The 57202-nt window shown below is 68.7% G+C and carries 56 protein-coding genes and 2 pseudogenes; 21 read left to right on the plus strand and 37 right to left on the minus strand.

Annotation, left to right across the window (positions count from 1 at the left end):
- Positions 1-416, plus strand: a 416-nt coding sequence (locus ABCR94_RS08170; RefSeq protein WP_521976497.1) for a YaaC family protein, incomplete at its 5' end; no start/stop codon positions are given.
- Between the two features lie 258 nt (positions 417-674).
- Here the strand turns inward: ABCR94_RS08170 and ABCR94_RS08175 are convergent.
- From ABCR94_RS08175 to ABCR94_RS08185, 3 genes are all read right to left on the minus strand, one after another.
- The gene (locus tag ABCR94_RS08175) at positions 675-1529 is read right to left on the minus strand and encodes a GIY-YIG nuclease family protein (protein ID WP_347118512.1); all 855 of its coding nucleotides are present in this window, start codon (positions 1527-1529) and stop codon (positions 675-677) included.
- 300 nt (positions 1530-1829) lie between these two features.
- Entirely contained in the window at positions 1830-2489 is a 660-nt protein-coding gene (locus ABCR94_RS08180) for a YdcF family protein (RefSeq protein WP_347118513.1), read from the minus strand.
- The gene (locus ABCR94_RS08185; protein ID WP_347118514.1) at positions 2486-3280 is read right to left on the minus strand and encodes a GntR family transcriptional regulator; all 795 of its coding nucleotides are present in this window, start codon (positions 3278-3280) and stop codon (positions 2486-2488) included. Before ABCR94_RS08185 ends, ABCR94_RS08180 begins: the two co-directional genes overlap by 4 nt.
- A 586-nt stretch (positions 3281-3866) precedes the next feature.
- Between ABCR94_RS08185 and ABCR94_RS08190 the strand changes: the two genes are divergently transcribed.
- The 13 genes from ABCR94_RS08190 (at position 3867) to ABCR94_RS08250 (ending at position 14005) form a co-directional block, all read left to right on the plus strand.
- On the plus strand, positions 3867-4133 hold the full coding sequence (locus ABCR94_RS08190; RefSeq protein ID WP_347118515.1) for a DUF6284 family protein: 267 nt from the start codon (positions 3867-3869) through the stop codon (positions 4131-4133).
- A complete protein-coding gene (locus tag ABCR94_RS08195; protein ID WP_347118516.1) occupies positions 4130-4468 on the plus strand; it encodes a hypothetical protein in 339 nt (112 codons plus the stop codon). Before ABCR94_RS08190 ends, ABCR94_RS08195 begins: the two co-directional genes overlap by 4 nt.
- Complete coding sequence (locus ABCR94_RS08200) at positions 4465-5505, plus strand: DUF2637 domain-containing protein (protein ID WP_347118517.1); 1041 nt, start codon at positions 4465-4467, stop codon at positions 5503-5505. Before ABCR94_RS08195 ends, ABCR94_RS08200 begins: the two co-directional genes overlap by 4 nt.
- Positions 5502-5855: an RRQRL motif-containing zinc-binding protein gene (locus ABCR94_RS08205; RefSeq protein WP_347118518.1), complete on the plus strand. Its 354-nt coding sequence runs from the start codon at positions 5502-5504 to the stop codon at positions 5853-5855. The genes ABCR94_RS08200 and ABCR94_RS08205 overlap by 4 nt, the downstream gene beginning before the upstream one ends.
- A gap of 99 nt (positions 5856-5954) precedes the next feature.
- Positions 5955-8114, plus strand: a complete 2160-nt coding sequence (locus tag ABCR94_RS08210; protein ID WP_347118520.1) for a cell division protein FtsK — start codon at positions 5955-5957, stop codon at positions 8112-8114.
- 152 nt (positions 8115-8266) lie between these two features.
- Positions 8267-8557 carry a hypothetical protein gene (locus tag ABCR94_RS08215; protein WP_347118521.1) on the plus strand — a complete coding sequence of 97 codons (291 nt, stop codon included), beginning with the start codon at positions 8267-8269 and terminating at the stop codon, positions 8555-8557.
- Positions 8558-8562: 5 nt separating this feature from the next.
- Complete coding sequence (locus ABCR94_RS08220) at positions 8563-8751, plus strand: hypothetical protein (RefSeq protein WP_347118522.1); 189 nt, start codon at positions 8563-8565, stop codon at positions 8749-8751.
- A 14-nt stretch (positions 8752-8765) separates the two neighbouring features.
- Positions 8766-9374, plus strand: a complete 609-nt coding sequence (locus tag ABCR94_RS08225) for a hypothetical protein (protein ID WP_347118523.1) — start codon at positions 8766-8768, stop codon at positions 9372-9374.
- A gap of 4 nt (positions 9375-9378) precedes the next feature.
- Entirely contained in the window at positions 9379-9513 is a 135-nt protein-coding gene (locus tag ABCR94_RS08230; RefSeq protein ID WP_347118524.1) for a hypothetical protein, read from the plus strand.
- 89 nt (positions 9514-9602) lie between these two features.
- Positions 9603-10496, plus strand: a complete 894-nt coding sequence (locus tag ABCR94_RS08235; protein ID WP_521976503.1) for a bifunctional DNA primase/polymerase — start codon at positions 9603-9605, stop codon at positions 10494-10496.
- Position 10497: 1 nt separating this feature from the next.
- Positions 10498-11973, plus strand: coding sequence for an AICE element replication initiation protein (locus ABCR94_RS08240; protein WP_347118525.1), 1476 nt, complete (start codon positions 10498-10500; stop codon positions 11971-11973).
- Positions 11974-12444: 471 nt separating this feature from the next.
- Positions 12445-12669 carry a helix-turn-helix domain-containing protein gene (locus ABCR94_RS08245; RefSeq protein WP_347118526.1) on the plus strand — a complete coding sequence of 75 codons (225 nt, stop codon included), beginning with the start codon at positions 12445-12447 and terminating at the stop codon, positions 12667-12669.
- A 73-nt stretch (positions 12670-12742) separates the two neighbouring features.
- Positions 12743-14005, plus strand: a complete 1263-nt coding sequence (locus ABCR94_RS08250) for a tyrosine-type recombinase/integrase (protein WP_347118527.1) — start codon at positions 12743-12745, stop codon at positions 14003-14005.
- Positions 14006-14177: 172 nt separating this feature from the next.
- Here the strand turns inward: ABCR94_RS08250 and ABCR94_RS08255 are convergent, their stop codons facing one another.
- The 5 genes from ABCR94_RS08255 to rpsB all read right to left on the minus strand — a co-directional run bounded on the left by ABCR94_RS08255 (position 14178) and on the right by rpsB (position 18839).
- Complete coding sequence (locus ABCR94_RS08255; RefSeq protein ID WP_347118528.1) at positions 14178-15269, minus strand: phosphatidate cytidylyltransferase; 1092 nt, start codon at positions 15267-15269, stop codon at positions 14178-14180.
- The gene (frr, locus tag ABCR94_RS08260; protein ID WP_347119113.1) at positions 15269-15826 is read right to left on the minus strand and encodes a ribosome recycling factor; all 558 of its coding nucleotides are present in this window, start codon (positions 15824-15826) and stop codon (positions 15269-15271) included. The genes ABCR94_RS08255 and frr overlap by 1 nt, the downstream gene beginning before the upstream one ends.
- A gap of 105 nt (positions 15827-15931) precedes the next feature.
- Positions 15932-16723 (minus strand): UMP kinase, encoded by a 792-nt coding sequence (gene pyrH, locus ABCR94_RS08265; RefSeq protein ID WP_347118529.1) that lies wholly within the window; start codon positions 16721-16723, stop codon positions 15932-15934.
- A 190-nt stretch (positions 16724-16913) separates the two neighbouring features.
- A complete protein-coding gene (gene tsf, locus ABCR94_RS08270; RefSeq protein WP_347118531.1) occupies positions 16914-17759 on the minus strand; it encodes a translation elongation factor Ts in 846 nt (281 codons plus the stop codon).
- 105 nt (positions 17760-17864) lie between these two features.
- Positions 17865-18839, minus strand: coding sequence for a 30S ribosomal protein S2 (rpsB, locus tag ABCR94_RS08275; protein ID WP_347118532.1), 975 nt, complete (start codon positions 18837-18839; stop codon positions 17865-17867).
- A 279-nt stretch (positions 18840-19118) separates the two neighbouring features.
- Between rpsB and ABCR94_RS08280 the strand changes: the two are divergent.
- Positions 19119-19640: pseudogene (locus ABCR94_RS08280) on the plus strand (peptidoglycan DD-metalloendopeptidase family protein); the annotation flags it as partial.
- Positions 19641-19801: 161 nt separating this feature from the next.
- On the opposite strand, the gene ABCR94_RS08285 reads toward ABCR94_RS08280, so the two are convergent.
- The 3 genes and pseudogenes from ABCR94_RS08285 to ABCR94_RS08295 form a co-directional block, all read right to left on the minus strand.
- Entirely contained in the window at positions 19802-20359 is a 558-nt protein-coding gene (locus ABCR94_RS08285) for a TetR/AcrR family transcriptional regulator (RefSeq protein WP_347119114.1), read from the minus strand.
- Positions 20360-20498: 139 nt separating this feature from the next.
- Entirely contained in the window at positions 20499-21335 is an 837-nt protein-coding gene (gene whiG, locus ABCR94_RS08290; protein WP_347118534.1) for an RNA polymerase sigma factor WhiG, read from the minus strand.
- Positions 21336-21577: 242 nt separating this feature from the next.
- Positions 21578-22120, minus strand: a pseudogene (locus ABCR94_RS08295) (DNA-processing protein DprA); the annotation flags it as partial.
- A 64-nt stretch (positions 22121-22184) separates the two neighbouring features.
- Here ABCR94_RS08295 and ABCR94_RS08300 point away from each other — a divergent pair.
- The 3 genes from ABCR94_RS08300 to ABCR94_RS08310 are packed head-to-tail and all read left to right on the plus strand — an operon-like array spanning position 22185 to position 26337.
- Positions 22185-23345 carry a tyrosine-type recombinase/integrase gene (locus ABCR94_RS08300; protein ID WP_347118536.1) on the plus strand — a complete coding sequence of 387 codons (1161 nt, stop codon included), beginning with the start codon at positions 22185-22187 and terminating at the stop codon, positions 23343-23345.
- On the plus strand, positions 23342-25819 hold the full coding sequence (locus tag ABCR94_RS08305; protein WP_347118538.1) for a site-specific integrase: 2478 nt from the start codon (positions 23342-23344) through the stop codon (positions 25817-25819). The genes ABCR94_RS08300 and ABCR94_RS08305 overlap by 4 nt, the downstream gene beginning before the upstream one ends.
- A complete protein-coding gene (locus ABCR94_RS08310) occupies positions 25816-26337 on the plus strand; it encodes a DUF6262 family protein (RefSeq protein WP_347118540.1) in 522 nt (173 codons plus the stop codon). Before ABCR94_RS08305 ends, ABCR94_RS08310 begins: the two co-directional genes overlap by 4 nt.
- On the opposite strand, the gene ABCR94_RS08315 is transcribed toward ABCR94_RS08310, so the two are convergent.
- From ABCR94_RS08315 to ABCR94_RS08385, 15 genes are all read right to left on the minus strand, one after another.
- A complete protein-coding gene (locus ABCR94_RS08315) occupies positions 26303-27385 on the minus strand; it encodes a DNA-processing protein DprA (RefSeq protein WP_347118541.1) in 1083 nt (360 codons plus the stop codon). The two genes, ABCR94_RS08310 and ABCR94_RS08315, sit on opposite strands and share 35 nt — an antisense overlap.
- 82 nt (positions 27386-27467) lie before the next feature.
- The gene (locus tag ABCR94_RS08320; RefSeq protein ID WP_347118543.1) at positions 27468-29087 is read right to left on the minus strand and encodes a YifB family Mg chelatase-like AAA ATPase; all 1620 of its coding nucleotides are present in this window, start codon (positions 29085-29087) and stop codon (positions 27468-27470) included.
- Positions 29087-29455: a YraN family protein gene (locus ABCR94_RS08325; protein ID WP_347118545.1), complete on the minus strand. Its 369-nt coding sequence runs from the start codon at positions 29453-29455 to the stop codon at positions 29087-29089. Before ABCR94_RS08325 ends, ABCR94_RS08320 begins: the two co-directional genes overlap by 1 nt.
- 128 nt (positions 29456-29583) lie before the next feature.
- Complete coding sequence (locus tag ABCR94_RS08330; protein ID WP_003993268.1) at positions 29584-29892, minus strand: DUF2469 domain-containing protein; 309 nt, start codon at positions 29890-29892, stop codon at positions 29584-29586.
- 55 nt (positions 29893-29947) lie between these two features.
- A complete protein-coding gene (locus tag ABCR94_RS08335; RefSeq protein ID WP_521976510.1) occupies positions 29948-30502 on the minus strand; it encodes an NUDIX hydrolase in 555 nt (184 codons plus the stop codon).
- A 7-nt stretch (positions 30503-30509) separates the two neighbouring features.
- Complete coding sequence (lepB, locus tag ABCR94_RS08340) at positions 30510-31268, minus strand: signal peptidase I (RefSeq protein ID WP_347118548.1); 759 nt, start codon at positions 31266-31268, stop codon at positions 30510-30512.
- Between the two features lie 50 nt (positions 31269-31318).
- Positions 31319-32254 (minus strand): signal peptidase I, encoded by a 936-nt coding sequence (gene lepB, locus ABCR94_RS08345; RefSeq protein WP_347119115.1) that lies wholly within the window; start codon positions 32252-32254, stop codon positions 31319-31321.
- A complete protein-coding gene (lepB, locus tag ABCR94_RS08350) occupies positions 32181-33233 on the minus strand; it encodes a signal peptidase I (protein WP_347118549.1) in 1053 nt (350 codons plus the stop codon). The genes lepB (ABCR94_RS08345) and lepB (ABCR94_RS08350) overlap by 74 nt, the downstream gene beginning before the upstream one ends.
- Entirely contained in the window at positions 33226-33987 is a 762-nt protein-coding gene (gene lepB, locus ABCR94_RS08355) for a signal peptidase I (protein WP_347118550.1), read from the minus strand. The genes lepB (ABCR94_RS08350) and lepB (ABCR94_RS08355) overlap by 8 nt, the downstream gene beginning before the upstream one ends.
- A gap of 46 nt (positions 33988-34033) precedes the next feature.
- Complete coding sequence (gene rplS / locus ABCR94_RS08360; RefSeq protein ID WP_283515794.1) at positions 34034-34384, minus strand: 50S ribosomal protein L19; 351 nt, start codon at positions 34382-34384, stop codon at positions 34034-34036.
- 134 nt (positions 34385-34518) lie between these two features.
- A complete protein-coding gene (trmD, locus tag ABCR94_RS08365) occupies positions 34519-35340 on the minus strand; it encodes a tRNA (guanosine(37)-N1)-methyltransferase TrmD (protein WP_347118551.1) in 822 nt (273 codons plus the stop codon).
- Entirely contained in the window at positions 35340-35969 is a 630-nt protein-coding gene (gene rimM, locus ABCR94_RS08370) for a ribosome maturation factor RimM (RefSeq protein WP_347118553.1), read from the minus strand. Before rimM ends, trmD begins: the two co-directional genes overlap by 1 nt.
- Before the next feature lie 102 nt (positions 35970-36071).
- Positions 36072-36311: an RNA-binding protein gene (locus ABCR94_RS08375; protein WP_283515791.1), complete on the minus strand. Its 240-nt coding sequence runs from the start codon at positions 36309-36311 to the stop codon at positions 36072-36074.
- Positions 36312-36313: 2 nt separating this feature from the next.
- Positions 36314-36769 (minus strand): 30S ribosomal protein S16, encoded by a 456-nt coding sequence (rpsP, locus tag ABCR94_RS08380; RefSeq protein WP_283515790.1) that lies wholly within the window; start codon positions 36767-36769, stop codon positions 36314-36316.
- Positions 36770-36993: 224 nt separating this feature from the next.
- Positions 36994-37587, minus strand: a complete 594-nt coding sequence (locus ABCR94_RS08385) for a hypothetical protein (RefSeq protein ID WP_347118554.1) — start codon at positions 37585-37587, stop codon at positions 36994-36996.
- Positions 37588-38165: 578 nt separating this feature from the next.
- Here ABCR94_RS08385 and ABCR94_RS08390 point away from each other — a divergent pair.
- Entirely contained in the window at positions 38166-39029 is an 864-nt protein-coding gene (locus tag ABCR94_RS08390) for a methyltransferase domain-containing protein (protein ID WP_347118555.1), read from the plus strand.
- A gap of 111 nt (positions 39030-39140) precedes the next feature.
- On the opposite strand, the gene ffh is transcribed toward ABCR94_RS08390, so the two are convergent.
- From ffh to nsdA, 5 genes are all read right to left on the minus strand, one after another.
- Positions 39141-40679: a signal recognition particle protein gene (gene ffh, locus ABCR94_RS08395; protein WP_347118556.1), complete on the minus strand. Its 1539-nt coding sequence runs from the start codon at positions 40677-40679 to the stop codon at positions 39141-39143.
- A 134-nt stretch (positions 40680-40813) separates the two neighbouring features.
- On the minus strand, positions 40814-43291 hold the full coding sequence (locus tag ABCR94_RS08400) for a [protein-PII] uridylyltransferase (RefSeq protein WP_347118557.1): 2478 nt from the start codon (positions 43289-43291) through the stop codon (positions 40814-40816).
- An 84-nt stretch (positions 43292-43375) separates the two neighbouring features.
- Positions 43376-43714 (minus strand): P-II family nitrogen regulator, encoded by a 339-nt coding sequence (locus ABCR94_RS08405; protein ID WP_347118558.1) that lies wholly within the window; start codon positions 43712-43714, stop codon positions 43376-43378.
- A complete protein-coding gene (locus ABCR94_RS08410) occupies positions 43711-45075 on the minus strand; it encodes an ammonium transporter (protein WP_347118559.1) in 1365 nt (454 codons plus the stop codon). The genes ABCR94_RS08405 and ABCR94_RS08410 overlap by 4 nt, the downstream gene beginning before the upstream one ends.
- Positions 45076-45417: 342 nt before the next feature.
- Complete coding sequence (nsdA, locus tag ABCR94_RS08415) at positions 45418-46893, minus strand: transcriptional repressor NsdA (RefSeq protein WP_347118560.1); 1476 nt, start codon at positions 46891-46893, stop codon at positions 45418-45420.
- Positions 46894-47320: 427 nt separating this feature from the next.
- Between nsdA and ABCR94_RS08420 the strand changes: the two genes are divergently transcribed.
- Complete coding sequence (locus tag ABCR94_RS08420) at positions 47321-47989, plus strand: bifunctional DNA primase/polymerase (protein ID WP_347118561.1); 669 nt, start codon at positions 47321-47323, stop codon at positions 47987-47989.
- A gap of 154 nt (positions 47990-48143) precedes the next feature.
- Here ABCR94_RS08420 and ftsY read toward each other — a convergent pair whose 3' ends face one another.
- On the minus strand, positions 48144-49367 hold the full coding sequence (gene ftsY / locus ABCR94_RS08425) for a signal recognition particle-docking protein FtsY (RefSeq protein WP_347118563.1): 1224 nt from the start codon (positions 49365-49367) through the stop codon (positions 48144-48146).
- Between the two features lie 74 nt (positions 49368-49441).
- Complete coding sequence (locus ABCR94_RS08430; RefSeq protein WP_347118564.1) at positions 49442-49687, minus strand: hypothetical protein; 246 nt, start codon at positions 49685-49687, stop codon at positions 49442-49444.
- 55 nt (positions 49688-49742) lie between these two features.
- Between ABCR94_RS08430 and ABCR94_RS08435 the strand changes: the two genes are divergently transcribed.
- Positions 49743-50729, plus strand: coding sequence for an LLM class flavin-dependent oxidoreductase (locus tag ABCR94_RS08435; RefSeq protein WP_347118565.1), 987 nt, complete (start codon positions 49743-49745; stop codon positions 50727-50729).
- Positions 50730-50765: 36 nt separating this feature from the next.
- On the opposite strand, the gene ABCR94_RS08440 is transcribed toward ABCR94_RS08435, so the two are convergent.
- The 4 genes from ABCR94_RS08440 to ABCR94_RS08455 form a co-directional block, all read right to left on the minus strand.
- Entirely contained in the window at positions 50766-52184 is a 1419-nt protein-coding gene (locus ABCR94_RS08440) for a sugar porter family MFS transporter (RefSeq protein ID WP_347118566.1), read from the minus strand.
- A gap of 197 nt (positions 52185-52381) precedes the next feature.
- On the minus strand, positions 52382-55990 hold the full coding sequence (gene smc, locus ABCR94_RS08445; RefSeq protein ID WP_347118567.1) for a chromosome segregation protein SMC: 3609 nt from the start codon (positions 55988-55990) through the stop codon (positions 52382-52384).
- 214 nt (positions 55991-56204) lie between these two features.
- Entirely contained in the window at positions 56205-56420 is a 216-nt protein-coding gene (locus ABCR94_RS08450; RefSeq protein ID WP_347118568.1) for a hypothetical protein, read from the minus strand.
- Between the two features lie 371 nt (positions 56421-56791).
- Positions 56792-57073, minus strand: coding sequence for an acylphosphatase (locus ABCR94_RS08455; protein ID WP_347118569.1), 282 nt, complete (start codon positions 57071-57073; stop codon positions 56792-56794).
- Positions 57074-57202 lie beyond the last annotated feature (129 nt).

Genomic DNA, 57202 nt, shown 5'->3' on the forward strand with positions numbered 1-57202 from the left:
CATCAATGAAAGATTGGTCTCACACTCCGGATGCGCCTACGACCATCAGGTGGGAGCAGCACAGCTCTGGTGATTCCCTACTGGTCTACGTTCCCTCGCTTCTGGGCACTCACGCGAAAGCAAAAGAGGCGCGTTCCGAGGCCTTGGCACGCGCAACCGAATATAGAGGCCCAGACGACTCCTACGCCTTCCCCTCTCTGGGCAGCATGAAAAAACCCGCCCACCCGTTGCCGATTTGGTGGGCAACACTTTTCGGACTGTCAATTCTGGCACGCTACGAACCCGCCGACTGGGCGGCAATTATCAATATCGATGGTTCGAAATCCGCCAATTCTGTGGAGCATTTGCTCGATCAGGCAATTGAGGTGATCCCCCACCTTGCTCTGATCGCCATCAGAAACGTGGCAGGGAGCTGAATCCTAGAGGTCTGTCTGGATTCCCCCAAGCATTGTCGCTTCCCCTGCTCTTGCCTCGTTACGACCACGGGCATGATTTGGAGTGGAGACCGAGGTCGTCGGATCGGGTTCCGTTTGGCCGGGACAGGAGTGCCCGGCCCCGTGGCCATACGAACCCCGGCGGGCCTCCCCGGGGCGCAAGAGATGGTCGACCGTCAGTCATATGAGCCTGCAAGGGCACGCCTCTGGACGAAATGTTGCGACACTTCACCACCGGGCTCACTCAGACGCAGTTTCGGTACCGCCGTTCGTCCCTCGATTCTCAATTCCGTGTTTTGCGAGCAATTCACGCCACTCTTCTTCAGGCCCCATCATGGAATAATTGACACCAACAATATTCCAGCCAAGGCGTTTTGAGGACTCGATTTGACTTTCTTCCCATAGATGGGCAACATATCTGGAAGCCTCGTCGGTGAGAACATCGAGGCCTGTCATCATCATTGAGTACCGGTCTAGCTCCAGAAAGAGCTCGAAGTTCTCCCTGGGCGAATAATGCACCGGGCAGCAATACCCCGCCTCACATTGCGGCTCATCATGATGGCGCTCGCGGTCTCGCGTGCAACGTTCACGCACGTGCCCAATAACCGATAGATCGAAAATATTCTCGAATGCCGCCAGCTTTCGAAAGTCCGGCTGAATCACCCATTTAATTAGACACAGGTCGGAGTACTGCACAAATCTGGCTGCCACGAGATCGCGCCGGAGCCATCGACGCATGCGCTCTTCGAGCCCTGGCAGGGCGTCGATCTCAACTGACTCAATTACCTCGTTCACCGAATATCTGGCACAGGTTTCCTGGACATACCGAATGGCTTCGCGGATTGAAATCCTGAAGAACTCCCTCTTCGGATTCACGCGGTGAGATTGGAGCAGGGAATGCAGCTCCCTCTCTGCAGCACTAGCGTCGCTGACCACTTGGTCGTAAATAACCTCGTATTCTGTTGGCACACCGGTCGCGCGAGAAAGTTCTCTCGCGCGCTCCGTTGACTCCCTTGTTGTGCGCCCGATCTTTAGCACTCCGGGGATTAGCGGATTTGCGAGGATATAGATTACGCCGCGGCTACTCTCGCTCAAGTCTTCTCCCGATGCATATGTAACCGCCTGTTCATAACTAATTCGAGACAGGCTACGCCTAGCCACTGACAATGGTTGAGCGGTTCGCAACGTTCGGTGGAGCACGGCGCTGGAGCCTTTTCCTTCGAGGCTTCGACCCAAAGTGGCTGCTTACCCCCTAGTCGGTACGAACCACCCCACCTCCTGCTCGCAGCACGCCGCGTGCGTGGCCCCATGAGGGTCGTCGGGGGCACACGTGAGGGAGTGCGATCACGTGCTGAATGGGCAGCAGCCGAGGTCACCCCCTCCGCGTGGTCAACCTCAGCTCGCCTCATCTGCCAGCAGGCGACTCGTGAAACCTTCGCTGCAAAGTCGCTCGAACGAAGCCGCCACATCGCAGGGGGTTTTCTGCTCGATCAGGAATCCTTGCCGGGGGTACACCATGAGCCGCTGCTGAGCCCCGACGAGCATGTCGACGACAAGGCGCGCATCCTTGATCGAATCGACGTACTGGGCAAGCGTCGTGGGCGTTGACACGCTCAACCACTCAACCTCCGGCCAGAGCTTCCGTGCTGTTGCGTAGGCTCGTCGTTCCTCGTACGGCTTGCTGACCAGCAGCGCCGAGGACACACGAGTGCCCTGTTTCTCAAGCAGGGCACGGGAGAAACGGATGTTCTCGCCTGTGTTCCGGGCCTTGGGCTCAAGAAGGATTACCTCGCCAGGAACTCCGAGTTCCATCGCCCGATCACGGTAGTGCTCGGCTTCACCGCGTGGCATGCGCTCCTGAGTCGTGCGGCTGGTCGCCCCTGTGAAGACGACGAGCGGAGCCATGCCCCGGTGGTACAGATCGGCAGTGGCTTCAGCAACCCCCAGGTCGTGACTGCCAAGCCCAATCGCCACGGAGCACGGGCGCGGTTCGTGGTGCATCTGCTGGAAGTCCCACAGCCGCTGAGCATCCGCCCACGCTTGTACCGAGATCACCGTTCGCTCTCCTCTGTTCGCGCCGAATCGGGCACCTGGAAGTCGTACGCCCACGCGAAGCGGGATGCGGCGTGCACGCCGATGGCGAACTCCACGACGGTCCCGTCCGCGGTGTACGTCGTCCGGTGCAGCTCAACGACGGGTTCACTAGGCGGGAGCTGTAGCAACTTCACCTCTTCCGGCGTGGGTACGCGAGCGTGGATCTCCTCCTTCATGTGGTCGATCTCGTATCCCGCGTCGTAAAGCACGCGGAAGCCACCGCCCCGACCGGCCGGCCCTGGTGACGGGTCCACGATGCGCGTCCCCTCGACATGCTCAGGCCGGTAGTAGCTGGTCAAAGTGTGGGTCGGCTGCTCGCCCTCCTTGACGAGCCGCGCACGTGCGTAGACCTCCGCGCCCTCGGGCAAGCCGTGGGCCGCAGCGACAAGCGGTGGGGCAACGATGCGGCTGATCGTCTGGGTCTGCTCGTGCCGGCGGTAGGCCCGACCGGAAGCGACCCGGTCCGCGATGAACGCGACCTCGTCACCGTCGCGCCACTTCGCCTTGTCGTACCGAGCGATACCCAACCGCTTGAGCGGTGCCTGTTGCCGTACGACCGTGCCGTGACCTCGGGAAGAAGTCACGAGCCCTTCCGCCTCCAGCGCCTTATAGGCCGCGTGGACAGTGGACTTCGAACCCTCGCCAGCCTCCACCAGGTCCCGGATGTGCGGAAGCTGCTGGCCGGGGCCGTACTCACCACTCCTGATCCGCTCAGCCAGCCGGTCCGCCAATTCACGCCACTTGGGTGCCACGCAGAACTCCTCTCGACATGAACAGTCAAACACAGTCCCAGGACTGTTGACAGTCCTGGGACTGTGCGCCATGGTCTTCCTAGGCGGTTCGCAGTCCTAGGACAGCGAACCGGAAGGGCCCTCCTTGGGCTGCTTCCACGCAGAGGGCGGGGACGCTGCAATCCCGCTAAAGGCCAGGGGACAGGGCTTAGGCCTGACTGGCGAGGTGGCCCGGTGACCGCGAGCAACGGCCGGAGGGTGGGGACTTTGGTCCCCCTTGCAGTGCTTGACCTGTGCCATCACGACAACCGAGAGGACTTCCGGTGTACCGACGAACGCGATGGGCGCCGCCGCGATTGACCGGCCGGCGGTGCCCGCACAGCATCCGGCGCGAGCGATGAACACGTGCTCGCCGCCAAGCCGGTCTCACTACACCTGCCATCGCAGCGGCTAGCGCTGCGGCCGGTTGCCTCCTCCGTCCGTCCGGCTTTCGAGCCGTACGGACGGAGTTGCAGGGAGCTGGGCTTTCCGCTCTACGGCGCGCGGCCCCGGTGCTGATACACCGGGGCCGCTGTTCAGGCCGTTCCTGATGAGAGGAACAAGACCCATGAAGACCATCGCTGCACTTCACAGGCTCGTTACTGCCACTCCGATTGACGGTGAGCCGTCGGATGCGGAGCTGGACGCGATCGAGGAGGAGATGCCGCTGATTCTGGCGGAAGTCGAATTCCTCGACGCTCAGCTCCCGCTGTTGGAGCGGCCGGCCACGGTGCTGGACGTACGGCGGATCCGCCGGGCCCGTCACCGGGTCCTGGCCGCGCGCCGGGACCTCACCAACCGTGCCGCAGCAGCCCAGACGGGCGGTGCGGCATGAGCGCGCAGACCCTGAAGGATCTGAACGCCCCTCTGTTGGTGTTGCGCATGCTCGGTGCGGAGTATCCGCACCTTCCGGCGTCGTGCCTGTCGGTGTCCACGGTTTACCCGGACCGGCTGGAGATGTCGTTCCACGGTGACCTCGGCGGGTTCGAGGCGTGGCGCGATGCCCTGGGCATCGCGTCTGAGAGCGTCACCCACCACGTTCAGGGCAACGGTCGCACGAGGGTGTTGGAGGCCGAAGCCCACTACGCCGGTGCTCGGCTCTGTCTGACCGGATACGCCAAGATCCCCGCTCCGGACGCCGTTGCTTCGGGGGCGGTGGTGGCGCCGTGACCAGTGTTCAGATCCGTTCAGCCGAGCGCGCGCTGTCGGTCGGGACGTGGCTGATCGTCGGTGGAGCGATGCTCTACTCGATCCTCACCGTCACCCCGCTGATGGCGGCCCACACCCCGGATGACTGGGCTTGGACGGCGCCGATTCTGCCCCTGGTGGTGGATGCGGCGGTGGTGATCGTGGTCCGCTTGGATGCCGTGCTGGCGCAGTTGGGCGGGCAGGGCGGACGCTGGCCCACCGCCCTGCGGTGGATGACCGGCGCCATGACCCTGGCGCTGAACGTGGCCGACTCCGCCCTGCAAAGAGACCTGGTCGGCGTCGCCGTCCACTCCGTTTCACCGCTGCTGCTCATCGTCACGGCGGAGAGCGGACTGGCCTACCGGCGCGCCATCGCCGCCGCGACTGCCGCCCTGCTCGCTCAGGAACGCGCTGAGCGAGCGGAGCGGGAGCAGGCCGTTGCCCAGCGGGCCGAGGCCGCAGTTCAGCGGGCCGAAGCCGCCACACTGCGGGCCCGCGAGGAGCGCGAGCATCAGGCACAGCTTGTGCGTGAACAGCGCGAGCACGAAGCACGGTTGGTCCGCGAGCAGGCCGAGCGCGAAGAGCGGGCACACCAGGCAGAGCGCGAGCGCGCCGAAGCCTTGGAGCGTGAGGCGCGGGTGGAGCGTGAACGCCGTGAACGCGAGCGTGAACAGCAGCAGCGCGACCGTGAACGCCTGGAGCGCGAAGCTGCCGAACGCGCCGAGGGTGAGCGCCGGGAACGGGTGGAGCGTGAACGCCGTGAACAGGAGCGCGAACAGCAGCAGCGCGAGCATGAACGCGCCGCCCTGCTGTCCGGTGGGCCTGCCACCGAGAGGCTGCCGGAGGAGCGGGCACGCGAAATCGTGCGAGCCGCTGTCGCCGCGGGTCTTCCCGTGCGGGCCGCAGTCGAGCTGACCGGATGGTCGATCGGCTGGATCTCCAGCCGCTACCAGGAACTGCGCGACGCCGACCAGGCCGGTGCGCCGCTCCTGAACGCAGTCGCAAGTGCCACCCCGTGAATGACCCGGCGCCGTCCGGTATCCCTACCTACCGGTGGCACCTGGCCCCGGACGGGTTGGCCACCTACCGACAGCTCCGCGCCAAGGAGCTGCGGCCGGGCGGGCATCCGGTGGTCGCTCAACTGGAGCGCCCCCGGCACAAGCGCCCGCCCCTGATCGCCTACCTCTACCGCATCGACCACGCCAAGCCCGTCCGGCCGATGACCCCGGCCAAGCGGGCGGCTTTGGCCAAGGCGAATGCCGCACAGCAGATCTGCCCCACCTGCCATCGCGATGCCGGGTATCGCATCCCAACCTCACTCGGCATGTGCGTGCCCTGCGCCTACCCCGACGAACAGTGCGCCGCCTGACCTGCACAGCTTTCGCCAAGCGGGGTCCGGACCGCTCGCCTACCAAAGCGCCGTCCGGACCCCTTCCAACCCCACTCGTCATGAGGGAGCCCACCCACCGTGTCTGACATCCACGTCACTGCCCAGCCCGAAGCAACTGAGCGTGCAGACGCTGACGTCTTCGACATCACCACCAAACGCCCCGCTGTCGCGCCCCCGGTACCGGCCCAAGCGCCCGTTGCCGCACCGCCGGCCGAACCGGTCGACGACGACGAGTCGTCCAAGCTGCGGCCAGTGGACTCACCCGACCTGCCCGCGCCGGGTGTCACGACGTACAAGCGGCAGCCGATCCTGCCGAGTTGGCTGGTGTCGAAGCCGGGGTTTGTCTCCACCACGCAGCGCGCGGCCAGCAACGCGTTCTACTCCACCGTCTTCCATGGCATCCGCACCCCCTGGTACGCGCTGCAACTGGGCTTGAATGCCCCGCGGGGCACGGCCCGTCTGGTGGCGCAGACCAACCGGTGGGCGTGGGACGCGGAGGCGGCCCCGCTGCGCGCGTATGAGGTCTACAAGGAGAACACCGCCGAGTACCTCAAGCTGACGCGCCAGCGCGACAGCCGGGTACGGCTGCGGATGTTCGTCACCGTGGTGTCCCTGGTCTTCGGTGCCGGATTCGCGCTGACCCTGTACGTCATGGCCCCCGGCTGGCTCGCGGTCCTGGCGTCGGCTGCGGTCCTGGTGGCAGGGTTCTGGGGCTCCCCGAAGGACCACCCCGTCATCGGCCCCGCGGTGCTGAAGACCGAGCTGCAGAAGCTCACCGGGTCGATCGTGTTGCGGGCGCTGGACAACATCGGCAACCAGAAGCTGTCGGCCGCCATCAAGAAGGGTGGCGACATGAACGGGATGCGCTTCACGTCCGAGATCACCCGTGACGGGCCCGGATACCGCGCTGACCTTGACCTTCCCTGGGGTGTCACCCCCGAGGACATCATGGAAGAGCGCAAGCCGCTCGCCTCTGGTCTGCGGCGCAAGGTCGGCTGCGTGTGGCCCTCATCCGACCCCACCGAGCACGAGGGGCGGCTGATCCTGTGGGTGGGCGACAAGCCCATGAACGAGACCACCAAACCCGCCTGGCCGCTGCTCAAGTCCGGGCAGGTGGACTTGTTCAAGCCGGTGGTCTTCGGCAATGACCAGCGCATGGCCGACGTCGCCGTGACCCTGATGTTCGCCAGTGTCGTGGTCGGCTCGATCCCGCGGATGGGCAAGACGTTCTTGATGCGTCTGTTCCTGCTCATCGCCGCACTGGACCCGCGCGCACAGCTGTATGCGTTCGACTTCAAGGGCACTGGCGACTTCGGGGCCCTGGAGCCGGTATGCCACCGCTACCGCGCCGGGGACGAGGACGAAGACATCCTCTACGTCCTCGAATCACTGCGGGAGCTGCGCGCCGAACTGCGCCGCCGGGCAAAGGTCATCAAGTCCCTGCCCCGCTCACGCTGCCCGGAGTCGAAGGTGACTGCGGAGCTGGCGAACGACAAGTCCCTTGGCCTGCACCCGATCGTTGCCGGGTTCGATGAGTGCCAGGTCCCCTTCGAGCACGAGAAGTACGGCAAGGAGCTCGAAGAGATCGCAACCGACCTGTGCAAGCGCGGTCCGGCGCTGGGCATGGTGACCCTGTTCGGTACCCAGCGCCCGGACGCGAAGTCGCTGCCCACCGGGATCAGTGCAAATGCGGTGCTGCGGTTCTGCTTGAAGGTCATGGGGCAGCCCGCCAACGACATGGTCCTCGGCACCTCGATGTACAAGGCCGGATACCGGGCCACCATGTTCTCCCGCACCGACCGGGGCATCTGCTGGATGGCCGGTGAAGGCGACGACCCACGCATCGTCGCGAGCGCGTTCGTCGACGCACTCGGAGCCGAACAGGTCGTAGTCCGGGCCCGCAAGATGCGCGAGGACTACGGCAACGTCACCGGCCACGCCATCGGCCAGGCACCGCAGAGCGGAGAGGCTGCCTTCGATCTGCTGGCCGACGTCCTCAAGGCCGTGCCAGCCGATGAGGACAAGGTGTGGAACGAGAAGATCGCCGCCCGCCTCGCCACCCTGCGCCCCGACGTCTACGGCGGCTGGAAGGCCGAAACGGTCACCGCCAACCTCAAGCCGTACGGCGTCACCGCCCAGGACGTGTGGGGCACCACGGCCGCCGGTAAGGGCACCACCCGCCGCGGCATCGCCCGCGCCGACGTCACCAAAGCAATCACGCTGCGTGACGGAAAGTAGTCCGGGAGCTGATCCGGAGCGGTGCTAGACCTAGCGGCCATCGCTGCTAGGTCTAGCACCCCCGCTAGCACCCCACACCAGCACTGATCAGCAACCTCGCACCTAGCACACTACCTGCGTATACCCCGGAAACCCGGCCCGGAAGGCATCCCATGACCTTCACCGTCCTCGCTAGCGCCTGCCTACTTATCGTCACTCTCGGTTATGCAAGCTTGTGTGCGTCGTCGCCGTTCGGGGACTGCCGCAAGTGCAAGGGCTTCGGCTACGCGCTCACGAAGAACCGGCGCGGACAGCTCCGGCCCGGCAAGACCTGCCGCCGCTGCCGCGGTGAGCGCAAGCGCATACGCGTCGGCCGCCACCTCTACAACCGGTGGCTGCACCTCTACCGCGACGGCACCAACACCCCCAACAAGCCCGGCTTCAACCCCACCTCGAAGGGATAACCGCCATGGCCGTCACCGTCTCACTCGTGGCTCTGTTCGGACTCGTCCTGTTCTTCCTGCTGCGCGGCAAGTCGCTCGGCTTCGGGTCCGCGTTCATCGCCGTGATGTTCGGCTTCTTCCTCGCCTCCACCGGGGCGTCCGGGCCGATGAACGAACTCACCACCGCCCTCATCGACGCCATCCCCGAGATGTAGAGGAGGGACCCGTGATGAACGAGCCCATCGTCGCCCGCCACTGGCTGGCGCTCGCGGCCCCGAAGGCGGCGCCGGTCGTGGCCACGTCCACCGTGCTCATCCTCGGCAGGATCTGGAACGCCAACGGCGCCGAACACAGCGTCGGCAACGCCGCACTGATGGTCGTGCTCGCGTCCGGTGCCGCAGCAGCCGGGGCGTTCGCGTCGGCTGGCCGTGCCGGTGACCGCGTCATCGCGGGGACCGCGTTCGCCGCATCGGGCGGTCTCGCCGTCGCGGGGGTTGCCGGGTACGCAGACGGCTGGTCGCTGCCGCTGCTGCTGTGGGTCTTGGCCACCGCCACGGCGTACGGCATCGCGGCCCGCTACTGGCGCACCGACCGGCGCCAGAGCGTGGCGCACGAGCGGCACACCGCGGACCGGTACGCCGAGCACGGTCATGTGGAGCGCGTCGAGGCCCTGCGGGCCGGGGCGCAGATCGAAGTAGCGCGCTCCGGTGCGCTCTACGCCGAGCAGCTCGCCACGGCCCTGCTCACCCGTGCCGCGCTGCCCGGCTTCGACCCGGCCGCACTCACCACCGCCGGCCTTCCCGCACTGCCCACCTCCACCACACCCAAGGAGCACTGAAGCCATGGACGACGACTACGAGGAGTTCGGCTGCGAACTGTGCGAGCCCTCCGACGACGCTGACCCGTACTTCTACCCGCACTGCTGCGGATGCGGAGCCAACGGCAGCAGCGAACACCCCAACTGCACCTGCGCCTAGCTACGCCGACGGCGGCCCCTCTCTCGCCAAAGAAGCCGGGGCCGCCGCCGTCTAGCCAGCACTCACGAAGAGAACTGGAGAACTCCAGCATGACTCAACACACGCTCATCGGGCGAGCGGCCAACCGGCCGTTGCCGCCCGCCATGCCCGAACTTCTGCGGACTGCCGTAGACCTGGCTGCAGCCGGTGTTCCGGTGCTGCCGCTGCGGGAAGGCAAGGTGCCGTTCGGGAACTGCCGTGCCTGCGCTGGCGTTGCCTGCGGTGGACGCCCGCACATGAAAGCCGCCGGGCCCTGCCGGTGCCCGGCCGTCTGCCACGGCTGGGCCGCCGCAACAACCAACACCGGCGTCCTCACCTCTCCGGTGTGGGCTCCGGTGTGGCGCGAGGCCAAGGCGCTGGCCTACCACCCCGGCGGGGCCGGGCTGACCGTGGTCGATCTCGACAGCGCGGAAGCCATCGCGTGGGCCTGTGCGAGCCTGCCCGCCACCCGAATCGTGCGCACCACCAGGGGTGAGCACTGGCTCTACGAGGGCGTCATGCAGTCCGCCAACGCCGTACGGCCCGGCGTCGACGTCAAGTCGTCGATGCAGTACGCCCGTTGGCTCGGCCCCGGCACCGGCACCCTGGCTGATCTGCCCGATGTCGTGCGCGCGCTGGTCGTGAAGCAGCCTTCCACGGTCCGGCCGGCACACACTGCCGTCGCCGTGCCCGCGCCGGTCGGGGGCGGGGAGTGCCGCCATCGCATGCCCGCCTATCTGGAGCGTGGCGTCGCCATGGCCGAGCAGCGCATCACCGAGGCTCCCAGTGCGGTGCACGCGACTGTCTACCGGACGTTCCTCGCCGTGCTGTCCGCCCACGGCCGGTGCGGCTGCCTCACCGACACGCACGTTGCGCGGCTGTTCACTGCCGCTCAGGCCAAGGGTGAATCGGCCCGGCACTGCACCGACGCGTGGACCAACGCCCGCACCAGGTTGGGACTGTGACATGTCTGAGGACGAGAAGAATCCGGCCCGCGAGGTCATCACCGACTACGCGCAAGCCAACTTCCGGTACTTCCGCACCGCCGACGGAACCGTCTACGCGCAGAAGAACGGCCACCCCGTGGCACGCCCGATCCGGTCTCAAGGCACCTCGGGCAGCCACCGCCAGGAACTCATGGTCGGCCTCTTCCACGACGGGCTCGGCGTGTTCAACGGAACCGCCCTCAAGGAGGCGCTGGACTTGATCGAAGCACTCGCGATCACCCAGGACGTACAGCCCGTTCACATCCGTGTGGCCCCCGGATTCGACGGGGCAACCTGGCTCGACCTCGGGCGCAACGACGGGCAGTCGGTACGTATTCACCCCACCGGGTGGGACACCCTCACCCCCGACCCGCGAGAGGTGTGCTGGCGGCGCACCCAGCTCACCGGCGAACTCCCTCTGCCCGCCAAGGACACCGACGGCAAGGGCATCGACCTCCTGCTCCGCCTGTGCAACTTCGCCAACGCAGAAACCGAGTGCCTGGCCATCGCCTGGCTGATCGGCTGCCTCGGACCGTTCGTGCCCGTGCCCGCCCCCTTCCTCACCGGCCCCCAGGGCGCGGGCAAGTCCACTGCCGGGCGGATGCTCGTGCGGATCATCGAGGGCATGAGCGGTGACTTGCGCCGCGCCCCGAAGGACGAAGAGAACCTGATCGCCGCCGTGGCGGCCGGATGGGTTACCGCCCTGGACAACCTGTCCCACCTGGCGCCGGACCTGTCCGACCTGATGTGCTGCATCGTCACCGGGGCCGAGACCATCAAGCGCGCCCTGTACACCGACGGCGACGTCGTGCGCGCCCGCTACCGCCGCCCCCTCTTGCTGACCGGCATCGACGTCGGCGTCATCCGCCCCGACCTCGCCGAACGCCTCCTGCCGCTCCGCCTGGAACGGCCCCGCGTACGGCGCACCGAAGCCGAACTGTGGGCGGAGTTCGAAGAGGTCCTGCCCGTTGTCCTCGGCTCGGTCCTGGATCTAACCGTCAAGGTCCGGGCGGCCGACGCCGACATCCCCACCGATCTGCGGATGGCCGACTTCGCGCACCTGTGCGCGCAGCTCGACGCGGCCACCGGCTTCGGCGCACTCAACGCCTACCGGGCCAGCCTGGACGACCTCAACGACGACGTCATCGAAGGCGACCTCCTGGCGCAGACCGTCCTCAAGCACGCCACCGGGCTCACGGCGAACGTAGAGACGAGGATGACGTCCTCGGAGTGGCTGCACTGCCTCACCGGCCTGTATGCCGGTGACGACTTCCACCCCCTACCCAAGGGCTGGCCCACCACGGGCAAAGTCCTCTCCGACCGCCTCAAGCGCCTCCAGCCCACCCTTGCCGCCCGCAGCGTCCTGATCGACTGGGGGCGCACCAAAGAGGGCCGCTACATCGCGATGACCCACCGCCCGACCCCTCCGCCACACCAGCAAGAGCCGATGCTCTGATCCGCGAACTGCGGGCCCGGACAAGCAAGAAGAGCACCCCCCCTCACCACGAGGAGGTGCTCTTCTTGCTGTTCCGCGGCAGCGCCGCCCTGTGATGGTCGCGCCGCGAAGCGGCTCCTTCTTCACGCCCTGAGGCGCACCACAACAGACACCACCTCTTCTTCTTTTTCCTAAGAGAGAGATCCTGCGTCACCTGCGTCACCCAAGGACCGAAAACGGCTCCTGAACTGCTGCAACAGGGGTGACGCAGAACGGCTATCGCTGCGTCACCCCGCGTCATCTGCGTCACCCGATGACGAAGCCTGCGTCACCCGGTGACGCACCCGACATCCTCTGCGTCACCCAAAAACCGCAGGTCAGGAACATAAGTGACGCAGATGACGCGGTGACGCAGAATCCCGCACCTCGGACACACAGGCCGGTCCCTGCACATCCGAAGCACCTCACCGCACGCCCGAGGAGTCCCCTCCCATGAGTGCACCGAAAGCCTTGGACACACTCCGGGCCAGCCTGCCGGACCGCTACCTCACCCCCGAAGACCTCGTAGTCATCTTCAGGCTGGACAGCGTCGAGACCCTCTACACCTGGCGCAAGAAGCGCGTCGGCCCGCCCGGATTCCGTATCGGCAAGCACATCCGCTACGACCCCGCCGACGTGCAGGCCTACGTCACCCAGTGCAAGAACGACGACGACTAGCCAAGCCCAACCACAGCAGGGGCACGACCCGAACGGGTCGTGCCCCTGCCCCGTTCCCGAACAAGGAGCCCACGTGGCCGGCCACATCCAAGACCGCTGGTACAAGACCGAAACCGGAGCTGACGACAAGATCCGCCGAGTGAAGAGCGCCCGCTACGGCGTCGGAATGCGATACCGCGCCCGCTACATCGGCCCCGACGGTACCGAGAAGAGCAAGAGCTTCCCCGACCGCCAGAAGCGCCGTGCAGAGCAGTGGCTTGCTGAGATCGAAGCCGACATGGCGCGCGGCCACTACATCGACCCATCGGCCGGCCGGACCACCTTCCAGCAGTACGGCGAACGGTGGCTTGCCGGACAGACGACGAACGTGGCGACGCGCGCCACGACCGAGACTCAGCTCCGGTTGCACGCCTTTCCGTACCTGGGAACGCGCCCCCTTGCGTCCTTCCGCCCCAGCCACATCCGAACGTGGACCCGGCAACTGGAGGACGCAGGCTTGGCTTCCTCGTACCGCCGCACCATCTTCGCGGCGGTGTCAGCCGTGTTGACCGCCGCCGTGGACGACACCCTCATGCCTCGCAATCCCTGCCGCTCCAGTTCCGTCAACGCCCCCAAGCCCAGCGGCGAGCGCATCGCCCCGTGGACCGCCAAGCAGGCATTCGCGGTGCGTGAAGCCCTGCCCGCGCGCTTCCAAGCCATGGTGGATCTCGCGGCAGGATGCGGCCTGCGGCAGGGCGAAGTGTTCGGCCTGCCGGTCGATGCTGTCGGCTTCCTGACCGGCTGGCTGCACGTCGGTCTACAGATCAAGGTAGTGAAGGGGCGTGCGTTCTTCGCCCTGCCGAAAGGCGAGAAGGTCCGCGACGTGCCCCTCCCCGAGCAGGTGGGTCAGGTCCTCGCGCTTCACATGAAGCTCTACCCGCCCGTCAGCGTGACGCTCCCCTGGGCGACGCCGGACGGCCCGCCCCTCACCCGGTCGCTGGTCTTCACCGGCCCGCGCGGCAACCACGTCTACCGGAGCAACTTCAACATCAGCCCGTGGAAACCCGCTCTTGCTGCGGCGGGACTGATCACGAAGCGGGAGGGAGAGGCGCTTCCCTCTGCGCGCGAGCACGGGATGCATGCCCTGCGGCACTTCTACGCTTCGGTCCTCCTGGACGCGGGCGAGAACATCAAGGCACTCAGCAGCTACCTGGGACACACGGATCCTGGCTTCACGCTGCGGGTGTACACGCACCTCATGCCGAGCAGTCAGGGGAGGACACGCAAGGCCGTAAATCGCCTCTATGAGCAGGCCATTGAGAGCGATGGCGGCCCAGGGACGGCCCAAGCCGCCTGAGGGACCAGCCGAGCGGCCAGGAAAGGCCAGGTCAGACGGCCTTTCCGCCGCGCCTCCGGCTAAGTTCTCCGGGTACAGGCATGGTCTTCCCAGTGTCGCAGACATACGGAAAGGGGTTCGCCGCCCTGTGGACGACGAACCCCAAGCGTCAGTGCGCCAGCAAAAGCGCAGGTCAGCCCGTTCCTACGAAGAGCACAAACAGCAGCCAGACCACCGGAGCGGTCGGCAGCAGCGAGTCGAGACGGTCCATGATGCCGCCGTGGCCCGGCAGTAGCGTGCCCATGTCCTTGACCCCGAGGTCCCTCTTGATCATGGACTCGCCGAGGTCGCCCAGCGTGGCGCTCACCGCGACCGCGAACCCCAGCACAAGACCCTGCCACCACGTCCCGTCGTGGACCACGAACTCCATGAGCAGCGCGCCCGCCGCCATCGCGAAGACGACCGCGCCGAGGAGCCCTTCCCTGGTCTTGCCGGGACTGATGCGCGGCGCGAGCTTGTGTGTGCCGAACCGCCAGCCCACGGCGTACGCACCGGTGTCGCTGACCACCGTGAGGAGCAGGAAGGTGAGTACCCGCTGCGCTCCGTCGTCGGCCGTCAGCATCAGCGCGACAAAAGTGGCCAGGAACGGCACGTAGAAAGCGGCGAAGACGCCCGCCGTGACGTCCTTGAGGTAACCGTCGGGCGGTTCGGTCATCCGCCAGACGAGCACCGCGAGAGCGGTGAGCGCCATGGCGATCCAGGCGCCCTCCGCGCCCCGCACGTAACCGGCGACGACCATGGCGGCGCCGCCGACCGCGAGGGGCACCAGGGGGGCCTTGATTCCCTTGCGCTCGTCGAGGCGGGAGGTCAGCTCCCACAGGCCGACGACAACGGCGACCACGATCACGCCGATGAAGGCGGCCTTCCAGATGAAGAGGGACGCGATGACCACCGCACCCAGCCCCCCACCCACCCCTATCGCGGCGCGCAGATCACGGCCCGCACGCTTCTTCTGCGCGGGCGGCGGCGGCGGGGGGAGGTGCATGGGCTCCTGCGGCTTCTTGTCGCGGAAGGGGGGACCACTCTGCGGAGCGGCCCCCCGGTCACGGTCGTCGTCGCGGCCTTCAGCGTCTCTGCCTGTCTCGGGCACGATGGGCATGGGGCGAGTCTGCTCGGCCTGATGCGCATCGTATGCGGGACCCGCCGGGACGGGGCCCTGCTCGGACGGGTCCCACGCGCCGGCGTAGCCGCCTCTCGGCGGGGCCCCCCAGGAAGAGTCGTTCATCAGATTTCGAGCAGCTCGGCTTCCTTGTGCTTGAGCAGCTCGTCGACCTGTGCCGCGTACTTCGCGGTGGTGTCGTCGAGCTCCTTCTCCGCACGGCGGACCTCGTCCTCGCCGGACTCCTTGTCCTTGACGAGCTTGTCGAGGGTCTCCTTGGCCTTGCGACGGATCGCACGGATGGAGATCTTGGAGTCCTCGGCCTTGGTCTTGGCGACCTTGATGTACTCCTTGCGACGGTCCTGGGTCAGCTCAGGGAACGTCACTCGGATGATGTTGCCGTCATTGCTCGGGTTGACGCCCAGGTCGGAGTCCCGGATCGCCTGCTCGATGTTGCGCAGCGCGCTCTTGTCGAACGGGGTCACCACGGCCATCCGCGGCTCGGGCACCGAGAACGAGGCGAGCTGGTTGATCGGCGTCAGCGCGCCGTAGTAGTCGGCCACGATCTTGTTGAACATCGCCGGGTGCGCACGACCGGTGCGGATCGCGGCGAAGTCCTCCTTGGCCACCACGACGGCCTTCTCCATTTTCTCCTCGGCCTCGAGGAGGATTTCTTCGATCACCAGTTGCTCCTGCATGTCTTGAGTGGGCCCCGCACTCGGGCCCGGCGTTAACCCGCGTCTTCTCCTGCACGGTGTCCGACCGGCAGGACATTGTCCATCCCCCGGTCAGGCCCGAGTGCCCTGCGCGTTCACGAGGGTGCCGATCTTCTCGCCCCTGACGGCGCGCGCGATATTGCCTTCCGAGAGCAGCTCGAAGACAAGGATCGGAAGCGCGTTGTCACGGCACAGCGTGACGGCGGTGGCATCCGCGACCTTGAGGTCGCGAGTGATCACCTCGCTGTAGTCCAGCGCGTCGAACTTCACCGCGTCGGGATTCTTCTTGGGGTCCGAGTCGTAGACCCCGTCCACGCCGTTCTTGCCCATGAGAAGCGCCTCGGCGTCGATCTCCAGGGCGCGCTGAGCGGCGGTGGTATCGGTGGAGAAGTACGGCATGCCCATGCCTGCGCCGAAGATGACGACGCGGCCCTTCTCCAGGTGACGTACGGCGCGCAGCGGAATGTACGGCTCCGCTACCTGTCCCATGGTGATGGCGGTCTGGACCCGGGAGTCGATGCCTTCCTTCTCCAGGAAGTCCTGGAGGGCGAGGCAGTTCATGACCGTACCGAGCATGCCCATGTAGTCGGAGCGCGCCCGGTCCATGCCGCGCTGCTGCAGCTCCGCGCCTCGGAAGAAATTGCCACCGCCGATGACGATGGCGATCTCGGCCCCGTCGCGTACGACCGCGGCGATCTCCCGCGCGATGGCGTGCACGACGTCGGGATCGACACCGAGCCCCCCACCGCCGGCAAACGCCTCGCCGGACAGCTTCAGCATAAAACGGCCGGCCTTTTTGCCGTTGCCGTTCTTGTCGTCGGCCTTGTCGTCGGCAGACTGATTGGCGTCCGCGCCCTGTTTCATGGAGATCTCCTCGTGCACATACGAAGAAGGCCATTGCCGGTGGGTCCTTGCGGTTCCCTGTGCGGCAATGGCCTCCTCGTCAGATCTGCGATCGTCCGGCGCTTCGGCCGAGCGAATGCCGTCAGGCATACGCGGACGACTGCACCAAACCCTATCGGGGTCTTGGGTAGATCGCGGTACGGCTGAGTTGTCAGCCGCCGACGCGGATGCGCGAGAAGCGCTTCAGCGTGACACCGGCCTCGTCCAGAACCTTCTGGACGGACTTCTTGTTGTCCTTGGCGAACGCCTGCTCCAGCACGACGACGTCCTTGAAGAAGCCGTTGACACGGCCTTCGACGATCTTCGGCAGGGCGGCCTCGGGCTTGCCCTCCTCGCGGGAGGTGGCCTCGGCGACGCGGCGCTCGTTCTCGACGATGTCGGCCGGGACCTCGTCGCGGTTCAGGTACTTCGGCGAGAACGCGGTGATGTGCTGAGCGACATCCTTCGCGACCGCTGCGGCCTCGTCGGTTTCCCTGTCCAGCTCGACCAGGACGCCGACCTGCGGCGGAAGGTCGGGCATGGTGCGGTGCATGTACGCAGCCACGTAGCCGCCGGTGAACTGCACGAAGCGGTCCAGGACGATCTTCTCGCCGAGAGTGGCGTTGGCCTCGTCGACGTACGCCTGGACGGTCTTGCCGGGCTCGATGTCGGAGGCGAGCAGCGCCTCGATGTCGGCCGGGGACGTCTTGGCGACGTGGACGGCGAGCCTGTTGGCGACGTCCTGGAACTTGTCACCCTTGGCGACGAAGTCCGTCTCGCACTTCAGCTCCAGCAGGACGCCGGAGGTCTTGTCCTCGGAGATGACGGAGACGACGGCGCCGTTCTCGGCAGAACGGCTCTCGCGCTTGGCGACGCCCTTCTGACCCTTGACGCGAAGGAGTTCGACGGCCTTGTCGACGTTGCCGTCGGCCTCGTCGATCGCCTTCTTGCAGTCCATCATGCCGGCGCCGGTGAGCTCGCGGAGCTTCTTGACGTCCGCGGCGGTGTAATTCGCCATGGTTTGTGAATCTCTCTCGAAGTCGAAGCGAAGATCTACGGATTGGACGGCGGGGGCGGGCGCCAGTGGCACCCTCCCCCGCCGTCTTCAGCCGTAGCGGAGGTGTCAGGCCTTGTCGGCCTCGGCGGCCGGAGCGGCAGCCTCGTCCTCGGCGACCGGGGCAGCAGCCTCGGTGACAACCTCAGCGACAGTCTCGGCGGCGGCGGGGGCCTCGTCGGCCTCCTCCGCGTCGGCGACCTTCTCGGTCTCGGCGGAGGTCTGGACGTCACCCTCGGCGGCCGGGGCGGCGTCGTCGGCCTTCTTGTCGCCCTCAAGCAGGTCGCGCTCCCACTCGGCGAGCGGCTCGCCGGCGGCCTTCTCGCCCGGCTTCTTGTCGCCCGTGGCGGCACCGGAACGGGCGATGAGGCCCTCGGCGACGGCGTCGGCGATCACGCGGGTGAGCAGGGTGACGGAGCGGATCGCGTCGTCGTTGCCCGGGATCTTGTAGTCGACCTCGTCGGGGTCACAGTTGGTGTCGAGGATCGCGACGACCGGGATGTGGAGCTTGCGCGCCTCACCGACGGCGATGTGCTCCTTCTTGGTGTCCACGATCCAGACGGCGCTGGGCACCTTGGACATCTCGCGGATACCACCGAGGGTCTTCTCCAGCTTGATCTTCTCGCGGGAGAGAACCAGCAGCTCCTTCTTCGTGAGGCCCGAGGCGGCCACATCGGCGAAGTCGATCTGCTCAAGCTCCTTGAGACGCTGAAGGCGCTTGTAGACGGTGGAGAAGTTCGTCAGCATGCCGCCGAGCCAACGCTGGTTGACGTAGGGCATGCCCACGCGCGTCGCCTGCTCGGCGATCGCTTCCTGCGCCTGCTTCTTGGTGCCGATGAACATGATCGAGCCGCCGTGCGCGACCGTCTGCTTGACGAACTCGTAGGCGCGGTCGATGTACGACAGCGACTGCAGCAGGTCGATGATGTAGATGCCGTTGCGCTCCGTGAAGATGAATCGCTTCATCTTCGGGTTCCAACGACGGGTCTGGTGACCGAAGTGGACGCCGCTTTCCAGCAGCTCCCGCATCGTGACGACGGCCATGGCCGTACTCCTTGAGTTACTCGGTTACCGCGACCGCAGGATTGCGGCCACGCCTGACGCCCCGATGCGCCGTGCCACGAGGGACCGAGCGGCGCGGCCACCGACCGCTGAGAGGGTGGGTGGCGGGGCGTGCGAAGTCGACCCGGTGACCCGGATCGCCACCAGAAGTGTACGGGACCCTGGCAGTGCCGGGTGACGGCGTTGTCCACAACCGGCCGGTGGTCCACAGATCCGGTCCATGATCCCCACGGAGCGGTTCGGCGCGCCACGGTTTGTGCCATGCGACGACTGACTCTGCGGGCTCTGACGCTGGTGCCGATCCTGCTGATCCTGCTCTTGGGCGGGGTTTCCCGGGCCTCGGCCGGGGAGGCACCAGGCCTCTTTCCGATTCCGACTCAGGTCGGCGCCCGGTCTGGTTCTTCCGGTTCTGCGTCCCCTGTTCCGTCCGGTGCTCCCGGTTCCCCGCTGCCGGCTCCCTCCGGGGCCCGGGACGCGGTTTGGCCGGTGGGTGAAGGGCGTCCGCAGGTCGTACGGGGCTGGGAGCCTCCCCCGTCGCCGTACGCGGCGGGTCATCGGGGCGTGGACCTGGCTGCGGCGCCGGGCGCCGCCGTGCGGGCGGCGGTCTCCGGCCGGGTGACGTTCGCGGGCCGGGTCGCCGGCCGTGGGGTGGTGTCCATCGCCCTCTCCGGCACGGGTGAACCGCCCCTGCGAACGACGTACGAGCCGGTGCGCGCGGTGGTCTCGAAAGGGGACGAGGTCCGGGCCGGACAGCTGGTGGCGACTGTGCAGGACGGCCCTTTCCACTGCCCGACCGGCTGTCTGCACTGGGGGCTGCTCCGGGCCAGGACCTACCTGGACCCGCTGACGCTGCTCCCGCCCCACCTACTGCGGGGCGGCCCGCCGCGCCTGCTCCCGGTCTTCGGCGTCCCGGTCCCGCTGCCCACTGCGCCCGGTGCGGTGGGTCAGCCCTGGACGCCGCGCAGCGCCATTGCGACCGCGGTCTCCGCGATCACCCCGGGCTCCTCCGCCGCACCGAGTTCGATGCGCCGTACTGCCGCGTCGACCACGCCCTGCAGCATCATCGCCGCCAGCCGGGGCTGCTCGTGGCCCAGCTCGGCGAGCGCCTCCACGATCATCGTGACCAGACCGCCGTGCGCGGCGCGGATCTTCTCGCGGGCAGCGGCGTCGAGCTCACTCGCGGAGATGGCGACGACGGCACGGTGGCGCCGGTCACCGACCAGGTCCAGCTGGGAGCGCACATACGCCTCGACCCTGCCTGCCGGTGTCTCGGCCCGCGCCATGGCGTTCTCGACCTCGGCGGCCCAGACCGGGAAGTCGACGGCGCACAGCTCCTCGACGACCGCGGCGCGCGATCGGAAGTACTCGTACACGGACGACCTGGCGAGGCCCGTGCGCTCGGCGAGGGCGGGGAAGGTCAACGCCTCCGTACCGCCTTCGGACAGCAGGGAGCGGGCGGCGTCGAGCAGGGCGCCGCGCTGCATGGTCCGGTGCTCGGCCACAGAGGCCGCTCGAATCCTTGGCACGGTCCCACTCTACGGATGACGCGGCGCGAAGACGACGCGACCGGTGAGGCGTTCCGATTTCGACCCCGGCATCGACCCCGGCATCGGCATCGGCACCCGGTAACGGTGCTCGCGGTCAGCGCCCGGCGTCGGCCAGTTTCGCCCTGAGCTGGAGCACCGACTTGGTGTGGATCTGACTGACCCGGCTTTCCGTGACGCCCAGCACATTGCCGATCTCGGCGAGCGTGAGGCCCTCGTAGTAGTAGAGCGTGACCACGGTCTTCTCGCGGTCGGGAAGCGTGTTGATGGCGCGCGCGAGCAGCCGCCGCAGTTCCCGGCCCTCGGCCACCTCGACCGGATTGTCGGCGGCGGTGTCCTCAAGGGTGTCCATGATGCTCATCCGGTCGCCACCCTCGCCGCCGACATGCAGCAGCTCCTCAAGAGCCACCACATTGGCCAGGGACAACTGGCTGAATACCGCGTGCAGTTCTTCCAGGGCGACGCCCATCTCCGCGGCGACTTCGCTCTCGGAGGGAGTACGGCGCAGCTGCGCCTCCAGCGTGGTGTAAGCGCGTTCGACGGCCCTGGCCTTCTGTCGCACCGAGCGCGGGATCCAGTCCAGGGCACGCAGTTCGTCGATCATCGCGCCGCGGATGCGTGTGATCGCGTATGTCTCGAACTTGATGGACCGCTCGATGTCGAACTTCTCAATGGCGTCGATGAGCCCGAAGACTCCGGAGGAGACGAAGTCCGCCTGCTCGACGTTGGGCGGAAGCCCTACGCTCACCCGTCCCGCGACGTACTTCACCAGCGGCGAGTAGTGCAGGATCAGCTGCTCCCGCAGCCGCTCGTCGCCCGTGGTCTTGTAGGACCGCCACAGCTCGTCGACCGACGTGGGTGCGGGGGGCCGCACACTGCTGCGGGCAGGGGTCGGCACTGCCGCGCGGTCAGACCCGGAGGTGTGCTGGGGCATGCGTTGCCTTGAGCCGTTCTGCTGTGACGTGTGGGGGGGATCTTGCGTCTGGGCGGGACCTCGTGAGCGTAGCGTGACTGAAGTGTCGCAGTGCGCGCAGGATATGAGATTGTCCTCCTCCGGATGAGCACCGCGGACCGCCCTTCGGCGCCGGGGACGGCACCGCGAACGGTGGCCCCGGCGGCGCCGCTGGGAGGGCTGCGAGGGTCATCTTCGTCACCCTTTCACCCGAATACCGCTGGTCAAGCACCGCCTCGCCGCTCGTTCGCGTGGCGTGCGGCGCCGGGAACCAACTGCCAGCCGTCCCGCTGGCGTTCGACGAACCCCAACGAGTGCAGCTCGTACAGCTTGCCGAGCGCGTCGTCGGGGGTGGTCCCGGCGCTGCGGGCGACGTCGCGCGCGTCGGCGCGACCCCGGGCCGGCAACGCGTCGAGCACCTGCGCCGCGACGGGGTCGAGCAGGTCTCTGGGAAGCACGGGCCCCCGGCGCGCCGGGGCGAGATCGCCGATGCTGCCGACCAGCTCCACCACTTCCGCGGCGTCGGTGACCAGTACTCCCTCACCCCGCAGCAGTTCGTGCACTCCCGCCGAGAGCCCGCTGGTGACCGGGCCGGGCACTCCCATCGTGAAGCGGCCGAGCTTGTTCGCACTGCGCGCGGTGACCAGCGATCCGCTGCGGTACTCCGCCTCGACCACGACGGTACCCCTGGTGAGCGCGGCGTTCTCTGGGGGTTCCCTGGCCGTGGCGTGACGTCGTACCTGACCCCTTCGTTGGGGGTGCTGCGACAGTTCTCGGGGGGTGTGGCTCTGTGGCTGGTCGTGCTGATCGAGTCATGGAGAAGGAGTAGAAGTGCGTGCATTCCCTGTGGTGCTCCCGTCGGGCACCCGGTACTGGACCGTGGTGGACGACGACTTGGGCGTCGTCGAGGAGCCGGATCGCTTCCTGCAGGAACTGCGCTTGGCGCGTGGTCGTGCGGAGACGACGACGAAGGCGTACGCGGAGGGCATCTGCCTGTTTCTGCTGTGGTGCCTGCTCACCCGGCGCGACTGGCGGACCGCGGCCCGGGACATGGGTCTGTTCATGATCTGGCTGAAGTGGACGCCAGGCAGGGGTGGTTCGCGTCAGGTCGTGGTGCCAGGGCCAGGGTCGAAGCCGGTACGGGGTGAGATCCGGATCAACAAGGTGCTCACCGCGGTGCGGATGTTCCTGCTACATGCAGTGGCGAACAAGGCGGTCTCGGCCTGGGTGTTGGAACAGCTCTATGAGATCGGGGACGACCTGGACCTGCCCGAGGTTGCCCGAGCTGAGAGCGGGGGCATGCGCTATCGGATGAGGGCCAGGCACAGCGTCCAGGAGCCGGAGACGGACATCGACCGGGCCAGCGACGAGGAGGTCGTGGCGATGTTCCTGGCCTGTCGTTCTGCCCGTGACCGGCTGACCTTGCTACTCCTCACCCGTGTCGGTCTGCGGCCGGGGCAGGTCGCCGGGCTGCACCGCAACGATCCTCACCTGATGATGGACTCGCGGGCCCTGGGGTGCTCGGTCGAGGGCGCCCACGTTCACGTCACGCGACGGCAGAACGAGAACGGCGCCTGGTCGAAGTCCAAGAAGTCGTGGGCCATGCCGGTGGACCATCTGGTGGTGATGGCGTTCGACCAGTACGCCCTGGAACGGCACGAAGTACTGGGCTCGGGCGGCAGTGACTTCTTGCTCGTCAACCTCTTCCGCCCTCCCCACGGCTCACCGATCACCACGGACGCGATCGGTGAGCTCTGCGAGTCCCTGGCCCGGCGAGCGGGTCTGGGCCGGATGGTCACGCCGCGCATGGGCCGGCACGCGATGGCCAGCAACGTGGCCGATGCCGGCGGCAGCCTGGACGAAGTCCAGGCCCTCCTGGGTCAGAAGAACCCGGAGTCGGCCCGCCCCTACCTGCACCCCAAGCCGTCGAGGCTCCGGGACGCGGTCGAGCGGGTTCCCTCTCCGCGCGAGTTCGTGGAGGGGGACCGGTGACCACAGCGACGATCGCGTTGCCGGAGCCGGGGCCGACGCCCGACGAGACTCTGATGAGGGAAGTGACGGAGGAGTTCCTCCAGCTCATCGGCTGGGATCCATCCGTCCGAATCGTCACCTTCCCGCGCTCCCACCCGCTGTTCGGCAGCCGGATCTGTCCCGTCGAGGGCTGCGACAAGATGGCCTACACCCCTCGTGAGCGGGCCCTTTGCCGGGGCTGCGAGAGGAGGATGAAGGAGTCCGGGCAGCCGCTGGAGGAGTTCGTGGCCACGGCCAAGTACAACTGGCGGTCGATCGGCACCCAGCCCTGCCTGGTGCCTGGATGCGCCCGGCCCCGTCGAACGATTCGCCAGGCTCTCTGCGACGCGCACTGCTACCAGCAGCAGAAGATCCATCGCCTGACGATCGAGAAGTTCCTCCAGCTGCCGGGCCTGCAGCCGTTCGAGAGCCTCGGACCCTGCGTGGTCGCTGCCTGCTACCGGGACCGCGCCAACGCCGAGTACTGCCCGCCGCACCGCCAGACACGCAACATTCTGCGCCGCACCGGCAGGCTGGAGGACGTCGAGTTCTGGCACCGGACCGCGCCGGCGGTGGTCGAGCACGGCGTCGTCAGCCTGCGCGGCCTGCCCGACCAAGTGGTCGCCGAAGTTCTCTACTGCCTGCAAGACCGCAACGCCAAGGGAGTCAAGCAGAAAGATCAGGAGCTTCGTCCGCTTGTCGATGCCGTCCGGGCTCAGCAGCTGTCGTCGATCAAGGAGCTCGATCCCGGTCCGATGAAGTTGAGCGGCAAGCGGATGGCTATCGGCTTCCTCAAGCACCTCGACCGCTTCGGTTTGTCGGCCGAGACCGAACGGCACAAGGACACCTGGGACGGAGCCGCCTTCGGGCTGGACAGGGGATTCCTCCACTTCGAGGACATCTCTCAGCAGTGGCTGCGCAAGGCCGTCCAGCAGTGGGCGATCGACGATCTCCCCCGCCGGAGAGGGAAGAAACCCATCGCCCCCCTTCAGCGCCAGATCAGGTCCATCGCCATGCTCTCCAAGAGCCTGCGCCTGAACCGGGACGACGACGGGCGCGATCCACGCCTTCTGGGCAGGGACGACATCGTTCTCTTCCTCAACCGTCTGCTGTTCCTTCAGCTCCAAGGCGAGATCTCGGTCTTGCATCGGTACTGGGACGCTCGCAACGTCCGACGCTTGCTCACCCGCATGAGAACCCTGGGGCTGACCCAGCCCGGACAGCTCCTGCACGGCCTCCCCGACAACTTCGCCCTCCGAGAAGAGGACGTGCCCGAGTACGACGAGGACGACGACGCCGGACGCGACCTCCCGGTCGAGGTGATGCGTCAGCTCTGCCAGCACCTGGACAGTCTCGACCCGAACGGTCACCAGCTCAGCCGGACGGCGACGGAACTCCTCATCGACACCGGCCGCCGCCCCGACGAAATCTCCTCCCTGCCCCTGGAGTGCCTGGGACGGGATGGCGACGGCAATCCAGAGCTGATTTATGACAACCACAAGTCCCTGCGCAAGGACCGCCGTCTTCCGATCGCCGCGGCGACCGCTGCCTTGATCATCACCCAGCAGAAGCGGACCCTCGCACGGTTCCCCAACACCCCACGCAAGGAGCTCGCTCTCCTTCCCTCGCCGGTGGCCAACCCGAACGGCGCCAAGGCCATCAGCAGCGCCTGGATCGGCGAAGTCCACCGAGCATGGGTCGCCACCCTGCCGGAGATCTCGGTCCCCGTCGTCGTGGAGGAGGACGGCAAGCGAGTCAAGAAGATGCTGCCCTTCGACAAGTCGAAGATCTACCTCTACGCCTACCGGCATACCTACGCCCAGCGCCACGCGGACAAGAACGTGGCGCCTGACGTGCTCAGGGTTTTGATGGATCACCGGCGACTCGACACGACTCAACGGTATTACCGGGTTAGTGACAAGCGCCGCCGCGAGGCCGTCAACCGGGTCACTGCCATGCAGTTCGACCGGAAGGGTAACCGGATCTGGCGTCAGGCCGAGACCCTACTGGAGTCCGAGCACGCCCGCCGGGGCGTCGGCGAAGTACAGGTTCCCTACGGGCTCTGCACCGAACCGAGCAACGTCTCCGCCGGCGGCGAAGACTGCCCCGTCCGGTTCCGCTGCGTCGGCTGCGAACACTTCCGCACCGACGTGTCCTACCTCCCCGACCTGGAGGCATACCTCGCCGATCTCCTGCGCGGCCGGGAGCGACTGGCAGCCTTCACCGCCGACTCCTGGGCAAAGGCCGAGGCGATGCCGTCCGACGAGGAGATCACGCGCGTCCGCCGCCTGATCAAACGCGTCAAGGAGCAACTCGGGGAACTCACCGAGGAAGACAAAATGCAGATCGAGGAAGCCGTCACCGTGCTCCGCCGCAGCCGGCGAGTCATCTCACTCGGCATGCCCCGAGTGCGGCCAGAACTGCCCGACTACCGCGGCGGAGGGTCCGCCACATGACATCCATGATCGAGGGGAAGAAGGCCGACTCGGCCCGGCGCCGGGAACGGGTCATCAAGGCCCTGGATGCGGCCGTGAAGAGTGGGGGCGACCTCACGGTCTCCGGGCTCGCCAGAGCCGCGCGCGTCGACCGGACCTTCCTCTATCGCCACCGCGACCTGCTCGAACGCCTCCACGTCGCTGCCAGCACTCCGGTCGAGGACGGCAGAGTGGCGGCCGTCAGCCGAGTCTCGCTCCAGACCGACCTCGCCAACGCTCTGGAGCGCAACAAACGCCTTGCCGCACGAGTCCGGCAGCTCGAGAAGCGTCTATCGACCGAGCTCGGCGAGCGAGTCTGGGAGGCGTCCGGACTCGCAACGCCTACCGACATCGACGACCTCCAGCGCCGCGTCACCCTGCTGGAACAAGAACTCGCCGACACCAGCGGCGAGTTGGAGGACAGAACAGAGGAACTGGAAGCCGCTCGGGCCGCGAACCGCGAACTCACGCGAGCCTTGAACCAACCCCAGCCACGCTGACCAAGCGCCAGTCCGGTTCCGACTCGGTGGCCCCGCCTTCGGCGGGGCCACCACCGCGTTCAGGCACAACATCAGAATCACCCGATCCGGGGATAGCACCACACCTGTTGCAATGGCTAGGCTCTTCTACACCAGCGTTGAGCTGCACCAATGTGAGCTTCACAAGCACGGCATCCGCTGGGACCCCCAGAGAAGGCTCGATCACCCGGTTCCTGAGGATGAACCGGCTGGGCGTCGGGTGGCTGCCGGGCGGCAACTCCCCGATGACCAGGCCCTGTTCCGCGATGCGGCCGATCAACTCCGCGTGCCCGCGCGGGTAGACGACGTCTACGCCGCAGGCCAGTACCGCGACGGTCGCCCCACCCGCAGCCAGCACCCCGCGGTGGGCGGCGCCGTCGACGCCGAACGCGGCTCCGGAGACCACCACCCAGCCGCGCTCCGCGAGCCCGGTGGCCAGCGACGCCGCCATGTGCGCCCCGTAGGGCGTGCAGGCCCTGGCTCCTACGACGGCGACCGAGCGCAGCGCCCATATGCGCAGCTGGGGCCGCCCCCGCACCCACAACCCGATCGGTCTGGCGTCGCCCAGGTCGTCGAGCTGGCGGGGCCATTCCTGGTCGTCCGGGCAGACGAAACGGCCTCCGACCGCGGCAACGGCCGCGAGGTCCCGTGCGGGCTCGGCTGCCGCCGCCCGCGCCCGGAAGCCGCCGAGCCGATGCTCGCTCACCCCGGTCAGCGCCGCGCCCGCCACCGCACGGGCACCTTCGATCCCGCTCCCTGTTTCCCGCTCTGTCTCCCTCTCTGCTCTTCCGCTCCCTGTTCCATCGGCACCCCCGGCCGCCGCGTGGCCCACCACCCGGCCGTCGGTGGGCCCCGGCCCCCGATCCACCGCCCGGCCCATCGCCTCGGGCCCGTCCGAGGTGAGCCTGCGCATCAACTCCACCGCCCCGAACTCCCGCAGCCACCGCCCGCCGACCTCATCCCCGGGCTCGATGACCCGGGTCAACGCCGCGCGGGCCAGCCGCTCGGCCTCCCCCACCGCCGCGCTCACCGGCCACCTCCGCCCCGGCGCCCGAAGGATCCGACCCGGCGTCCGGCTGCGCCCTCGCGTCCGGGTGATCCACGCCGCAGCCTCATGAGCCGACTCCGATCAGCTCCGATGCGCCACGCGCGATCCCGGTGCGCAGCTCCAGCGCCAGATCAACGTGCCGCACATCGGGCCGGTCGCAGCCGGCCAGATCTGCGACGGTCCAGGCGACGCGCAGCACCCGGTCGAGACCACGGGCCGTTAGCAGCCCGCGTTCCATGTCGCGTTCGGCAGCGCCGAGAGCGCCGGGGGCGACCTGCCAGCGGGTGCGCAGTTCATGACCCGGCACTTCGCTGTTGGTCGTCCACGGGGTGCCGTCGAGCCGCGCCGCCGCCCGCTCTCTTGCTTCGCGCACGCGCCCCGCGACCTTCTCCGTGGAATCGCCGCGCCCGCCCTGCCCCATCAGGTCGGCGCGCTGCACCGGCTCGACTCCGACCCGCAGATCCACCCGGTCGAGGAGGGGTCCCGACAGCCGTGCCTGGTATCTGCGGATCACCGACGGCGGGCACTCGCATCCCACCCCGTGCAGGGTGTGACGGCCACAAGGGCACGGATTGGCAGCCAGGATCATCAGGAACCGTGCGGGCAGCCGCACCACTCCCGCGCTGCGCGCCACCACCACGTGTCCCGATTCGAGCGGCTGGCGCAGCGAGTCCAGAGCGCGGCCGCTGAATTCCGGTGCCTCGTCAAGAAAGAGCACACCCCTGTGGGCGAGCGAAACAGCCCCCGGCCTCGGCAGCCCGTTGCCCCCGCCGACGAGCGACTGCATCGTCGCCGAATGGTGCGGGGCGCAGTAGGGCGGCGTCCTGACCAGTGGCTCGCCCGGTGGCAGGATGCCCGCCACCGAGTGAACCGCGGTCACCTCCAGCGACTCCTGCCTGGTCAGCGGCGGCAGAATCGAGGGAAGCCGCTCGGCCAGCATCGTCTTGCCCGCACCCGGCGGCCCGTGCAACAGCAGATGGTGCCGGCCCGCCGCCGCGACCGCCAGGGCCGTGCGCGCCCCGCTCTGCCCGGCGACATCCGCGAGGTCGGGTCCGTTGCCCTCGCCGTCACCGACGGCCAATCCGGTGCCCGCCCCCGCGCCGGGCACCATGAGCCCGGACAGTATGGCGTCCGGCCGCCCCTTCTCCCGCTGTTCCTCCTCCGGCACCTCCGCGCCAGTCAGTACGGCGATGAGCTGGCGCAGGCTGCGCACACCCAGCACCGAGATCCCCGGCACCAGCGCGGCCTCCGCCGCCGTCTGCTCCGGCACGACGACCTGGTGGTACCCGGCCTCGGCCGCGGCGAGGACCGCGGGCAGCACACCGCGCACCGGTCGGACCCGGCCGTCCAGCCCCAGCTCCCCGATCATCACCAGATCGGCGATCTCCCGGGGATCGATGCGCTCCGCGGCCGCCAGGACAGCCATGGCAACAGCAATATCAAATCCACTGCCACTTTTGGGCACGGAGGCCGGGCTGAGCCCCACGGTGAGCTTCTTCTGCGGCCAGTCGGCGCCCGAGTTCACCACCGCCGCCCGCACCCGGTCCCGGCTCTCGGTCAGGCTCTTGTCCGGCAGCCCCACCAGCGAGAAGGCCGCCACCCCGGGCTCCAGGTCCGCCTGGACCTCCACCACCACGCCCTCGACCCCGACGAGCGCCACCGAGCACGTACGCGCGAATCCCATCAGGCCACCCCCCGCGCATGCTCGACGACCGGCGCCCCGCGCCGCGGCAGCACCACCCCGATGAGGTCGATGCGCACCCCGCCCGGCGGCGGCCCGCCGTGCTCCTGCGTCCAGCGCTCGGCGAGATGGCGCAACCGCTGTGCCTTGACGGGCTTGACGGCTTCCATCGGGTGCTCGAACGGGCCCGCTCTGCGGGTCTTGACCTCACAGATGACCAGCGCGTCGCCGTCCCGGGCGACGATGTCGATCTCCCCGGCACGGCAGCGCCAGTTGCGCTCCAGGACGGTCATGCCGCCCTCGGTCAGCCTGCGGACCGCCAGCTCCTCGCCGTACCGGCCGAGTGCCCCTGTCGCATTCTTCGCGTTCATTCGGTTCCACCTCCGGAACCGAATGTGCCGCGAACTCCGCCAACTAGTGGATCTTGGTGGACAACTGGCCGGTTGTGGAAAACTCAGTCACCCGGACCTCAGGCACCCAGGCCTCAGTCATCCGGACCTCAGCCACTCGGAAGTTCGAGATCGCTCTTGTTGAGCTCCTCGATATTCACGTCCTTGAACGTGAGCACCCGCACCTGCTTGACGAACCTGGCCGGCCGGTACATGTCCCAGACCCAGGCATCCGCCATGGAAACTTCGAAGAAAACCTCACCCTGCACCGAGTGCACCTGCATCTCGTAGTCATTGGTGAGGTAGAAGCGCCGCTCGGTCTCGATCACGTATTTGAACAGACCGACGACATCGCGGTACTCCCGGTAGAGCTTCAGCTCCATCTCGGTCTCGTACTTCTCGAGGTCCTCGGCGCTCATGGCATGTTCCCCTTCAGCCTTGCGTCCCCTCAGCGTGCGCCAGCCCCGTGCGCCCCTATGCGACTTCCGGGGCCAAGACCATCGGCGTACTTGGAGGACCTTCGTCGAGCAGCGTACGCAGCAGCCCGGCGAGCTTGATGGGATACACCGTCTCACGCGTCGCGGACAGTTCGGCGGAGGTCCACCACCTCAACCCGGCGACGCTCCGTCGCTCCAGTCCGGTCATCCCGTCCATCACGGTCTTCGTCCGCGTCGTACGGGCCAGATAGAACCACTCGTCCTGTTCCCAGCGCCGCCCGTCGAACGGGAACGAGCAGATGCGCTGCCACAGCAGGGGGCCGAGCTCGACCTCCGTGATGCCCGTCTCCTCGGCGACCTCGCGCAGTGCGGCCTGCGCCCTGGTCTCGTCACCCTCCAGGCCACCGCCCGGCGTGAACCACCAGGTATTCGCCGGATCGTCCGGCTCGTACCCGTTCATCAGCAGGACTCGGTCCTCCGGGTCGAGCAGGATCACCCGCGCGACCTGCCGCAGGGGCGCCCCCGGCGCACCGCTCACTCCCGCTCCCGCACTCACTCCCACATCACCGCCCGTGCTCGGATCCCCGCCCATGCTCGGATCACCGCCCACCGGCACGGGCCGTCTTCGCTGATTTCGCTGCCTTCGCCTTCCGCCGCCGGACCCGCTGCGCGATCGGTCCGTACGCCGATCCACCGAAGATCAGCATCATGCCCGTCACCACCACGGCCAACACCAGGACGATCGGTCCCGGTCGCGAGGCCCCGCCTGGCAGCGCCTCGTAGCTCTGCGGGCGGTCGAGCATCCCGCCCAGGGGCCAGGCGATGGCGTCCACGCGCGCGTTCACCTTGGAGACCGGCACCGTCCCTTTGGCGGCGTCCCCGATGTGCCCTCGCGAGTCCACCGAAGTACTCCGCTCGTCACCCAGCAGGAAGAGATGGCCCTTGGGCACCTCGGACGTGAAGGGCGCGGCCGAGGCCGGTTCCCCGTCCTGCAGATACGGTTCCTCAAGGGGCTTGCCGTTCAGCGTGAGCCAGCCGTTCTTGGCGCAGCAGGTGACTTTGTCACCGCCGACGCCGACCACACGCTTGACCATCGGCAGATCGCCCCACAGCGGGTCGGTGAAGACCACTACATCTCCGCGGCGCACATCGGCGCTGCCTATTCGCTGCGCGAGGACCCGGTCCCCCGCCTTGACCGACGGGGTCATCGAATCGGTCGGCACCGTGTACGGCTTGTACTCCACAGCTCCCCAGGCGAACCCGCCGAGGAAGAGCACACAGCCGACGGCCACGGCCAGGCCCGACAACACGTTGCCGAACCGGCCGCGGCCGTCTTCTTTACGTCCTGTTCCGCTCATCCCAGCGCTCCCCACTCCGGAGATCGGCAATCGCTGATCCGAGCGGCACCCTACCCGGCGGTACGCCCGCCGGTCAGCTTCCGCCTGCGCCAGAGCACCAGAGGCACCGCGCCCGCGAGGCCCAGCGCGCCGGGCGCCACGGTCATCGCCGCCGATGCGACATTCAGCCCGGACTGGTCGAACGTGCCGGGAACCGGCAGCGTCGACCAGCGGTTGACCGGCCAGGCGACCACGATGGCGCGTCCGACGACCTCGTCGACCGAGACCGTGCCACCGCCGTCGAGCTCCTGGTGGTAACGGGAGTCCAGCGAGTTCTGCCGGTGGTCGCCCATCACCCAGATCCGGCCGTCGGGCACCTTGAGCGGCCCGAACGGCTCGTCGTTGCACGGGGTGTCACCGGGGAAGATGTACGACTTCTCGTCGAGCGCCTTGCCGTTGACCTGGACCGGGCCGTTCTTCTTGCACTCGACCGTGTCACCGCCGACCGCGATGACCCGCTTGATCAGGTCCTTCTCCTCCGCCGACGGCATCAGGCCGATGAAGCTGAGGAACTTCTGCACGACGTTCGGGTCGGACACCGTGGTGTCGTCCAGCCAGCCGCCCGGGTCGTGGAACACCACGACCTCGCCGCGCTCGGGCTCCGAGCCGAACCACGGTGTCAGTTTGTCGACCAATACCCGGTCGCCCCGCTGCAGGGTGTCCTGCATCGAATCCGAAGGAATCGAGAACGCCTGCACCAGAAATGTCTTGATCAGCAGCGCGAGCAGGAGCGCGATACCGACCAGCAGCGGCAGCTCCTTCCAGAAGGAACGGGGCTTCTTGGGCCCTTCGCTCTCGCCACTGTCCGCCGTGCCGTCGTCGAACCCCGGAGCCCGGTCCGCGGTGCCGCCCGCGTACTCCGCGTCGCGCACCTCATCTGCCGCGGCCGCGGGTGACTCTGGCCGATCCTCGGGCTCGTCGCGTCCGGATCGTGCGCCGACCGCCAAATCCCCCACATCCACTCCTCACTCCGTGCCACTGCCCACGCCAGAGGAGGCGCAGACCCACCACTCCCATAACGAGCGGGAGTTCCGCAGGGGTCGGGAGCCGGATCATCGCGTTCAGATCCTGAGACGCCACCCTATTCGACGGGCCGAGGGCCGACGTCGCCGCGGCGCGCGGGTCAGGCACCGAGGCGTACGTCCCGGGCTCCTCCAACTGCCGCCAGTGCGAGAACGGCCAGGCGATGACGACAGCCCGTCCCACCACCTCTTCCTCCGAGACCGTGCCGGTGAACTGCTCGTCCAGGTGAAACCGGGAGTCCGCCGAATTCGACCGGTGGTCGCCCATCACGAAGAGCCGTCCGACCGGCACCTTGACATCGAATTTGAGGCTGGACGGACGGTCGCCCGGATTCAGATACGGTTCCGCGAGCGGTACGCCGTTGACGGTGACCCGTCCGTCCTTGTCGCAGCACCTCACGGTGTCCCCGCCGACCGCGACGACCCGCTTGATCAGGTCCTGTTCGTCCTCGGACGGCAGCAGCCCGATGAAGGTCAGGGCGGCCTTGATCTGCTTGACGCCGACCGGATCGTTCTTGATGTCGGTCTTCTCGTCCTCCAGCCAGCCACCGGGATCCTTGAAGACCACCACATCGCCGCGCTCGGGACGCGACCCGAACCACGGCGTCAGTTTGTCGACCAGCACCCGGTCGCCGATCCGGATCGTCTGCTCCATCGAGCCGGACGGGATCACGAAGGCCTGCACCAGGAACGTCTTGAGCACAAGCGCGATCAGCAGTGCCACGGTTATGAGGATCGGTATCTCTTTCACGGCCGACCTGCGTCGCCGCCGCTTCACCTTGAGCGCCAGCTTGCGCCGGTCCGCGCGGCCCGGCAGTACGGGCCCACTCGTGGGACGCGTGCCCGTCGGCAGCCGGGTGTCCGCCCGATGGCCGCCCGATCGGGCCCGTCCGCGGTTACCCATGGGCCCCGACCGGTCCGGGCGCCCGTACATGCGTGAAGGCGTCCGACCGCTCCAGCGAGGTCCAGTGGCCCACCGGCCAGCCGATCCAGTCGGCCCGCCCGATGACCATGTTGACGGGCACCATGCCGCCGCCCGGCTCCCCCAGGTGGTCACGGGAGTCCCGGGAGTGCGACCTGTGGTCGCCCAAGACCCACAGCGTGCCCTGCGGTACGACGATGTCGAACGGGACCTGCGACGGAGCGTCGCCCGGATGCAGGTACTTCTCGTCCACCGGTCGGCCGTTCACCTCGACCCTCCCCCGCTTGTCGCAGCACACGACACGGTCGCCCCCCACGCCCACCACGCGCTTGATGTAGTCGGTCTCGGCGGGCTCGGCCAGTCCCACGGCCGCAGCCGCCCACCGCACCAGCCCGGTGACCGGGTTCCCGGCCGGCTCCTCTTGTACGAAGGACCCGGTGCCGTCGAACACGATCACATCACCGCGCTGCGGTACAGAACCGAAACGGTACGCCACCTTATTGACGAGTACCCGGTCCCCGATGTTCAACGTGGGCTCCATGGAGCCGCTCGGAATCAGGAAGGGCTGCAGTACGAAGGAGCTGAACAGCAGCAGAAAGGACGCGCAGACGAGGCCGAGCAGAGCGGGCCTGCGCCACGGGGCATGCAGAAAACGCACGGAGCGCGACCCCTCTCCCTCCCCCGCTTCAGGGGTGGAGGAGCGGTCGCGCTCCGAGACGTGTCCTTCGGTGTCCATCGGGACCTGAGCCTATCCGGCCGGTCCCAGGGCGCCTGTGGTGCGATCAGCGGTCGCGCTTCTCCTTGATCTTCGCGGCCTTGCCGCGCAGCTCACGGAGGTAGTACAGCTTCGCGCGACGGACGGCGCCACGGCTGACGAGCTCGATCTTCTCGAAGATCGGGCTGTGCACCGGGAAGGTGCGCTCGACACCGACGGAGAAGGAGACCTTGCGGACCGTGAAGGACTCGCTGACGCCGGCACCCTGACGGCGGACGACAACGCCCTTGAACTGCTGCACACGCGAGCGGTTGCCCTCGATGACGCGAACGTGGACGTTCACGGTGTCACCGGGACGGAAGGCCGGCAGGTCGGTACGCAGCGATGCGGCGTTCACTTCGTCGAGCAGGCTTGCCATGTTGGCTGCTTTCTTCGCGCCGATGCCACAGGTCATCGAGCGGTATGTCTAGAGAAGTATTCGGGGTGCTGTCCGTATCGGGCGGGCGTCGTTCCCCCTGTGGCAGGGGCGCACGCCGGACACACAGCAGCGGCCTATTCTTCCACGGCTTCGGGGTTGCGCCCAAATCGGCCGTCGGCCCCCGGCTGCCAGCCGAGAATGCTCAGCATCTGCCGGTCGTGCTTGTCAAAGGCGGCCGGGTCGCAACGCTCGATCAGATCCGGCCGGTTGACGGTCGTACGACGCAGCGCCTCGTCCCGCCGCCACCGCGCGATCTTCCCGTGGTGCCCGCTGACCAGGACGTCCGGGATGTCACGCCCGCGCCACTCGGGCGGCTTGGTGTAAACGGGGCCTTCGAGGAGGTTGGCCATGGCGCCGGGTGCGAAGGAGTCGTCGCGATGCGATTCGGCGTTGCCGAGGACGCCGGGCAGCAGCCTGGCCACCGCCTCGGTGATCACCAGCACCGCGGCCTCGCCGCCGGCCAGCACGTAGTCCCCGATGGACACCTCGTACACGGGCATCCTGGTCGCGTACTCGTCGATGACCCGGCGGTCGATGCCCTCGTAGCGCGCGGGCGCGAAGACCAGCCAGGGGCGCTCGGACAGCTCGACCGCGACCTCCTGGGTGAAGGGCCGGCCGCTGGGCGTGGGCACGACGAGGACCGGGCCGTGCGCGCCGGACTCGTAGCCGCTCGCCAGCGCCTCGTCGAGCGCGGCGCCCCACGGGCCGGTCTTCATGACCATCCCGGGACCGCCGCCGTAGGGGGTGTCGTCGACCGTGTTGTGCCGGTCGTAGGTCCACTCCCGCAGATCGTGCACGTGTACGTCGAGCTGGCCACGCGCGCGTGCCTTGCCGACGAGCGAGACGTTCAGCGGCTCCAGGTACTCGGGGAAGATCGTGACGACGTCGAGCCTCATCAGCCCTTGTCCTCCGGCACTGCCCTGTCCTCCGGCGTGGCCTTGTCCTCGGGCTCCGCCGCGTCGGCCTCGTCGTCGGCCTCGTGGTCAGCCTCTTCGCCGGCCTCGTTCTCGGCCGGGCCGCCGTCGATCAGACCGGGCGGCGGGGTGATGACGGCCCGCTGCTCCTCCAGGTCGATCTCGCTGACGATCTCCTCGACGAAGGGGATCATCACCTCGCTGCCGTCGGGCCGTGCCACGACGAAGAGGTCCTGGGACGGGAGGTGCAGGATCTCGGTGATGCGACCGACGTCCGTGCCGTCCTCCAGGACCACGTCGAGGTCCATCAGCTGGTGGTCGTAGAACTCCTCGTCGTCCTCCGGCACCGCCTCCGGGTCCACGTCCGCGATCAGGAGCGTATTGCGCAGCGCCTCGGCGCCCGTACGGTCCTTGACGCCCTCGAAGCGCAGCAGCAGCCTGCCGCTGTGCACCCGGCCGGTCTCGACCGTCAGGGGCCCGGTCGATGCGGGGTCCGTGGCGAGTACGGCGCCGGGCCCGAGCCGCAGCTCCGGCTCGTCCGTACGTACTTCAACGGTGACTTCGCCCTTGATTCCGTGGGCGCGGCCGATCCGCGCGACTACCAGCTGCACTCTTGTCTCTCCTGTCGTGTGCCTGCGGCATTGCTCCGCAGACGACTACGGGCCGGGGCGGGCCGAAGCCCTCCCCGGCCCGTGCCGGTAACGCTCAATACTTCAGTGCGCCTGGTCCACGTCGACGAGGTCGACGCGGATACCACGGCCACCGATGGCGCCCACGACAGTGCGCAGGGCGCGTGCGGTGCGGCCGTTACGGCCGATCACCTTACCGAGGTCGTCGGGGTGCACCCGGACTTCGAGCACACGCCCACGACGCAGGTCACGCGAGGCGACCTGCACATCGCCGGGGTTGTCGACGATGCCCTTCACGAGGTGCTCGAGAGCGTCCTCGAGCATGATCAGGCCTCGGTCGGCTCAGCGGCGGCCGCCGGGGACGCTGCGTCCTCAGCAGGCTCGTCCGCCTTCTTCTCGGCCTTCTTCGCCTTGGGGGTGATGGCCTCACCCTTGGGCTCGTCCGCGGCGTCCTTGGTGAGAGCCTCGAACAGCGCGCGCTTGTCAGCCTTCGGCTCCGGCATGAGCAGCGGGGCCGGGGCGGGAAGGCCCTTGTGCGCCTGCCAGTCGCCCGTGAGCTTCAGGATGGCGAGCACGGGCTCGGTCGGCTGCGCGCCGACGGACAGCCAGTACTGCGCACGCTCCGCGTTGACCTCGATGCGCGAGGGGTTCTGCACCGGGTGGTACAGGCCGATCTCCTCGATCGCCCGGCCATCACGGCGGGTGCGGGAGTCGGAAACGACGATGCGGTAGTGAGGCGAACGGATCTTGCCCAGACGCTTCAGCTTGATCTTGACTGCCACTGGAGTGGTCTCTCCTGGAATTGACGTGGTTGGGCACAACAAGATGCCACGTGGGGTTGCGGTACTCGGGGTGCCCGATGGACGCGTCAGCCGGAGGAGAGAGGGGTCCTGTGCGACTGTCGAGTACAGCTAGCCATTGTGCCACACACCTGCGGCGCGGCATCACCCGACCGACATCGCCCTCCGGTACGGGGGGCGCGGGCGCGGCAGCGGCGAGAAAGAGGTCAGCTCGCCGCGACCACTACCTCGGGGATACGGAACGGCTTGCCGCAGCCGCCGCAGACGATCGGGGCCTGGGCCAGGACCGACGGAACGACGCGGACATTGCGTCCACAGTCGCACACGGCCTTGACCCGCACCCCGCCCCCGGACGAACCGTGCCGGGCGGCCGGTCCGCGGAAGGTGCGCTTGGTGTCCGAGGTCGTCGCGACCGTGTGTGCCTTCAGGGCACGCTGGAGCCGCTCGATGGTGGGCCGGTAGCGTCGCTTCGCCTCCGGGTTGAGCGAGACCAGCGAGAAGCCGCTGCTCGGGTGTGGCTCCTCCGGGTGGTCGAGCCCGAGCTCCTCGGCGATCGCGAGGAATCTGCGGTTGTGGTAGCGGCCGGCACGCGAGGTGTCACGGACGCCCCGTGCGGCGGCGATGCCGTGGACTGCCTCGTGCAGCAGTCGTTCGAAGGAGAGCTTCGGGCCGCAGGCGGACGAAGACTCTCCGATCAGGGACTCGGGCGCGGCTAGATCCGGCAGCTCGGCGTGGTACCGCTGAATATCGGCCCATGCCTGTGCCAGCTCTGCGGCGAGAACAGGTGGTGTCGTGCTCACGTCGTGACAACGAGCCGAGGTGCCCCGGTGTTCCTATTCCGGGGCATCCCAAATAATTTGCACGTACCAGTCAGTTGCCATTGATGCATCCCGACGAGGGCGGGTGCGCTGATTTGCGGAGAACTCGCGCAGCTCAGTCCAAGCCGGTACGTACCCGCGCGTACGCCCCGGCGCGTAGCCAATGCCCGCACGCCGGGACATCAGTTGGTGCGGGAGGGGGCGGTTGTCGCCCCGGGGATCGGCAGCGGCCCCGGTGGGCGCGGACCACGACGGCGACAGTATCGGGCGGGCCGCCGGCGTCCGGTACCGCCCCGCGCCGGAGCGGGCCGGACACCGCGCGACCGCGGCCCGCCCGAGCGTCCCTGCCGTGGCGGGAATCACGAACCGGCGGCACTCTTGAAGGTGGATCTGCTCCGGCGCGGGGGCGCACAACCGGGGCACACAAGCATTGCCATACAACCTCTGGACTTGGGGACGGATGCGCAGTTCCCTGGCATACGGGGGATGTACGAGCGCACGCACACGGGGGATGCCAATCAGGGCATGACATGACCTCTCGGCGGATTGGGGCGCTTTCGATGACACCAACGCTCGTCCAGCACCACCCGAACGCGGCCTCGGCCCCCCCGACGGGCGCGCGCGCCCGCGACTGGGCCGAGATCCAGGAACGGATGCTGGTGCCGCTGTATGAAGCGGTGTACGAGCGGCTTGAGGTAGGCCCCGCCACCCGGCTGCTCGCCCTTGGCTGCGGGTCGGGCCTCGCCCTGCTGATCGCGGCGTCCCGTGGCGCCTGTGTGACAGGCGTCGACGCCGATCGCGAACGGGTCGCTCTGGCCCGCGAACGTCTACTGCCGGACGGCGCCAGGAGCGGTGCCGCCGAGGACGATCCGGCCAGGCTCGCCCAGCTGTTCGACTGCGGTTCCGTGGAGGGCAAGGACCCCGCCGACCCGGCGTACAACCTCGTCACGGCCTTCGAGCCGCTCGGCTGCGCCGCCGGGGACTCGGAGGGGCTCGCGCCCGCACTCGAAGACTCGCTGCCGCTCGCCGAGCGGGGCAGTGCGGTGATCCTGGTGGGCTGGGGCCCACCGGAGCGCTGCGCCACCTCGGCCGTCCTTCGGGTGGCTTCCCGGCTGACGGACACCCTGCGCAGCACGGGCGGCGCCTGGCGGCCCGCGCACCGGGACGACCTGGAGAACGTGGCCGCACGGGCCGGGCTCAAGCCGGACGGCTCGGGCCGGGTGGCGTGCCCCTTCGGCTACGCCGACACGGAGAGCGCCGTACGGGGCCTGCTGTCGACGGGGCTCTTCGACGCGGCGATACGGGCCACCGATCCGGCGCAGGTCGAGAAGGAGCTGGCCGAAGCACTCCATCCGTATGTGCGGCGGGACCGGACCGTCTGGATGCCGAACGTGTTCCGGTATCTGATCGCACGTACGCCCTGAGTCCGAGGTCCCTGACTCCGGTGCACCGAACGCCCTGTGGGCGCCCGCTCCTTCCAGAAGGGGGCGCCCACAGGGACGTAAGAACGTACAAGCATGGGAAGGGAAGGGGCGTCAGCCCATGAACTTCTTGAACTCGTCCGGCAGCTCGAAGTTCTGGGGGCTCTCCGCGGGTGCGCCGCCCGCCTGAGCCGCCTGCTCGCGGCGCTCGGCCTCGGCCTGCTCCTCGGCCTTGCGCTTCATCGGGTTGCCGCTCTTGCGCTTGCCCTTGGCCTGCTTGATCTGCTTCTTCTGACGGCCGGGGCCACCACCCATGCCCGGAATCCCCGGCATGCCCGGCATGCCGCCGCCCTGCGCCATCTTCGACATCATCTTGCGGGCGTCGAAGAACCGCTCCACCAGGTTCTTCACGGCGCTGACCTCGACGCCCGAGCCCTTGGCGACGCGGGCCCGGCGCGAGCCGTTGATGATCGTCGGGTCGTGGCGCTCCGCCGGTGTCATCGACTTGATGATCGCGGCAGTACGGTCCACGTCGCGCTCGTCGATGTTCTGGATCTGGTCCTTGATCTGCCCCATGCCGGGCATCATGCCGAGCAGCTTGGAGATGGAGCCCATCTTGCGGACCTGCTCCATCTGGGACAGGAAGTCGTCGAGCGTGAACTCCTTGGGGCCCTTCGCCAGCTTGGCCGCCATCGCTTCGGCCTCTTGCTGGCTGAAGGTCTGTTCGGCCTTCTCGATGAGCGAGAGCATGTCGCCCATGCCGAGAATGCGCGATGCCATGCGGTCCGGGTGGAACGCGTCGAAGTCGTCCAGCTTCTCGCCGTTGGAGGCGAACATGATCTGACGGCCGGTCACCTCGGCGATCGACAGCGCCGCACCACCGCGTGCGTCACCGTCGAGCTTGGACAGCACCACGCCGTCGAAGCCGACGCCGTCGCGGAAGGCCTCCGCGGTGTTGACCGCGTCCTGACCGATCATCGCGTCGACGACGAACAGGATCTCGTCGGGGCTGACGGCGTCGCGGATGTCCGCGGCCTGCCGCATCAGCTCCTCGTCGATACCGAGGCGGCCCGCGGTGTCGACGATGACGATGTCGTGCTGCTTGTTCTTGGCGTAATCGATCGAGTCCTTGGCGACCTTGACCGGGTCACCGACACCGTTGCCCGGCTCCGGCGCGTAGACCGCGACGCCGGCGCGCTCGGCGACCACGCTCAGCTGGGTCACGGCGTTGGGGCGCTGGAGGTCGCAGGCGACGAGGATCGGGGAGTGGCCCTGGCCCTTGAGCCAGAGGCCGAGCTTTCCCGCGAGGGTCGTCTTACCGGCGCCCTGGAGACCCGCGAGCATGATCACGGTGGGCGGGTTCTTGGAGAAGCGCAGCCGACGGGTCTCGCCGCCGAGGATGCCGACGAGCTCCTCGTTGACGATCTTGATGACCTGCTGGGCCGGGTTCAGCGCCGTGGAGACCTCGGAGCCTGCGGCGCGCTCCTTGATCCGGACGATGAACGCACGCACGACCGGCAGCGCGACATCCGCTTCGAGCAGCGCGATACGGATCTCACGGGCCGTGGCGTCGATGTCCGCCTCGGAAAGGCGGCCCTTGCCCCGGAGGCTTTTGAATGTCGCTGCGAGGCGGTCGGAAAGAGTATCGAACACGGCGGTCGCGGATCCTCGGGTCGGGGGCGGGCGGACGAGTCGCACTCCAGGGTATCCGCCCCGGCAACACAAGCGGCTCCCGCCCGTCGAACAGCGACGGGGCGGGAGCCCGGATCAGGACAATGCCGGGGCTGCTAACGCAGCTGGTCCTCCATCACCCGTGCCAACTCCGCGGCCACGGCGCCCGGCAGGGGGTCCCCCTGCGGGGTCGTCACATAGAACGCGTCGACCGCGTTCGCGCCCAGCGTCGACACATGCGCGCTGCGCACCAGCACCGAAGCGGCCTCCAGGGCGTGGCCGATGCGGTACAGCAGCCCCGGGGCGTCCTGCGCGCGCACCTCGATCACCGTCGCGACCTCGGAGCCCGCCGACGCCACCGTCACGCGCGGCGGCGGGGCATGGGAGCCCCGGCGGCGCGGGTTCTTCGCGTACGCCTTCTCGCGCTCCGCGAGCCTCCCCGGGATGTCCAGCGAGCCGTCCAGGGCCCGTACGAGATCGGCGCGCAGCCGGGCGGCCTGCGGGAGCGAGCCGTACTCGGCGGCGACCCGCCAGTCGAGCAGCAGCACCGCCGAGGGCGCCTTGCCGTCGGCGGCCACCGGGTCGGGCAGCTCGGCGGTCCGCAGCTCCGCCGTGCGTACGGTCAGCCGGTGCATCGCGAGGACGCCGGCCACGGCCGGGAGCACCCCGGGCTGGTCGGGTACGGCGATCAGCAGCTCGACGCCGAGCGGCTGTGGTGCGTCGCCCTCCTCCGCGGCGGGCCCCTCCGTCTGGGCGCGCAGCGACAGGACGGGGCCGCCGGTGCGGAAGGCCTCGATGGCGAGGCGCTCCTGCTCGGCGCTGGGGACGACGGGCTGCTCGGGCACTGCGGGTGCCTCGCCGGCCAGCACGGCGCCGACCCGCTTCGCCAGGTCGGTGACCAGTGAGGCGCGCCAGGTGGACCAGGCGGCGGGCCCGGTGGCCAGCGCGTCGGCCTCGGTGAGGGCGTGCAGCAGTTCCAGGGTGCCTGTGGTGCCGACGGCGTCGGCGACGGCCCGGACGGTGGCCGGGTCGTCCAGGTCGCGACGGGTGGCGGTCTCGACGAGGAGGAGGTGGTGGCGTACGAGCGTGGCGATCACCTCGACGTCCTGGCTGGTGAAGCCGATCCGGGTGGCGACGTCGCGGGCGATGATCTCGCCGGCGACCGAGTGGTCCCCCGGCCATCCCTTGCCGATGTCGTGCAGGAGGGCGGCGATCAGCAGCAGGTCGGGGCGGCCGACCCGGCGGGTCAGTGAGGAGGCCTGCACCGCGGTCTCCACCAGGTGCCGGTCGACGGTCCAGGTGTGTACGGCGTTGCGCTGCGGGCGGCAGCGCACCCGCTCCCAGTCCGGCAGCAGCCGGGTGATCAGCCCTTCCGCCTCCAGCGCCTCCCACACCCCGATGGTCGCCTGCCCGGCGCCGAGCAGCGTGATGAGTTCCTGGCGGGCCTCGGCCGGCCACGGCACGGGCAGGGGGCGTGCGGTGGCGGCCATGCGCCGTACGGCGTGCATGGACATCGGCAGCTCGGACTGCGCCGCCGCGGCGGCTGCCCGCAGGGGGAGCACGGGGTCGCGTTCGGGGCGCGCGGTGCGGGCGAGCACCACCTCACCCTCCTGCTCGACCACGCCCTCCGCGAGGGGGGTGCGGTCGTTGGCGGGCCTGTTGCCGAGCATGGCGCGCAGCCGGGGGCGCACGGAGCGGGCGCGCAGCACCCGGTTCACCTCGCGCCAGGTGACGTCGCTGGCGTACGAGATGGTGCGGGCCGCCTCGTACACCTCCCGCAGGAGGGTGTCGGCGTCGAGCAGGCCGAGTTCGGCGGCGACCTGGTCCTGCTCCTGGAGGGCGAGGCGGTCGGTGGCGCGGCCGGTGGTCAGGTGCAGTGCGTCGCGTACGTCCAGGAGCTTGCGCCGCGCCGCGTCGAGGCCCTCACGCGGGGCGTCGGCGAGCCAGGAGGCAGCGACGGCGCGCAGCACGGTGGCGTCCCGCAGTCCGCCCCGCGCCTCCTTGAGGTCGGGCTCCAGGAGGTACTGGAGTTCGCCCTGGCGTGCGGCCCGGTCCTGGCACAGTTCGTGGAGTTCGGGCAGGCGTTTGGGGGCGAGGTTGCGCCAGTCGGCGAGTACGGCTGTGCGCATCCCGGCGGTGAGCCCCAGGTCGCCGGCCACATGGCGGGCGTCGAGCAGGCCGAGTTGCACCTTGAGGTCCTCGCCCGCCGTCCTGCGGGCCTCCGCGGGGGTCCGTACGGAATGGTCGAGGTCCAGGCCGAGGTCCCAGACGGGGTACCAGACGCGGTCCGCGAGCGCGGCGATGGCGCCCTTCTCGGCGTTGCCGTCGTGCAGGAGCAACAGGTCGAGGTCACTGCGGGGCGAGAGCTCGCCGCGGCCGTAGCCGCCGACGGCGACCAGAGCGGCTCCCCGTACGCCGGCCGACCGTGCCGCCGTGCTGAACAGCGCTTCCAGCCACTCGTCGGTCAGCCGGGCGAGCCCGGTACGGCGCGGCGGCCCGGACTGCGTCTTCTCCTGGAGAAGTCGCAGCCGGGCCGCCGCGTAGCCGCTGGGTCCCGAGTCTTCAGTTCCGGTGCTCACTTCAACGCTCGTCACCCAGCAGCTCCCGTTCACGCTTTCGTTCTACGAGGTCCTCCGCAGGCCCAACGAGTGGAAGCCCCAGGAGATCCTCCGAAGGTCCTAAAGAGCGTCCGGGCCACGTTCGCCGGTCCGCACCCGAACCGCCGTCTCGACGGGGACGCTCCACACCTTGCCGTCGCCGATCTTGCCCGTACGGGCGGCTTTCACCACCACTTCGATGAGCCCTTCGGCGTCACTGTCCTCGACCAGCACCTCGATACGGATCTTCGGTACGAGGTCGACGGTGTACTCGGCGCCGCGGTAGACCTCGGTGTGACCGCGCTGGCGGCCGTACCCGCTGGCCTCGGTGACCGTCAGCCCCTGGACACCGAAGGCCTGGAGCGCCTCCTTGATCTCGTCGAGCCGGTGCGGCTTGACGACTGCGGTGATGAGTTTCATGCGTCCACCTTCTTGGTCTTCGGCCCGGCTCCGGCCGTGTCGGTCTGGCCCGGGGCGTGGACGGCCGTTCGGGTGGCCGAGCCGCCGCCGGCTCCGCTGAAGTCGTAGCCCGTTTCCGCGTGCTCGACCTGGTCGATGCCCGCGACCTCGACGTCCTCGTCGACCCGCATGCCCATCGTCTTGTCGATGGCGAACGCGAGGACAGCGGAGACGATCAGAGAGTAGGCCAGGACCGCGAAGACTCCGACGGCCTGCTTGCCGAGCTGGTCGAGCCCGCCGCCGTAGAAGAGGCCCTTGGCGTCGGACTGGACACCGCCGGTGGCGAAGAAGCCGACGAGGAGCGAGCCGACGACGCCGCCGACGAGGTGGACGCCGACGACGTCCAGGGAGTCGTCGTATCCGAGCTTGTACTTCAGGCCGACGGCCATGGCGCACAGCACACCGGCGATGGCACCGACCGCGATGGCACCGAGCGGGCTGACGGAGCCGCCGGACGGGGTGATGGCGACGAGGCCCGCGACCGCGCCGGATGCGGCGCCGAGGGTGGTGAAGGAGCCGTGGCGGAGCTTCTCGTACGCGAGCCAGGCGAGCATCGCCGCGGCGGTCGCGACCTGGGTGTTGACGAACATCACCGCGCCGACGCCGTCGTCGTTGCCCAGCCAGGAGCCGGCGTTGAAGCCGAACCAGCCGAACCACAGCAGACCGGCGCCGAGCATCACCAGCGGCAGGCTGTGCGGGCGCATCGGGTCCTTCTTGAACCCGACGCGCTTGCCGATGACGAGGATCACGCCGAGGGCGGCCGCACCCGCGTTGATGTGGACGGCGGTGCCGCCCGCGAAGTCGATGACGCCCATGTCGAAGAGCCAGCCGCCCTCGGCCCACACCCAGTGCGCGACCGGGAAGTAGACGACGGTGACCCACAGGGCGATGAACAGCGCCCAGGCGGTGAACTTCACCCGGTCGGCCAGCGCACCGCTGATGAGAGCGGGGGTGAGCACCGCGAACATCAGCTGGAATACGGCGAAGACATAGACCGGGATGGTGTAGCCGCCCCAGAGTTCGGTGACTCCGATGCCGCTCAGACCGACGTAGTCCGAGGACCAGCCGATGAAGGATCCGATATCGGTGCCGAAGGTGAGGCTGAACCCGTAGAGCACCCACAGGATCGTGACGATCCCGAGGCTGATGAAGCTCATCATGAGCATGTTCAGCGTCGACTTGACGCGGACCATGCCTCCGTAGAAGAAGGCCAGGCCAGGCGTCATCAGCATCACCATGGCGGAACAGATGAGCATGAAGCCGGTATTGGCGGCAGACAGCTCTGGGGCGTCTGCGGCAAGCGTCGTGATGCCTGGAGGCATCGGCGTCTCCTCGTCGTCGGTGCGGCCCGTGCGGGGGCGGAGCCTGTTGGCCTGTACGGCAAGAAAGGGGTGGGCCGGTTATGCGCCCTGAGGTTGGCCCAGCGCCGTTTCGGTCAGTGCCGCACGATGTTTCGCCACAGTGACGAAGAGGTCCCACGTGTTACGTACGAATGAACTCCGGGGTCGCATTCGAGTGACGCGGATACCCTCTGCCCTCATCGGAGCGGCCCGCGCCCGGGTACGTCAGGAACCGGCCGCGACAGTCACCCGCTGACCTGGCGCGGGGGAGCCGAGTCGGGCTGTACGGGGTGGCTGTCGCGGTCGGCGTCGGTGCGCCGCTGTTCAGACCGCTTCGGCGGCTTCGGGCAGCTGTGCGGCGAGCTGATCGGTCAGATCGACGACTTCGGCGATGTCGCCGAAGTCCCTGGCTGCCGTATCGACCGTCTTGCGGAGCCGGTTGTTGACGCGCTCGGAGCGCACACTCCGGGCGACACTCAACGCCTGCCCCGACAGCACCACGGACTGCTCGGGCTCCCTCTTGAGCAGATGCACGGTGGCCATGCCGATGAGGTTGAGTGCGTACGACCGCTGGTGCTCCGAGTCCTTGCCGAAGAGGTCAACGGCGCGCTGCATCACCGGCTCGGACAGTGAGGCGTAGGTCGGGCTGCGACCGGCCACATAGGCCAGGTCGCGGTAGGAGTGCGCGTTCTCCCCGTTGAGCTCGGCCTCGGAGAAGAAGCGGATCCAGTCGGGCTCGGGTTCGCCGTCCAGGCCGGAGTCCTCGAAGGTGTTCTCGGCCATCCGGACGGCCCGCTTGCACTTGCTGGGCAGGCCCATGTTCGCGTACGCGCGGGCCTCCATCGCATACAGCATGGCCTGGGTCCTGGGGGTGGCGCAGTCCCTGCTGCCGTACTGAGCGAGGTGGACGAGTTCCAGGGCGTCGTTGGGGCGGCCGAGGTGGATCATCTGACGGCTCATGCTGGACAGGACGTACGAGCCGAGCGGCTTGTCGCCCGCTTCCTTGGCGGCGTGCAGGGCGAGGACGAAGTACTTCTGCGCGGTGGGCTGCAGGCCCACGTCGTAACTCATCCAGCCGGCCAGCTCCGCCAGCTCCGCCGCGCACCTGAAGAGCCGCTTGGAGGTGGCCGCGGGCTGCGACTCCTGGAGCAGGTCGGTCACTTCGTGGAGCTGTCCGACGACGGCTTTGCGCCGCAGGCCGCCGCCGCACTGGGCGTCCCACTGGCGGAACATCATGGTCGTGGACTCCAGCAGGTCCAGCTCGGGGCCCGAGAGCCGTGACGGCCGCCGCGACGCGGCCGCCGGCTCCGGGTGTCCGGGCTCGCCGGGCGGGGCGGGCACCAGCCAGCGCTGCATGGGCTCGATGAGCGCGGGGCCCGCGGACAGCGCCAGTGAGGTCCCGAGGAAACCGCGCCGCGCGAGCATCAGGTCGCTGCGCGAGAACTCGCTGAGCAGCGCGACCGTCTGGGGGCCCGCCCAGGGCAGGTCGACGCCGGACACCGAGGGCGACTGGTGGGCGGAGCGCAGGCCGAGGTCCTCCACGGCGACAACGCTGCCGAAGCGCTCGGAGAAGAGCTCGGAGAGGATGCGCGGGATCGGCTCGCGCGGCTGCTCGCCGTCCAGCCAGCGGCGGACCCGTGAGGTGTCCGTGCTGATGTGGTGGGCGCCCATCTGTCGTGCTCTGCGGTTGACTTGGCGTGCGAGCTCTCCCTTGGACCAGCCGCTGCGTGCGAACCACGAGCCCAGCTGCTCGTTCGGGCGCTTTTCAGCGTTCATACCGCCTGCGCCGCTGCCGCTCACTGGAAGCCCCCATCCCGCTCAATCCTCTTTTGCACGAACCCCTAACAGAATGCCGTGAGTTGTGGCCCGCTGTCCGGAGGATGCGCCCCCTCGAACAGGAAAACGGGTTGCCTCCGGCATACCCGAATGCGTGCCTGTATCCGAGGTTCGTGTACTGAAAGTAATCCTACGATCACCCCTCCGGCGAGGGCGATCCCGGAAACGCCACCATTCGCCACCCCTTCGAATGAACTACCCCGCAGCCAGGCGCGATTCACTTGACATACGACGATCAGGAGTCGGCGGAGCGAAGTGCGCCGGGGCGCGCGGGCCGGACCGCACCACCTCCAGTGACACAGTGCGCCGCCGGATCCGTCCGGGCGGGACACACCGTTACCGGGCCGCTCCGGATCGTAACCACCGGTGCTTTTCACCCGTTGGAGGGGGCATGGGCTTCACGATCGGTGGCATCCGCGAGATCAGGTCCGGCTCACGGCGCCGCGCATCAGAGTGCACACCGGTGGCCGAGTACACCGGACTGTGGGGTTGGGCCGTGCGGCCGGGCGCCAGGGCCGGGGCCGCGGTCGGCGCCAGCGGGACACGGGAGTGTTCGTGTGCGGACACCGGATGCGGGGCGCCGGGCGCCCATCCACTGGAGTTCGCGCCCGAAGTGCCTGCGGGCGCCACCCTCGACGAGGTCACCAAGGCCTGGTCGCAGTTCCCGGGCGCGGCGGTACTGCTGCCGGTGGGCCGCACCTTCGACGTCATCGACGTGGCCGAGACCGCGGGGAGCAGGGCGCTCGTGCGGCTGGAGCGGATGGGGCTGCCGCTCGGTCCGGTGGCCGCCACCCCGGACGGCCGGGCGCACTTCTTCGTGGCCCCGGGGGCGACCGCCGAGCTTCCGCAGCTGCTCTACCGGATGGGCTGGGACGACGCGGACCTCGACCTGCGCGGCCTGGGCGCCGGCGATCACATCACGGCGCCGCCGTCCGACCTTGGCGGCCTGGGGCCGGTCCGCTGGCTGCGCCCGCCGGCCCTGGACACGGCGGTGGCGCCGCCGCAGGCCCGGCTGCTGCTGGGCACCCTGGCGTACATCTGCCACCGGCTGCTGCCCTGAGGAACCCGGGAAACCGAAGTGCCCCACCGCATCTGCACCATGCGGTGGGGCACTTCTTCGCTCGTACGCAGCCGCACGCACGCGGTCGCTCGTACGCAGTCACTCGCACACAGTCGCGCGTACGCAATCGCGCCTACGCGGCCGCTCGTGCGGGTCAGTCGCCGATCAGCGCGTCGACGAACGCCTCGGGCTCGAACGGCGCGAGATCGTCCGCACCCTCGCCCAGGCCGACCAGCTTCACCGGAACGCCCAGCTCGCGCTGGACCGCGATCACGATGCCGCCCTTGGCGGTGCCGTCCAGCTTGGTGAGCACGATCCCGGTGATCTCCACGACCTCCGCAAACACTCGCGCCTGGACCAGACCGTTCTGCCCGGTCGTCGCGTCGAGCACCAGCAGCACCTCGTCCAGCGGACCGTGCTTCTCCACGACGCGCTTGACCTTGCCGAGCTCGTCCATCAGCCCGGTCTTGGTGTGCAGGCGCCCGGCCGTGTCGATGAGGACGACGTCCGCGCCCTCGGCGATACCTTCCTTCACCGCGTCGAAGGCGACCGACGCGGGGTCGCCGCCCTCGGGGCCGCGCACCGTGCGCGCGCCGACCCGCTCGCCCCAGGTCTGGAGCTGATCGGCGGCGGCGGCGCGGAAGGTGTCCGCCGCGCCCAGCACCACGCTGCGGCCGTCGGCCACCAGGACGCGGGCGAGCTTGCCGGTGGTGGTGGTCTTGCCGGTGCCGTTGACGCCGACGACCATGACGACGCCGGGGGTCTCCTCGCCGCCTTCGGTCTTGACCGTGCGGTCCATCTCCGGGTCGAGGAGGCGCAGCAGTTCCTCGCGCAGCAGCATGCGGAGGTCGTCGGTAGTGCGGGTGCCGAGCACCCGGACGCGCTCGCGCAGCCGCTCGACCAGCTCCTGGGTGGGGGCGACGCCGACGTCCGCCGTGATCAGCGTGTCCTCGATCGCCTCCCAGGTGTCGTCGTCGAGGTGCTCACGCGAGAGCAGGGTCAGCAGACCCTTGCCGAGCGCGTTCTGCGAGCGGGCGAGCCGGGCGCGCAGCCGCACCAGGCGGCCCGCGGTGGGCTCGGGGATCTCGATCTCGGGCGCGACGGGCGGTGCGGCGACCGGATCCTCGACGGCGACAGGCCCGCCCAGGGCCGTCTCGGCGTCGGGGAGGTCCACCTCCTCGACGGTCCGGCGCGCCTCGTCGCGCGGTGGTGCCGCGTCCTCACCGACCTGCGGTTCGGCGGGCGGGGCAGTGATGGTCGGGGCGCTCGGCGGCGATGCGGGCGGCAGCTGCTTCTTCCTGCGGCTGCCGACCACGAGCCCGCTGATCGCGCCGACCGCGACCAGGGCGATGAGAACAACAAGAATGACGATTTCCATAACCCTCCCAGTATCAGTCACCCTCTTACCCGGCGAACCTTCCTGGAGGATCGCACCAGGACTCTAGGAGCGATTTAGACCTTTTGATGCGACCTTGGGTTGCCGTTCTCGGCCTGGATCGGCGTCTTCGGCTTGGACATGTTGCGGCGCCGCACGTACGACGGCGGCGCCCTGATGGCACCACGCGCACCAGCGCCCACGGGTACCGCGGCGGCCCTGCTGTGCGCGCTCCTGCCGAGGCCGAAGGACACGACCGTCAGGAGCGGCCCCGCGGCCAGGACCGAGCCGCAGCCCGCCGCGGCCCTGTCCATCTGACGCATCGTCAACTAACCTCCCCCTTCGCCACCCACCACCCGGCGAAGGGGGACGCCCGTCATGACTGTCACCGTGGTCAGGTTCAATCTCGTCGACCCCCGCGCGACCCCCGAGACCCTCTCGGCCCGGTATCGCGCCGCGCTTGAGATGGCCGCGTACGCGGACGACCGCGGCATCGCCACCGTGCAGACCGAGGAGCACCACGGCGCTGCCAACAGCTGGCTCCCCTCCCCCTTTGTCTTCGCGGGCGCGGTCTTCGGCGCCACCCGCCGCATCCAGGTCACCGTCTCCGCGGTCATCGGCCCGCTGTACGACCCTTTGCGGCTGGCCGAGGACATCGCCGTACTCGACCTGCTCAGCGGCGGCCGGCTGGTCACGGTCGCAGGGATCGGCTACCGGCCCGAGGAGTACGAGGCCCACGGCGTCCCGTGGAAGCAGCGCGGCAGGCTCCAGGACGAGCTGCTCGAAACGCTGCTGAAGGCGTGGACGGGCGAGCCCTTCACGTACCGCGACCGCACGGTCCGCGTCACCCCGCGTCCGTTCACCCAGCCCCATCCGATGCTGCTGGTCGGCGGCAGTTCCGAGGCCGCGGCCCACCGGGCCGCCCGGCTGGGGCTGCCGTTCTTCCCCAGCGCGCATCTGCCGGAGCTGGAGGCGTACTACCAGGCGCGGCGCGCGGAGTACGGGACCGGGGGCTTCTGCAGGATGCCCGCGGCCGAGACCGCGCTGCTGCACATCGCGCGGGACCCGGACCGCACGTGGGCCCAGTACGGCGAGCACTTCCTGCACGAGGCGCGGATGTACGCCTCCTGGCAGTCGAAGGGCATCCGCTCCGCCGTGCGGTCCACCGCAACCACCGTCGACGAGCTGCGCAGCGAGGGCGTGTACCGGGTGCTCACGCCCGACGCGTGTGTGGCACTGACGGAGGCCGACGGCAACACGGCGAGCCTGGTTCTGCATCCGCTGTGCGGCGGGATGCCCGTCGACGAGGGCTGGCGAAGCCTGCATCTGCTCTGCGAAGACGTACTGCCCCGGCTCAAGAGCTGACCGGGGCAGTACGCGACAGGACAGAGCAAAGGGGCGTCAGCCCATTTCCTCCAGCGTCTTGCCCTTGGTCTCCTTCACGAATTTGAGCACGAAGGGGATCGAGAGCACCGCGAAGAACGTATAGATGATGTACGTCCCGGAGAGGTTCCAGTCGGCCAGGCTCGGGAAGCTCGCCGTAATGGCCCAGTTGGCGATCCACTGCGCGGACGCGGCGACACCGAGCGCGGCGGCGCGCAGCCGGTTGGGGAACATCTCGCCGAGGAAGACCCAGACCACGACGCCCCACGAGAGGGCGAAGAAGAGCACGAACGTGTGGGCCGCGATCAGCGCGACGATGCCCTGGGTGTGCGGCAGCTTGCCGTCGACCAGGTCGGCGGAGAAGGCCCAGGACTCGAAGGCGAGGGCGATCGCCATACCGGTCGAGCCGATGAGCGCCAGCGGCCTGCGGCCGATCCGGTCGACGAACAGCATCGCGATCACGGTGCCGATGATGTTGATGATCGACGTGGTGAACGAGTAGAAGAACGATTCGCCCGGGTCGATGCCCACCGACTGCCAGAGCGTCGCGGAATAGTAGAAGGCGACGTTGATGCCGACGAGCTGCTGGAAGACCGACAGGCCGATACCCACCCAGACGATGGGCAGGAAGCCGAAGCGGCTGCCGAGCAGGTCCTTGAAGGTGGACTTGTGCTCGCTGTGCATCGCTTGCTCGATCTCGGCGACGCGGGCATCGAGGTCGACGTCCTTGCCCTCGACGTCGGCCAGGATCGCCTTGGCCCGGTCGGTCTTGCCCACGGAGATCAGGAAGCGCGGGGACTCGGGGATCGCGAAGGAGAGCATTCCGTAGATCACGGCCGGGACCACCATCACGCCGAGCATGACCTGCCAGGCTTCGATGCCGAGGACCTTGCCGCGCTGGTCGCCGTCGGCCCAGTTGAGGATGGCCCAGTTGACGAGCTGCGAGACGGCGATGCCCAGGACGATCGCGCCCTGCTGGAAGGATCCGAGACGGCCGCGGTACGCCGGCGGGGCGACCTCCGCGATATAGGCGGGGCCGATGACCGAGGCCATGCCGATGGCGATGCCGCCGAGCACCCGCCAGATGGCGAGGTCCCACAGGGCGAACGGCAGCGCGGAGCCCACCGCGCTGATCGTGAACAGCGCGGCGGCGATCCGCATGACGTGGATGCGGCCGATCCGGTCCGCGATCCGGCCCGCGGTGGCCGCGCCGATGGCGCAGCCGATCAGGGCGATGGCGATGACCTGGGCGAGGGTGCCGGATCCGACGTCGTACTTGCCGCGGATGCCTTCGACCGCGCCGTTGATCACCGAGCTGTCGTATCCGAACAGGAAGCCGCCCATCGCGGCCGCCGCCGTGATGAAGATGATGTGCCCGAGGTGGTCCGGGTGGGCGTTACGAGCTCCGGACGCCGCTGGTCGCACTGTGCTGGTCACATGAACTCCTGGGGCCTGGCCGCGTTGCCTGACGTGGGGCAAGCAGTTCAAGTGGCGCACAAACTTCAGGTCGCCCACCACTTGAAGGTAAAAACGACGTTGCAGAGACTATGCCTTCAAGTTTCGAAGAGGGAAGGGGGGTCTCTCCGAGAGACATGCCACAGTGAGGCGACTTGTGTTCAAGTTATGAAGAGTCATTAGCGGAGTCGCTGACTGATGACCTTGGAGACGCCGTCCCCCTGCATGGAGACCCCGTACAGCGCGTCGGCCACCTCCATCGTCCGCTTCTGGTGAGTGATCACGATCAGCTGGGAACTCTCCTGGAGCTCCTCCATGATCCGGATCAGCCGCTGCAGATTGGTGTCGTCGAGCGCCGCCTCGACCTCGTCCATCACATAGAACGGGCTCGGCCTGGCCTTGAAGATCGCCACCAGCATCCCAATGGCCGTCAGGGAACGCTCGCCGCCCGAGAGCAGCGACAGCCGCTTGACCCTCTTGCCCGGCGGCCGTGCCTCGACGTCCACGCCCGTGGTCAGCATGTTGTCGGGATCCGTCAGGATCAGCCGCCCCTCCCCGCCCGGGAAGAGCCGCGAGAACACCCCTTCGAACTCCCGCGCCGTATCCCGGAAAGCCTCGCTGAAGACCTGCTCGACCCGCTCGTCGACCTCCTTGATCACCTGCATCAAGTCGGTCCGGGTCTTCTTCAGGTCTTCAAGCTGCTCGGAGAGGAAGTTGTGCCGCTCCTCCAGCGCGGCGAACTCCTCAAGAGCCAGCGGGTTCACCTTCCCGAGCTGCTGATACGCCCGTTCGGCGGCCCTGAGCCGCTTCTCCTGCTCGGCCCGGTCGAAGGGCCTCGGCAGGTTGCGCGGGTCCTGCGGATCCTCGGGCAGTTCCTCGTTCTCGGCGGGGGGCGACGGCGGTACGGCCTGATCGGGCCCGTACTCCGCGACCAGTCCTGCCGGTTCCACACCCAGTTCCTCCAGGGCCTTGGACTCCAGCTGCTCGATGCGCAGCCTCTTCTCCGCCCCGAGTACCTCGCCGCGGTGGACCGAATCAGTCAACTTGTCGAGCTCGCCCTTGAGTTCCCGGCCCCGGCCGCGCTCCGCCACCAGATCCCGCTCACGCTCGGCCTTGGCGCCCTCGGCCGCGGTGCGCTCTTCGTCGGCCCGTACGAGCGACACCTCGACGTGTGCGAGGAGCTGACGGGCGCCGGCCGCGACGGCTGCCGCGACCTGCGCCTCGTGCCGCAGCCTGGCGCGCCGCTGCTCGGCGCGCGCCCGCGCCTCACGCTCCGCGCGCGCCCCCCGGTCGAGCGAGTCCGCCCGTCCCGCGAGGGCCTTGACCCGCTCCTCGTGCGTACGGACCTGGAGCCTGGCCTCCATCTCGGTCTGCCGTGCGTTGGCGCCGTCGGCGGCCAGCCGGTCCCGTACGGCGGTGTCCGGTTCCTCCTCGGTCCCCTCAGCGGTCTCCTCGGCGACCAGCAGTCGCTCGGCCAGCTCCTCGGCCTCCTCGGCCGCCCGCTCCAGCGCGTCCTGGGCCTTCGCGGCTGCGGCGGCGGACCGCTCCGCCTCCCCCGCGGCGCCCCGGGCCTGGCCCGCGAGGCCGCCCAACTGCTGGGCGACCGCCGACTTCTCCCGGTCGGCGGCCCTGCGCCGCTCCCCCAGCTCCTCGACCAGCGCGACGCACCCGGTACGCCGCTCCGCCGCCCGCTGCTGCGCCCCGGCCAGCTCCTCGCACCGCACCGCCAGCTCCGCCAGCTCGGCGGCGGCCTCGTCGACCGATGCCTGTACTTCGATGAGGCTCGGCGCTCCCGCGGACCCACCGTGCGCGAAGTGGGCGCCCAGCACATCGCCCTCGGCCGTCACGGCGGTCAGCTCGGGCCGGCCCGCGATCAGGTCCTCGGCGTCCTCCAGCGTGCCGACGACCACCATGTCCCGCAGCAGCCGCCGCACGCCGCTCATCAGCCCCTCGGGGCCGCGCACCAGGTCGGCCGCCCGGGGCGGACCACTGTCGGATGCCCCCTCTGGGCCACGCGCGGAGGACCCTGCCGCATCCGGGAAACCGCCGGGCTCTCCCTCGTACGCCCGCACGGCGCCCGGCAGCAGCGCCGCGCGCCCCGCGTCCTGCTTGCGCAGCAGCCGGATGGCTTCGGCCGCCGTCGCCGGGTCCGTCACCGCGATGGCGTCGGCCGCCGCGCCGAGCGCGGCGGCGACGGGGACCTCGAAGCCCGGGGCCACCGTGAGCAGTTCGGCGGCCGGGCCCACCAGGCCCGCCAGCCGGTCGCGTGCGCCGAGCAGCGCCCCCGTGCCGTCCTTGCGGCGCAGCCCGAGGGCGAGCGCGTCGTGCCGGGCGGACGTGGCGGCCCGGCTGCGCTCGGCGGAGGTCGCGGCCTCCCTGGCGGCGGTGAGCGCGGCCTCCGCGTCCGCGAGGCCCCGCTTCGCGCTGTCGTGCCGCTCGGCCAGCTCGGCGTCGCCCGCGTCCAGCCCGTCGACCTCCGCCTTGAGCTGCTCGTACTCCTGCTGCGCCGCGCCCGCCCGGTCCTGGGCGGCGTCCCGCGCGGCGGCCAGCCGGTCGATCTCCGCCTGGGCCGAACCGGCCCTGCCACGAGCCGCGTTGACCTGCCCGCCCAGCCGGGCCAGTCCCTCGCGCCGGTCGGCGATGGCGCGCGCCGCGTCCTTGATCCGGCGCTCCTCGGCTGCCAACTCCCGCTCCAGCTCGGCGCGGTGCTCGACGGTGTCCTCAAGCGCCCGCTGCGCCGACTCCAGCGCGGCCTCCAGTTCCGCCTCCTGCTCACGGACCCTGGCCGCCTCGCGCTCCATGTCCTCGGGATCACGTCCGCGCCGCTCGTCCTCGGGCAGCGCGCTCGCGCTCTTCACCCTGGCGTCGGCGAGCGAGATCGTGCCGCGCACCCGCTCGGCCAGCTGCGACAGCTCGTACCAGGTCTGCTGCGCGCGCAGCAGCCGCGGCGCGAGACGCCGTACCTCGTCCTCCAGCTCCGCCTCGCGCCCCAGCGCGGCCTTCAGTTGTGCCTCGGCCGCGTCCTTGCGCTCCTTGAGCGCGGCCTCGTCGGCGATCTCGGTGCTGAGTGCGGAGCGCAGCCCGACCAGGTCGGCGGCGAGGAGCCGCAGCCGGGAGTCGCGCAGATCGGCCTGGATGACGGCGGCCCGTCGCGCCACCGCGGCCTGTCGGCCCAACGGCTTGAGCTGGCGGCGCAGTTCATCGGTCAGGTCCTGCACACGCGAGAGATTGATCTGCATCGCGTCCAGCTTCCGCAGCGCCTTCTCTTTGCGCTTGCGGTGCTTGAGTACTCCCGCGGCCTCCTCGATGAAAGCCCGGCGCCCCATCGGATCGGCGTGCAGTACGGAGTCGAGCTGGCCCTGCCCGACGATGACATGCATCTCGCGCCCGATACCGGAGTCGGAGAGCAACTCCTGGATATCGAGCAGCCTGCACGTATCGCCATTAATCTGATATTCACTGCCACCGTTGCGGAACATGATCCGCGTAATGGTGACTTCGGCGTAGTCGATGGGCAGCGCGCCGTCGCTGTTGTCGATGGTGAGCGAGACCTCCGCGCGGCCGAGCGCCGGGCGCCCGGTCGTACCGGCGAAGATGACGTCCTCCATCTTGCCGCCGCGCAGCGACTTGGCCCCCTGCTCCCCCATGACCCAGGACAGTGCGTCCACCACATTGGACTTGCCCGAGCCATTGGGGCCGACGACACAGGTGATACCTGGCTCGAACCGCAGAGTTGTGGCCGATGCGAAGGATTTGAAACCGCGGAGGGTCATGGCCTTGAGATGCACGCCGCCGGACTCTACCTCTCACTGTCGGTTTCGCCCATTAAGGTGCAGGGCACATCAGACGGTAAGGGAAGGGTGTCACGGACGGGGCGAAAAGAAGGAAGGGACGCCGAAGCGTCCCTTTGTAATACCTTGCTGGTGGATCTTGAGTAGATCTTGATACCGAGATCCCAAGCGGCCGAACGAACAGCCTGACAGGCCCTTTTACGGGCCTTGGTCAGGTGAGCGCAGGCTCCGCCTGGGGTACGTCGATGTCGATGCTGTCGAGCAGCGAATCTCCGCGGTGCTGAGCGGCGGCGCTGAGCGTGTCGTTCTCGTCCTGAATCCGGTTGAGCTCGGACTCAAGATCCTGGACACGCTGCTGAAGCCGTCGCATCTCGGCGAGGAGTCGCGGGTCGGAACCGCCGACGTAACCGAGAAGCGCCTTTGCCATGATGGATGGTCCTCCACATTGAGTGACCGACCGAAGCTGTGGTGGGTCGTGAGGGAATCGCACCCGCGGTGCTTGTCATCTCTGTCGTTCTCAATGCCAAACAGCTAAGGTGCGCGGGGATTCCAGAGTCTCACCAAAAAGTTTGACGGTCAACACGATCACGCGCCGTATCAACGGGCGACCCGGGGGTGTGCTGCCGCAGAACGCGCGGCGCCACCTCTACTGCGGGGCCCTGGGGGCGGGTAGATCATCCGTACTCGGGCAGCTTTCCACGACAGGCCTTTCTTGGCAACCACCAGGCCGTTTCTGTCTCGGGCAGCTGCCGGCGGGCACCCCCGGCGTACGCCGGGGGTGCCGCCCGAGAAGGTCGGTCAGCGGATCGCGAAGCCGGTGTATCCGCCGCGCAGCGTGCTCCAGATCTCGGTCACTCCGTCCACCCGGCCGGGAGTGTCGTCCGAGCCGAGCCACTGGAGCAGGCGGTGGCAATTCTCACTCGGGCCCTCAGCGACCACCTGCACCCGCCCATCGTCCAGATTGAGGGCGAAGCCGGTGAGGCCGCCGATCTCCAAAGCGTTTGCCCTGGTGAACCAGCGGAAGCCCACTCCCTGTACACGGCCGCGTACCCAAGCGGTGAGGCGGACATCTTCGTTCATGCCTGCACGCTAACCGGCCAATTGCCCATGAGGCACTTCGCCCCCACCCGTCATGGCGTACAGTCCCGACCCAATGAGCCTCATCCTTTCGGATGATTCATGTTTAAGTTTGTTTTCGATCTTTACGTC

This window comes from Streptomyces changchenzhani (assembly GCF_039766235.1).
Taxonomy (GTDB): domain Bacteria; phylum Actinomycetota; class Actinomycetes; order Streptomycetales; family Streptomycetaceae; genus Streptomyces.

Excerpts from the sequence above, each read along its gene's own strand:
- ABCR94_RS08455 (WP_347118569.1), bottom strand. The coding sequence starts at position 57,073 with ATGAACGAAGATGTCCGCCTCACCGCTTGGGTACGCGGCCGTGTACAG.
- ABCR94_RS08195 (WP_347118516.1), top strand. The coding sequence starts at position 4,130 with ATGAGCGCGCAGACCCTGAAGGATCTGAACGCCCCTCTGTTGGTGTTG.
- ABCR94_RS08215 (WP_347118521.1), top strand. The coding sequence starts at position 8,267 with ATGACCTTCACCGTCCTCGCTAGCGCCTGCCTACTTATCGTCACTCTC.
- ABCR94_RS08435 (WP_347118565.1), top strand. The coding sequence starts at position 49,743 with ATGACTGTCACCGTGGTCAGGTTCAATCTCGTCGACCCCCGCGCGACC.
- ABCR94_RS08190 (WP_347118515.1), top strand. The coding sequence starts at position 3,867 with ATGAAGACCATCGCTGCACTTCACAGGCTCGTTACTGCCACTCCGATT.
- ABCR94_RS08375 (WP_283515791.1), bottom strand. The coding sequence starts at position 36,311 with ATGCTCGAGGACGCTCTCGAGCACCTCGTGAAGGGCATCGTCGACAAC.
- ABCR94_RS08405 (WP_347118558.1), bottom strand. The coding sequence starts at position 43,714 with ATGAAACTCATCACCGCAGTCGTCAAGCCGCACCGGCTCGACGAGATC.
- rpsB (WP_347118532.1), bottom strand. The coding sequence starts at position 18,839 with ATGGCCGTCGTCACGATGCGGGAGCTGCTGGAAAGCGGCGTCCACTTC.
- ABCR94_RS08230 (WP_347118524.1), top strand. The coding sequence starts at position 9,379 with ATGGACGACGACTACGAGGAGTTCGGCTGCGAACTGTGCGAGCCCTCC.
- ABCR94_RS08420 (WP_347118561.1), top strand. The coding sequence starts at position 47,321 with ATGGGCTTCACGATCGGTGGCATCCGCGAGATCAGGTCCGGCTCACGG.
- ftsY (WP_347118563.1), bottom strand. The coding sequence starts at position 49,367 with ATGGAAATCGTCATTCTTGTTGTTCTCATCGCCCTGGTCGCGGTCGGC.
- pyrH (WP_347118529.1), bottom strand. The coding sequence starts at position 16,723 with ATGAAACAGGGCGCGGACGCCAATCAGTCTGCCGACGACAAGGCCGAC.
- whiG (WP_347118534.1), bottom strand. The coding sequence starts at position 21,335 with ATGCCCCAGCACACCTCCGGGTCTGACCGCGCGGCAGTGCCGACCCCT.
- ABCR94_RS08450 (WP_347118568.1), bottom strand. The coding sequence starts at position 56,420 with ATGGCAAAGGCGCTTCTCGGTTACGTCGGCGGTTCCGACCCGCGACTC.
- ABCR94_RS08255 (WP_347118528.1), bottom strand. The coding sequence starts at position 15,269 with ATGAACGACTCTTCCTGGGGGGCCCCGCCGAGAGGCGGCTACGCCGGC.
- ABCR94_RS08220 (WP_347118522.1), top strand. The coding sequence starts at position 8,563 with ATGGCCGTCACCGTCTCACTCGTGGCTCTGTTCGGACTCGTCCTGTTC.
- ABCR94_RS08430 (WP_347118564.1), bottom strand. The coding sequence starts at position 49,687 with ATGCGTCAGATGGACAGGGCCGCGGCGGGCTGCGGCTCGGTCCTGGCC.
- ABCR94_RS08330 (WP_003993268.1), bottom strand. The coding sequence starts at position 29,892 with ATGAGCGCCGAGGACCTCGAGAAGTACGAGACCGAGATGGAGCTGAAG.
- ABCR94_RS08410 (WP_347118559.1), bottom strand. The coding sequence starts at position 45,075 with ATGCCTCCAGGCATCACGACGCTTGCCGCAGACGCCCCAGAGCTGTCT.
- trmD (WP_347118551.1), bottom strand. The coding sequence starts at position 35,340 with ATGAGGCTCGACGTCGTCACGATCTTCCCCGAGTACCTGGAGCCGCTG.
- ABCR94_RS08320 (WP_347118543.1), bottom strand. The coding sequence starts at position 29,087 with ATGGGATTCGCGCGTACGTGCTCGGTGGCGCTCGTCGGGGTCGAGGGC.
- ABCR94_RS08390 (WP_347118555.1), top strand. The coding sequence starts at position 38,166 with ATGACACCAACGCTCGTCCAGCACCACCCGAACGCGGCCTCGGCCCCC.
- ABCR94_RS08245 (WP_347118526.1), top strand. The coding sequence starts at position 12,445 with ATGAGTGCACCGAAAGCCTTGGACACACTCCGGGCCAGCCTGCCGGAC.
- rplS (WP_283515794.1), bottom strand. The coding sequence starts at position 34,384 with ATGGCAAGCCTGCTCGACGAAGTGAACGCCGCATCGCTGCGTACCGAC.
- lepB (WP_347118548.1), bottom strand. The coding sequence starts at position 31,268 with ATGAGCGGAACAGGACGTAAAGAAGACGGCCGCGGCCGGTTCGGCAAC.
- tsf (WP_347118531.1), bottom strand. The coding sequence starts at position 17,759 with ATGGCGAATTACACCGCCGCGGACGTCAAGAAGCTCCGCGAGCTCACC.
- lepB (WP_347118550.1), bottom strand. The coding sequence starts at position 33,987 with ATGGACACCGAAGGACACGTCTCGGAGCGCGACCGCTCCTCCACCCCT.
- ABCR94_RS08240 (WP_347118525.1), top strand. The coding sequence starts at position 10,498 with ATGTCTGAGGACGAGAAGAATCCGGCCCGCGAGGTCATCACCGACTAC.
- ABCR94_RS08235 (WP_521976503.1), top strand. The coding sequence starts at position 9,603 with ATGACTCAACACACGCTCATCGGGCGAGCGGCCAACCGGCCGTTGCCG.
- ABCR94_RS08225 (WP_347118523.1), top strand. The coding sequence starts at position 8,766 with ATGAACGAGCCCATCGTCGCCCGCCACTGGCTGGCGCTCGCGGCCCCG.
- ABCR94_RS08335 (WP_521976510.1), bottom strand. The coding sequence starts at position 30,502 with ATGGGCGGGGATCCGAGCACGGGCGGTGATGTGGGAGTGAGTGCGGGA.
- ABCR94_RS08325 (WP_347118545.1), bottom strand. The coding sequence starts at position 29,455 with ATGAACGCGAAGAATGCGACAGGGGCACTCGGCCGGTACGGCGAGGAG.
- ABCR94_RS08310 (WP_347118540.1), top strand. The coding sequence starts at position 25,816 with ATGACATCCATGATCGAGGGGAAGAAGGCCGACTCGGCCCGGCGCCGG.
- lepB (WP_347118549.1), bottom strand. The coding sequence starts at position 33,233 with ATGGGTAACCGCGGACGGGCCCGATCGGGCGGCCATCGGGCGGACACC.